The 50,019-nt window shown below is 54.7% G+C and carries 51 protein-coding genes and 1 tRNA gene; 25 read left to right on the top strand and 27 right to left on the bottom strand.

Going from position 1 to position 50,019, the window contains the following annotated elements:
• Positions 1–126 precede the first annotated feature (126 nt).
• Positions 127–199 (bottom strand) — tRNA-Lys (locus FC18_RS05070).
• A 198-nt stretch (positions 200–397) separates the two neighbouring features.
• Here FC18_RS05070 and FC18_RS05065 point away from each other — a divergent pair.
• Positions 398–1,213: a Cof-type HAD-IIB family hydrolase gene (locus FC18_RS05065; RefSeq protein WP_054679101.1), complete on the top strand. Its 816-nt coding sequence runs from the start codon at positions 398–400 to the stop codon at positions 1,211–1,213.
• Positions 1,214–1,283: 70 nt separating this feature from the next.
• Here the strand turns inward: FC18_RS05065 and FC18_RS05060 are convergent, their stop codons facing one another.
• The 6 genes from FC18_RS05060 to FC18_RS05035 all read right to left on the bottom strand — a co-directional run bounded on the left by FC18_RS05060 (position 1,284) and on the right by FC18_RS05035 (position 5,424).
• Positions 1,284–1,616: a PTS sugar transporter subunit IIA gene (locus tag FC18_RS05060; protein WP_054679097.1), complete on the bottom strand. Its 333-nt coding sequence runs from the start codon at positions 1,614–1,616 to the stop codon at positions 1,284–1,286.
• 87 nt (positions 1,617–1,703) lie between these two features.
• A complete protein-coding gene (locus FC18_RS05055) occupies positions 1,704–2,012 on the bottom strand; it encodes a PTS sugar transporter subunit IIB (RefSeq protein WP_054679095.1) in 309 nt (102 codons plus the stop codon).
• A gap of 151 nt (positions 2,013–2,163) precedes the next feature.
• Positions 2,164–3,270 carry a DUF871 domain-containing protein gene (locus FC18_RS05050; protein WP_056975636.1) on the bottom strand — a complete coding sequence of 369 codons (1,107 nt, stop codon included), beginning with the start codon at positions 3,268–3,270 and terminating at the stop codon, positions 2,164–2,166.
• A gap of 81 nt (positions 3,271–3,351) precedes the next feature.
• Positions 3,352–3,786 (bottom strand): DUF3284 domain-containing protein, encoded by a 435-nt coding sequence (locus tag FC18_RS05045; protein ID WP_054679090.1) that lies wholly within the window; start codon positions 3,784–3,786, stop codon positions 3,352–3,354.
• Positions 3,787–3,837: 51 nt separating this feature from the next.
• On the bottom strand, positions 3,838–4,020 hold the full coding sequence (locus FC18_RS05040; protein WP_054679087.1) for a hypothetical protein: 183 nt from the start codon (positions 4,018–4,020) through the stop codon (positions 3,838–3,840).
• Positions 4,021–4,065: 45 nt separating this feature from the next.
• Positions 4,066–5,424, bottom strand: coding sequence for a PTS sugar transporter subunit IIC (locus FC18_RS05035; protein ID WP_054679084.1), 1,359 nt, complete (start codon positions 5,422–5,424; stop codon positions 4,066–4,068).
• Positions 5,425–6,054: 630 nt separating this feature from the next.
• Here FC18_RS05035 and FC18_RS05030 point away from each other — a divergent pair.
• Positions 6,055–6,372: a hypothetical protein gene (locus tag FC18_RS05030; RefSeq protein ID WP_054679081.1), complete on the top strand. Its 318-nt coding sequence runs from the start codon at positions 6,055–6,057 to the stop codon at positions 6,370–6,372.
• Between the two features lie 57 nt (positions 6,373–6,429).
• On the opposite strand, the gene FC18_RS05025 is transcribed toward FC18_RS05030, so the two are convergent.
• From FC18_RS05025 to FC18_RS05010, 4 genes are all read right to left on the bottom strand, one after another.
• The gene (locus FC18_RS05025) at positions 6,430–7,467 is read right to left on the bottom strand and encodes a branched-chain amino acid aminotransferase (protein WP_056975634.1); all 1,038 of its coding nucleotides are present in this window, start codon (positions 7,465–7,467) and stop codon (positions 6,430–6,432) included.
• A 175-nt stretch (positions 7,468–7,642) separates the two neighbouring features.
• Positions 7,643–8,734 carry a PTS sugar transporter subunit IIC gene (locus FC18_RS05020; RefSeq protein WP_235804210.1) on the bottom strand — a complete coding sequence of 364 codons (1,092 nt, stop codon included), beginning with the start codon at positions 8,732–8,734 and terminating at the stop codon, positions 7,643–7,645.
• Between the two features lie 289 nt (positions 8,735–9,023).
• Complete coding sequence (locus FC18_RS05015; RefSeq protein WP_054679078.1) at positions 9,024–9,953, bottom strand: ribose-phosphate diphosphokinase; 930 nt, start codon at positions 9,951–9,953, stop codon at positions 9,024–9,026.
• A gap of 179 nt (positions 9,954–10,132) precedes the next feature.
• Complete coding sequence (locus FC18_RS05010; protein ID WP_054679075.1) at positions 10,133–10,312, bottom strand: hypothetical protein; 180 nt, start codon at positions 10,310–10,312, stop codon at positions 10,133–10,135.
• Positions 10,313–10,442: 130 nt separating this feature from the next.
• On the opposite strand from FC18_RS05010, the gene FC18_RS05005 reads away from it, so the two are divergent.
• Positions 10,443–10,931 (top strand): GNAT family N-acetyltransferase, encoded by a 489-nt coding sequence (locus FC18_RS05005; protein ID WP_056975631.1) that lies wholly within the window; start codon positions 10,443–10,445, stop codon positions 10,929–10,931.
• A 62-nt stretch (positions 10,932–10,993) separates the two neighbouring features.
• Here the strand turns inward: FC18_RS05005 and FC18_RS12045 are convergent, their stop codons facing one another.
• The 3 genes from FC18_RS12045 to FC18_RS04995 all read right to left on the bottom strand — a co-directional run bounded on the left by FC18_RS12045 (position 10,994) and on the right by FC18_RS04995 (position 12,418).
• The gene (locus FC18_RS12045; RefSeq protein WP_156300915.1) at positions 10,994–11,161 is read right to left on the bottom strand and encodes a hypothetical protein; all 168 of its coding nucleotides are present in this window, start codon (positions 11,159–11,161) and stop codon (positions 10,994–10,996) included.
• A gap of 7 nt (positions 11,162–11,168) precedes the next feature.
• Positions 11,169–11,432 carry a hypothetical protein gene (locus tag FC18_RS05000; RefSeq protein ID WP_056975629.1) on the bottom strand — a complete coding sequence of 88 codons (264 nt, stop codon included), beginning with the start codon at positions 11,430–11,432 and terminating at the stop codon, positions 11,169–11,171.
• A 263-nt stretch (positions 11,433–11,695) separates the two neighbouring features.
• Complete coding sequence (locus tag FC18_RS04995; protein WP_056975627.1) at positions 11,696–12,418, bottom strand: CPBP family intramembrane glutamic endopeptidase; 723 nt, start codon at positions 12,416–12,418, stop codon at positions 11,696–11,698.
• A gap of 349 nt (positions 12,419–12,767) precedes the next feature.
• Between FC18_RS04995 and FC18_RS04990 the strand changes: the two genes are divergently transcribed.
• Positions 12,768–12,968, top strand: coding sequence for a cold-shock protein (locus FC18_RS04990; RefSeq protein WP_054679066.1), 201 nt, complete (start codon positions 12,768–12,770; stop codon positions 12,966–12,968).
• A 61-nt stretch (positions 12,969–13,029) separates the two neighbouring features.
• Here FC18_RS04990 and mnmG read toward each other — a convergent pair whose 3' ends face one another.
• The 8 genes from mnmG to rpmH all read right to left on the bottom strand — a co-directional run bounded on the left by mnmG (position 13,030) and on the right by rpmH (position 21,463).
• Positions 13,030–14,925 (bottom strand): tRNA uridine-5-carboxymethylaminomethyl(34) synthesis enzyme MnmG, encoded by a 1,896-nt coding sequence (gene mnmG, locus FC18_RS04985; protein ID WP_054679064.1) that lies wholly within the window; start codon positions 14,923–14,925, stop codon positions 13,030–13,032.
• Positions 14,926–14,990: 65 nt separating this feature from the next.
• Entirely contained in the window at positions 14,991–16,373 is a 1,383-nt protein-coding gene (mnmE, locus tag FC18_RS04980; protein WP_054679061.1) for a tRNA uridine-5-carboxymethylaminomethyl(34) synthesis GTPase MnmE, read from the bottom strand.
• A gap of 153 nt (positions 16,374–16,526) precedes the next feature.
• On the bottom strand, positions 16,527–17,573 hold the full coding sequence (locus FC18_RS04975; protein WP_156660868.1) for a hypothetical protein: 1,047 nt from the start codon (positions 17,571–17,573) through the stop codon (positions 16,527–16,529).
• 178 nt (positions 17,574–17,751) lie between these two features.
• Positions 17,752–18,825, bottom strand: coding sequence for a S66 family peptidase (locus FC18_RS04970; RefSeq protein ID WP_056975625.1), 1,074 nt, complete (start codon positions 18,823–18,825; stop codon positions 17,752–17,754).
• 230 nt (positions 18,826–19,055) lie between these two features.
• Positions 19,056–19,829 (bottom strand): RNA-binding cell elongation regulator Jag/EloR, encoded by a 774-nt coding sequence (gene jag / locus FC18_RS04965; RefSeq protein WP_054679055.1) that lies wholly within the window; start codon positions 19,827–19,829, stop codon positions 19,056–19,058.
• A 129-nt stretch (positions 19,830–19,958) separates the two neighbouring features.
• Positions 19,959–20,792 (bottom strand): YidC/Oxa1 family membrane protein insertase, encoded by an 834-nt coding sequence (locus FC18_RS04960; RefSeq protein WP_054679054.1) that lies wholly within the window; start codon positions 20,790–20,792, stop codon positions 19,959–19,961.
• A 6-nt stretch (positions 20,793–20,798) separates the two neighbouring features.
• Positions 20,799–21,158 (bottom strand): ribonuclease P protein component, encoded by a 360-nt coding sequence (rnpA, locus tag FC18_RS04955; protein ID WP_054679104.1) that lies wholly within the window; start codon positions 21,156–21,158, stop codon positions 20,799–20,801.
• Between the two features lie 164 nt (positions 21,159–21,322).
• Positions 21,323–21,463, bottom strand: coding sequence for a 50S ribosomal protein L34 (rpmH, locus tag FC18_RS04950; RefSeq protein WP_054679051.1), 141 nt, complete (start codon positions 21,461–21,463; stop codon positions 21,323–21,325).
• Between the two features lie 794 nt (positions 21,464–22,257).
• Between rpmH and dnaA the strand changes: the two genes are divergently transcribed.
• The 8 genes from dnaA (at position 22,258) to FC18_RS04910 (ending at position 32,919) form a co-directional block, all read left to right on the top strand.
• Positions 22,258–23,592, top strand: a complete 1,335-nt coding sequence (dnaA, locus tag FC18_RS04945) for a chromosomal replication initiator protein DnaA (RefSeq protein ID WP_056975623.1) — start codon at positions 22,258–22,260, stop codon at positions 23,590–23,592.
• Positions 23,593–23,789: 197 nt separating this feature from the next.
• Entirely contained in the window at positions 23,790–24,923 is a 1,134-nt protein-coding gene (gene dnaN / locus FC18_RS04940; RefSeq protein ID WP_056975621.1) for a DNA polymerase III subunit beta, read from the top strand.
• A gap of 453 nt (positions 24,924–25,376) precedes the next feature.
• Positions 25,377–25,589, top strand: a complete 213-nt coding sequence (yaaA, locus tag FC18_RS04935) for a S4 domain-containing protein YaaA (RefSeq protein WP_056975619.1) — start codon at positions 25,377–25,379, stop codon at positions 25,587–25,589.
• Position 25,590: 1 nt separating this feature from the next.
• Positions 25,591–26,754 carry a DNA replication/repair protein RecF gene (gene recF, locus FC18_RS04930; RefSeq protein ID WP_054679048.1) on the top strand — a complete coding sequence of 388 codons (1,164 nt, stop codon included), beginning with the start codon at positions 25,591–25,593 and terminating at the stop codon, positions 26,752–26,754.
• A 66-nt stretch (positions 26,755–26,820) separates the two neighbouring features.
• Positions 26,821–28,779: a DNA topoisomerase (ATP-hydrolyzing) subunit B gene (gyrB, locus tag FC18_RS04925; protein WP_054679045.1), complete on the top strand. Its 1,959-nt coding sequence runs from the start codon at positions 26,821–26,823 to the stop codon at positions 28,777–28,779.
• A 71-nt stretch (positions 28,780–28,850) separates the two neighbouring features.
• Positions 28,851–31,424 carry a DNA gyrase subunit A gene (gene gyrA / locus FC18_RS04920; RefSeq protein ID WP_056975617.1) on the top strand — a complete coding sequence of 858 codons (2,574 nt, stop codon included), beginning with the start codon at positions 28,851–28,853 and terminating at the stop codon, positions 31,422–31,424.
• A 193-nt stretch (positions 31,425–31,617) separates the two neighbouring features.
• Entirely contained in the window at positions 31,618–31,830 is a 213-nt protein-coding gene (locus tag FC18_RS04915) for a hypothetical protein (protein ID WP_054679042.1), read from the top strand.
• 15 nt (positions 31,831–31,845) lie between these two features.
• Positions 31,846–32,919 carry a M42 family metallopeptidase gene (locus tag FC18_RS04910; RefSeq protein ID WP_054679040.1) on the top strand — a complete coding sequence of 358 codons (1,074 nt, stop codon included), beginning with the start codon at positions 31,846–31,848 and terminating at the stop codon, positions 32,917–32,919.
• 48 nt (positions 32,920–32,967) lie between these two features.
• Here FC18_RS04910 and FC18_RS04905 read toward each other — a convergent pair whose 3' ends face one another.
• Positions 32,968–33,159: a hypothetical protein gene (locus FC18_RS04905; RefSeq protein ID WP_054679037.1), complete on the bottom strand. Its 192-nt coding sequence runs from the start codon at positions 33,157–33,159 to the stop codon at positions 32,968–32,970.
• Between the two features lie 472 nt (positions 33,160–33,631).
• Here FC18_RS04905 and FC18_RS04900 point away from each other — a divergent pair, with 472 nt between their 5' ends.
• Positions 33,632–35,476, top strand: a complete 1,845-nt coding sequence (locus FC18_RS04900; RefSeq protein ID WP_054679034.1) for a bifunctional diguanylate cyclase/phosphodiesterase — start codon at positions 33,632–33,634, stop codon at positions 35,474–35,476.
• Positions 35,477–35,520: 44 nt separating this feature from the next.
• Here FC18_RS04900 and FC18_RS04895 read toward each other — a convergent pair whose 3' ends face one another.
• A complete protein-coding gene (locus FC18_RS04895) occupies positions 35,521–36,465 on the bottom strand; it encodes a helix-turn-helix domain-containing protein (protein WP_054679031.1) in 945 nt (314 codons plus the stop codon).
• A 108-nt stretch (positions 36,466–36,573) separates the two neighbouring features.
• On the opposite strand from FC18_RS04895, the gene FC18_RS04890 reads away from it, so the two are divergent.
• The 3 genes from FC18_RS04890 to FC18_RS04880 all read left to right on the top strand — a co-directional run bounded on the left by FC18_RS04890 (position 36,574) and on the right by FC18_RS04880 (position 40,273).
• Positions 36,574–37,872 (top strand): MFS transporter, encoded by a 1,299-nt coding sequence (locus FC18_RS04890; RefSeq protein WP_082620470.1) that lies wholly within the window; start codon positions 36,574–36,576, stop codon positions 37,870–37,872.
• 79 nt (positions 37,873–37,951) lie between these two features.
• Positions 37,952–38,479 carry a GNAT family N-acetyltransferase gene (locus FC18_RS04885; protein WP_054679023.1) on the top strand — a complete coding sequence of 176 codons (528 nt, stop codon included), beginning with the start codon at positions 37,952–37,954 and terminating at the stop codon, positions 38,477–38,479.
• A gap of 81 nt (positions 38,480–38,560) precedes the next feature.
• On the top strand, positions 38,561–40,273 hold the full coding sequence (locus tag FC18_RS04880) for an ATP-binding cassette domain-containing protein (RefSeq protein ID WP_082620469.1): 1,713 nt from the start codon (positions 38,561–38,563) through the stop codon (positions 40,271–40,273).
• Between the two features lie 40 nt (positions 40,274–40,313).
• Here FC18_RS04880 and FC18_RS12040 read toward each other — a convergent pair whose 3' ends face one another.
• Positions 40,314–40,490 (bottom strand): hypothetical protein, encoded by a 177-nt coding sequence (locus FC18_RS12040; RefSeq protein WP_156300910.1) that lies wholly within the window; start codon positions 40,488–40,490, stop codon positions 40,314–40,316.
• Positions 40,491–40,593: 103 nt separating this feature from the next.
• Here FC18_RS12040 and FC18_RS04875 point away from each other — a divergent pair, with 103 nt between their 5' ends.
• From FC18_RS04875 to rpsR, 6 genes are all read left to right on the top strand, one after another.
• Positions 40,594–41,502: a Gfo/Idh/MocA family protein gene (locus tag FC18_RS04875; RefSeq protein WP_054679016.1), complete on the top strand. Its 909-nt coding sequence runs from the start codon at positions 40,594–40,596 to the stop codon at positions 41,500–41,502.
• A 191-nt stretch (positions 41,503–41,693) separates the two neighbouring features.
• A complete protein-coding gene (locus FC18_RS04870) occupies positions 41,694–42,017 on the top strand; it encodes a hypothetical protein (protein ID WP_054679012.1) in 324 nt (107 codons plus the stop codon).
• Between the two features lie 206 nt (positions 42,018–42,223).
• Positions 42,224–42,691, top strand: a complete 468-nt coding sequence (gene ssb, locus FC18_RS04865) for a single-stranded DNA-binding protein (RefSeq protein ID WP_054679009.1) — start codon at positions 42,224–42,226, stop codon at positions 42,689–42,691.
• A gap of 219 nt (positions 42,692–42,910) precedes the next feature.
• Positions 42,911–43,207, top strand: coding sequence for a 30S ribosomal protein S6 (rpsF, locus tag FC18_RS04860; RefSeq protein ID WP_054679007.1), 297 nt, complete (start codon positions 42,911–42,913; stop codon positions 43,205–43,207).
• Between the two features lie 43 nt (positions 43,208–43,250).
• The gene (ssb, locus tag FC18_RS04855) at positions 43,251–43,853 is read left to right on the top strand and encodes a single-stranded DNA-binding protein (RefSeq protein WP_054679004.1); all 603 of its coding nucleotides are present in this window, start codon (positions 43,251–43,253) and stop codon (positions 43,851–43,853) included.
• Positions 43,854–43,880: 27 nt separating this feature from the next.
• On the top strand, positions 43,881–44,117 hold the full coding sequence (rpsR, locus tag FC18_RS04850) for a 30S ribosomal protein S18 (protein WP_054679002.1): 237 nt from the start codon (positions 43,881–43,883) through the stop codon (positions 44,115–44,117).
• 115 nt (positions 44,118–44,232) lie between these two features.
• Here rpsR and FC18_RS04845 read toward each other — a convergent pair whose 3' ends face one another.
• Entirely contained in the window at positions 44,233–45,036 is an 804-nt protein-coding gene (locus FC18_RS04845; protein WP_054678999.1) for an HAD-IIB family hydrolase, read from the bottom strand.
• A 151-nt stretch (positions 45,037–45,187) separates the two neighbouring features.
• Between FC18_RS04845 and FC18_RS04840 the strand changes: the two genes are divergently transcribed.
• Positions 45,188–46,048: an AraC family transcriptional regulator gene (locus FC18_RS04840; protein WP_054678996.1), complete on the top strand. Its 861-nt coding sequence runs from the start codon at positions 45,188–45,190 to the stop codon at positions 46,046–46,048.
• A gap of 118 nt (positions 46,049–46,166) precedes the next feature.
• Positions 46,167–47,564: an aspartate ammonia-lyase gene (locus FC18_RS04835; RefSeq protein ID WP_054678993.1), complete on the top strand. Its 1,398-nt coding sequence runs from the start codon at positions 46,167–46,169 to the stop codon at positions 47,562–47,564.
• A gap of 54 nt (positions 47,565–47,618) precedes the next feature.
• On the opposite strand, the gene FC18_RS04830 is transcribed toward FC18_RS04835, so the two are convergent.
• The gene (locus FC18_RS04830) at positions 47,619–48,539 is read right to left on the bottom strand and encodes a LysR family transcriptional regulator (RefSeq protein ID WP_056975615.1); all 921 of its coding nucleotides are present in this window, start codon (positions 48,537–48,539) and stop codon (positions 47,619–47,621) included.
• A 132-nt stretch (positions 48,540–48,671) separates the two neighbouring features.
• Here FC18_RS04830 and FC18_RS04825 point away from each other — a divergent pair, with 132 nt between their 5' ends.
• Entirely contained in the window at positions 48,672–49,820 is a 1,149-nt protein-coding gene (locus FC18_RS04825; protein WP_054678990.1) for a cobalamin-independent methionine synthase II family protein, read from the top strand.
• The last annotated feature ends 199 nt before the right edge of the window (positions 49,821–50,019 follow it).

Raw genomic sequence — 50,019 nt, 5'->3', positions numbered from 1 at the left:
AGGACGAACTCCAAATGATAAATTTACTATTCAACACCGTTTGACATAGTTCCGAATTTTCGGGGTAAAAATCCCCAGAGCACAAAAAAACAGGACGTTTCCGCCCTGTTTCACCTGTGTATATGCTGGGTGGTCAGGGGATCGAACCCTGGACACCCGGATTAAGAGTCCGGTGCTCTGCCAGCTGAGCTAACCACCCATATACTGCATCGCCATGCGACTTAACTATAATACATGATACAGCCCGCCTTGGCAACAGTTTCAGCGGAAAAAGTCGCAAATTACGTCACAAATTCCGTGGGCAAAAAATGTAACCGATTACGCGCAATAAAACACAATTGGCCCCGATTTAAGGTAGAATAAAAGTATATACTTTTAACGAAATCGAGGACTCACCATGACAGACATCAAACTAATCGCAACGGACATCGACGACACGCTGCTCACCAGCCACGGCGTCATTTCCCCCGCAACGGTTGCAGCGCTGAAAACGGCACTCGCTGCCGGCATTAAGGTCGTGCCGTGCTCGGGTCGGCCGCTTGCCGGGGTGCGCCGCTACATGGACACACTGGGCATCGATGGCGATGAGCAGTACGCCATCACCTTCAACGGCGGCGTGGTTGAAACTGCTAGCGGCACCGTCATCCAGACGCTCAGCCTGAGTAACGACCTGTACCGCCGCCTCGACGCCTTCTCGACCACCGAAAAGGCCGGTTACTACGTCCTGGATGCCGCCAGCACCGTCTTCACCAGCAACAAGGATGTGGACCGCTACACCGTCGTGCAGGCGTGGGAGAACCGGGCGGGGTTGTACATCCGCACTCCAGACGAAATGCCGGCGGACTTCACCCCCGTTAAGGCCGCGTTCGTGGGCAGCACCGCCGAACTTGACCGCATCGAACCCGCAGTGCTGGCCGCATTCGGTGATGAAGCCTACATCGTCCGCGCCGGCAAGAACTTCCTCGAAATCATGAACAAGGACGCCGGTAAGGGCAACGGCCTGCGCGCCCTCACCGCGGCGCTCAACCTCACGCCCGACCAGGTGCTGGTCTTTGGCGACGAGAAGAACGACCTGCCAATGTTCGACTTCGCCGGCACCGCCGTGGCCATGGGCAACGGCTCTGACCTCGCCAAGAGCCACGCCGATTACGTCACCAGCAGCAACGACGAAGATGGGATTGCTGCAGCGCTGAAGCACCTGGAGATCATTTAACAATACGTAAAAGGACCTGGCCCCGCAGCTTAAGTGCTGTGGGGCCAGGTCCTTTAGTGTCAATCTTCAGCTAGTCAAGCCGGCCGTACAGGTCGACAATCTCGCCCGCCAGATCCCGGAACGTGATGGCGTTCATAATGTGGTCCTGCGCGTGCACCATCAGCAGGCTGACCTGCACGTGGTTGCCCTGAGCTTCCTGCGTCAACATGTCGGTCTGCGCGTTGTGGGCGGCAACCATGAATTCATCGGCTTCCTTGAGCTTTGCCTTAGCCGTTTCCTGGTCACCCTTCTTCGCCGCGTAAATGGCTTCAAAGGCCGAGCTCTTCGCGTTCCCGCCGGCCATGATGAGGTTCATAATCGTCTGTTCATCTGCTGCGTGTTCCATGTGTAAATTCTCCTTCATGTGCGCACACCCGGCATCCCCTGCCCGGTGCGCGTCCGATTAAAAATGCCCACGCACCGGTGGGCATTTTTGTTTCCATTAACCTAACTACTTATCTGCCAACGCCAGGGCATCCTTCAGCACTTTGGGCCCGTTCATGAGGCCGTAGTCGCGCATGTTGATGACCGCGACGGGGCAAGCGGCACTCTTCTGGAATTCTTCCAGCATGTACTTCACCTGCGGGCCGAGCATCAGGACGTCGGGGTGCTCTGAGTCCAATTTGGCCAGGGCATCTGCGGCCGCGGTGGCGAAGATCTCAACGTCCGTCCCCGAATCTTCAGCAGCCTGTTTCATCTTGTTCACAAGCAAGCTCGTGGACATCCCCGCTGAGCAGGCCAACATAATTTTCTTCGTCATTATTTCCTCCATTGACGACAAATGCTAGGCTGTAGCCGCGAACCCCCTCAGGAAAACGGCCTTCCTAGCATTTGCCAATCATTCATCGTTGTTTCACGTGGAACGAGCCACGTGCTAAAGCATACTCATATTAATGCGCAAACACATATCGTTATTTGGCCGTTACCAGCTGGAACGTCATCCACGGGTGGATCTGAGCCAGCAGTGCCAAGTCGCTATCTGCAACCCGGCCGACCTTGTTGCGCCGCCCGTCGTTCGGCACGCAGGTGAGCGCAATCTGCATCTCACCCTTATACCGGCCGTACTTGTCGTTCACAACCAGCACATCACCGCGCTGGAAGTTACCCGTTTCCCCATGGGCCGGAATGGAGGCGTTGCCGTACTTAATGCGCGGCAAGGTTGAACGCAGCAGGTAATCTGATGCGTCCCCACGGTACAGGTGACTACCAGAGATGCCGTCCAGGACAATCGCCTTTTCGGTATCCGTGATGTCGGCGTTCAAATCGACAGTCAGCTGCGGGTTCGCAGCGTTGAAGCTATCTGCGGCCGCTTTGAGCTCGGCCTCAGAGGCATAGGCGTTCCCAATAATCACATCATCCACCATCCCCGTCAGCAGCAGGTGTTGCACTTGGGTCGCAATCGGACGCGTCCGGTCGCTTTCCATACTAGGCAGCCCCTCACTGACCGGCCACGGCCCGAACGTTGCGGACGCTGCGGAGACGAAAGCAGCGGTGTGCAAGTTGTTGTCGCGGTATGGCTGCGAGTAGTCCACGAAGTACTGGTCCGACAGCCCCGTGTACATCTGGGGGTAGAAATTGTGGCAACCGAGCAGATTATCGGTGTTCGGGTGGTAACTCATGATGCTGGCGAGATAGTTCGTCCCCGCCGACATGTTAATTTCAATCTTCAGTCCAAATGGATTGCGGGTCATCCGCGCTTCTTCCACCCCGGTGAAACCTTCGTCAAGACGCAGGCCCCAGACACCGAGATTGTGGAAGAAATGCAGGTCATCGTACGTTACGCCCAAATCCGTGAACAGCGCTGGATTGATGTCGACAATCGTCTTGAACCCCAATTTGTTCGCGTAATCGATGGTTGCCTTGAAGCGCTCCAGGTTGTCCTCCCCCGCGTCCCCGTGCAGTTGCAACAGTGACGTGAAGATACGTTTGTAGCCGTACTTTGCCGCTAAGTCCAAATACTGCTGATCTTCTGCCAGACTAGTGTGGTCTGGATATACTGAAATTCCGAGTTGCCGCATATCAAACACTCCTTATCGTCGCGGCGGGGGCCAGTCACAGTTCCCGCCACGTTATCCCAATTACCAATCGACGTAACTTGCTCAGCCTACTTCAAGCATCTTGGCGTAGTCTTGCGCAATTTCCGCCGCCATCTTCTTAAACCGCCGCTTGCGGAACCAACCGAGCATGAAGCCGGTCAGCTTGTTGTTGGCGTTCACCGTGCTGTTCTCCCCCGTCACTTGTTCGGTGTAGTGGAACTGCGCGACATCATCCGTCAACTGGCTCACGTTGTAGCTCACACTGTACGTATTGCGCCCAGTGCGCATGGAGTACGCATAGACACCCTCGGGCCGGTAATCGGTCACCAGGAACCGCCCGTACGCCCCATTAGCGAGCTTCCGTTTGTAGGCGAAATGTGCAAGCTGGTTAGCCTGTAAGTTCTTCCCCGTCTGCTCGTTAATGTCATACAGTGACGACTCAATCAAGCGGTTGAAGAAGTACGCTGCTGGTACGTTCAGTTTCATCTGGATATCCATGGAAAAAACACTCCTTACTACACGCGGCTAATTCCGCAATCCTAATGTCTACTACTTATCTGTCTTCTTGGTGTGCTTCTGCTTCGCCTGGCGCCAGTACATCACGCCGCAGATGACTGCCAGTGCCGCCCCGTTTAGGATGAGCGCGTTCGCCATCATCCCCGAAGTCGCCCGGCTGAACATGACTAAAAGCAAACCAATGTTGAGCAGAACTAACAAACTTTTATCCTTCATGTCCATATCCTCCGACTAACAAAAGCAACATCGTTCAACAACTAATTAGTATTCAGCAGGCTTAATCTTGTTGGCAGCCTTAACGAATGGCAGGTAAATCAGGAACCCGATAATCCCGTTAACAATCTGTAGGACCGGTGCACGCCAGTCAAGGGTGGCAATCAAGGAGTTCACGATTGGTGGCATGGACCAAACAATCTGCGTCTTGATTGGGGAAACCCAACCAGCCTGCATGACGAAGTACGCGATGGTAACCATAACGACTGGTGCCGCCAGGAATGGAATGAAGTAGATTGGGTCAAGCACGATTGGCAACCCAAACATTACTGGTTCGTTAACGTTGAAGAACCCGGGTGCAATCGCCATCTTGGCCACGGCCCGCTGGTCATCACGCTTGGAGAAGAACAGGATGGCGAGCAGCAGGAGCAAGGTTGAACCAGCCCCACCAATCCATGCGTACAAGTCAAATGCATTACGTGTCCAGATGTAAGGCAGGGCCTTGCCGGCATTGAATGCGGACATGTTCGCAACTTGCGCGGTCAGCCAAATCCCGTCAAGGACAGGGCCAAGGACGTTGGTCCCGTGGAGACCGAAGAACCAGAACAGCTGAACCAGGAGGGTCATCAGCAGCACTGCCCCGTAACCTTGGGACAAGTTCAGCAGTGGTTCCTGGATAATCTTGGAAATAAACTCGATCACGGTTGTTGCCGCGAACTTGGTGAAGGCCCAGGTAATAATCCCGGAAACGTACATTGCGACGGTCGCCGGAATGATCCCGGTGAAGGCAGCAGCAATTGCAGGTGGGACAGAATCAGGCATCTTGATTGTGATGTGCTTCTTCATGAGCCAGATGTAGATTGCGGCCGCCAGACCACCCATCAACATAACGGTGAAGAACCCAGCAGCACCGAAGTAGCTATTGAAGTTGAAGAAACCCCAACCGGAGATGCTGTTCCCAGTAACAGCAGCGCCAGCCTTAGTGATGATGTCGGTGTCCGCCTTGGACAGTGCCTTAGCCAGGGTAATGGTGTAACCCTGAGGCAGTGTCATCAGGAAGGTCCCCAGAGTAACAATCCCACCTGTGATTGGTTCAACCTTGTACTGAACAGACAGCTGGTAACCAAACGTAAAGGCGAAGATCAGACCCAAGACAGCCATGGACCCGGTCCAAACTTGACCGTTAACCCCAATCAGGGGCTGCATTGCGTTGACGAAACCGGTCCAGCCGAAGCGGCCAGGAATGTCCCGGACCAGAGCGTTCAGGACGGTCGCCACGGCCCCAGCCATGGTTGCGGGCATGATGCTAATGAAGGCATCACGCAGCGCCACGAGCCAGCGAACGGATCCAATCTTCGTGGCGATCGGCACCAGGTGCTTGTTCAGCCATTCAATAAATGAATTCATGTGATTCACTTTCCTCTCAACTATACTATGTTGCGCCGTGTGCACGGCGAAAAATTTAAAAATTTCAGTTCCAGTCGACCTGCGCGCTGTGGTCAATTGGTATGAACCAATAGTAGCGCTTTCACATAATTCGTCAATATGGTTCATGCGTTTTCATGCATTTCAAGCGCTTTATTCAATGGTTGTCTACCTTGGTCCAATAACAAACAATCGCATCCAAAGCCGCCAATACAAGCGTTTTCAGGTTTATTTCAAAAGCGGTTTTGGTGGGTACAAATATTATTGGGCTTTTTTGGCTTGCATAATATACCGGTAAAAAATTGGTTCCCATACAAAAATAGCCGAAATATATTGCTATTTCGGCTTTCGTGCCCGTCATTATCCGGGTAATATTTATTCATTTGGGTATGTATACTTAAGTGGTCTAGTACAAATCTTGCACTTTGCGTTTTTATTCGCGCACCATCAATGTGCTCGAAACCTTATTATACCAGGTAATTCGGGGTTTACAAGCAAAATCTGGGGGGTAATATTGTGGTGCACCAATTTGTTGTTGCTACTTAATTCGTACACAAGTTGTACTTGCACATGTGCACTTGTTGCGCGCGATTCCCTGGAAGGATGAGCAGAATGGCAGAAAACTTTCCTAAAGCAGTACGGGCTGAGCAAGGCGCGCACGTACTGAAGGTGTACTTCGCTGATGGCAGCGTCCGGTACTTGCTGGATCACACGGCAAAGGCGGACCAGGACTTCTGGACCAAAAAAGGCGGCATGACCATCAAGAACGCCCTGGCCACCCGTAATGGTTGGTGGGCGTGGATGGGCAACGAAATCACGGTTAATGCTGACGGCGCCATCGTCGTCAACGGCCGCGACGTGTATCCGCCCGCCGAGATTGCGGCCAACAGCCGGGAGACCGTTGCTGGGCTTTACCACCAGCGGAGCTAAAGAAACGGCCCGAAGCGATTGGCTTCGGGCCGTTTTCTTAACTATTAGTAGTGTTAATTACAATTCAACGTCGTAAACCCAACCATCTGGGCCCTTCTCGTCGCCGAACTGAATCGCGGTGAGTCGGTTGTACAACTTCCGGGTGTACGGGCCAACCTCAGTTTCGGAGAAGAAGACGTGCTTCTTGCCATTATGGGTGATCGAACCAACCGGCGAGATGACGGCCGCCGTCCCCATGGCCCCAACTTCGGTGAACTTGTCGATGTCGGCCACCGGAATGACGGTTTCTTCTGGTTCCAAGCCGAACTCAGGCGCCAACGCGAGCAGTGACTTCTTGGTGATGGAAGGCAGGATGGATGGTGACTTTGGCGTCTGGAACTTGCCGTCCGCGGTGATACCAAAGAAGTTCGCCCCACCGAGTTCCTCGATGTTCTCGTGCAGCCGGGGGTCAAGGTACACAACGTCGGAGAAACCGGCCTTGTGCGCGTTCTGTCCTGGCAGCAGGCTAGCCGCGTAGTTCCCGGACGTCTTCGCCTGCCCGGTCCCAGCGTGGGCAGCCCGGTCGTAGGCGCCGGTTTCGTAGGCGGTTGGCGCAAGGCCACCCTTGTAGTACGCGCCAACTGGGGTCGCGAAGATTACGAGGGTGAAGTCGTCCGCCGGCTTCACCCCGACCATTGGCGTCGTGCCGAACATGAATGGGCGCAGGTACAAGGTCGCACCAGTGCCGTATGGCGGTACGAAGTCCTGGTTGGCCTTCACGACGGCACGGCAGGCTTCGATGAACTTGTCTTCAGGGAATTCAGGCATCACGAGCCGGGCCGCAGACTTGTTCATCCGCTTGATGTTCATGTCGGGCCGGAACAGGTTAACCCCGCCGTCCTTCCGCCGGTACGCCTTGAGTCCTTCGAAGACTTCCTGGCCGTAGTGGAACACCTGGGCACCTTCGCTCACGGACATGAAGGAGCTCTCTTCAAGTCCGCCTTCGCTCCACTGGCCATCCTTATAGTAAGCACGGTAGCGGTAAGGTAAATCATGGTACGAGAATCCGATGTTTTCCCAATCGAAATCTTCTGGTTTTGCTTTGGTCTCTGACATGGTGATTTCCCCCTTAGATTTGGCGCGTTACGCACGCTGCCCGGTGCAGCCGTGCGTCGCTCTTGTCATCATTATATTCTCATTTACTGATTGTGCCACTGGATTCCGGGTAATTTTGCCACCCGTTAATAATTTCGCTGGTTAACGGCAATATTTCCCGGGAAATAACGCCAGTTTACAGTTCGACAATCTTCAGGTCGTTGGCCTGCGTGCGGCCCGCCGCCGTCATTACGCGGTAGTAGATCCAGGAGGCAATTACCGGGATCACCACCCCAAAGGCGATTAACACCGCCAGTCCGGCCGGGTTATTCGGAGCCAGCCACAGCGGGGCAATCAGCGAGTTCAGGCCCAGACCCGCGATGGAATATGGCACCTTGAAGTTGAAGAACACGACGGCGAACACGGCGCAAATCGCTGCCACCGCGAGCGGCCCCCCCGCTAGCAGCGGGTTCTTCAGCAGGTTACTGAATTGAATCTTGGGGGTCACCAGGGTCTGCGCGATGTTGGCCCCGATACTGTTCTGCCGGTACGACATCGCGGTGAACGATACGAACGCCACGGTGGTACCAATCAGTGCTGCGCCGGCAGACATCGGATCCAGCTGCACGGCAATTGCGAGCGCCGCCGAGGACGCCGGCGTCATCAGGAACAGGAACCACGCGGCGGACACGAGGGCCGCACCGATGATTGGACTCACCTGCATCGTGTAGGCAAGTTCCTTGCTGACCCAGTTAAGGGCAGGTGTCGTAACCGCCGCGGTGGCCAGTCCCACGATGGACCCGGCGAAGCTAACGGTGAATGGTACCAGTACCATGTCGAGTGGTGTCTTACCCGTCATCCACTTCCCGAGCACGGCGGCGAAGACCCCCGCCAGAACGGCGGAGACCGGCTGGCCCGACGTCAGGATGATTGATCCTGCTGCCTGGGCGCCGTGCCAACCCGTGGCGGTCACGGCGTCAGCGAGGCCCGCAGTACTGAAGTAAACCGCGTTCGAGCCCACCGTTGACGCAATCATGGTGGCCCCTGTCACCAGCGTGGTGGTCCGCAGCATCATCGCGATGGTAACCCCCAGCGCGGGTGCGAGCAGTTTCTGGGCCATCGTGCCAACCTGCGCCATAGCGGTCCAGTGTGTGGCCGTGCCGATGGTGTTCAGCAACAGGCCCATGCCCAGAATAACGAGGATGGTGTTCCCAATCCCCTGCGAAACAGCGTAGACCCAGTCCTTCATGGTCATTTCAGACTCGGGCTTTTGTGTTGTTGTAGCCATATGTATCCTCCTCATGAGTTCGGGGAAGTATCTGCACAGAGGCAAATTTCCCCTGCAAAAAAATTATGTATGTCGCAGAAGTCAGCTATGTGCCAGCTCCTTTGAAGAGATATATTATCAGATTTTAACTAGTTGTCAATAATCTAATTCAAAATTCATAATTAAATCACACCTAAGTCGTGCCGCTGTATTTTTCCAAAAAATTCGGCGTACAAAAAAAGCCAAAACACTGCACAACAACTATGTGCAATGTTTTGGCGCTCTAAGCTTCAGGCCAAACCCGGCAGTATTAATCTTCAAACAAGTCGTGAATGGATTCGTTCTTGCTGATGCGGTCGATGGCGTTCCCAATCAGTTCACCAACACTAAGCTGCACCATGTTCGGCAGGCACTTCTCTTCGGGAATGTTGATGGTGTCGGTAACCACAATCTTTTGCAGTGGCAACTTGCTCAGGCGCGTTGCGGCGCCGGCAGAGAGCACGGCGTGGGTCGCAATCGCGTAGATGTCCTTAGCCCCAGCTTCCTGCAGGGCAATAACGGACTCTTCAATGCGGGTGGCCGTGTCGATCATGTCGTCCACGATGATTGCGGTCTTGCCGGCAACGTCACCGATGACGCCGACGTTCTGTTCACCAGGACGGGCATCCACGATTGCCAGCGGCGCACCCAGGTGTTCTGCCAGCTTCCGGGCGAGCTTGGTGCCGGAGTGGTCAGGGGCAATGGCCACCACGTTATCGGTAATCTTGTTGTCGATGAAGTAGTGGGCGATGAGTGGCAGGGCGCGCAGGTGGTCAACGGGAATGTCGAAGAAACCCTGCACCTGGTCGGCATGGAGGTCAACCGTAATCACACGGTTCACGCCGTCCATCTCAATCATGTTCGCAATCATCTTCGCGGTGATTGGTTCGCGGGCCCGTGCTTTGCGGTCCGCACGTGCGTACCCGTAGTACGGAATGACCACGTTAATCAGGTGGGCACTAGCACGGCGCAGCGCGTCAACCATGATCATGAGTTCCATGAAGTTCTCGTTGACCGGATCGGACACGGACTGGATTACGTACACGTCCGCACCCCGAATGGACTTATCGATATCAATCTGGATTTCGCCATCCGCGAAGTGCTTAACGGATGCGGGTGAAAGCTCCATGTTCAGCGATGCCGCCACTTTTTCTGCAAGTGGGTAGTTACCGTTCAATGCAAACAGCTTAATGTTAGCCATTATTTCCTCCAGGTATTTTCCGAATGTTCTATCTACACTAGTCATTATACAGAAAATTCCGGCAACGAGAAACTAAACCGCGTTTCTTTTCCGCATATTTGCGGGAAAACGGCCTGCATCCACGGGCGCAGTCGTCTTGCTTGCCTGCCCCATGCAGTTTTCAGAAATTCAAGTCATCATTACTGAAACAGCAGGATAATTGGCGGCAGCACGAACAGCAGCAGGAACAAGGCGAACGCAACTGCCGAAATGATCAGCAGTAAGCGCCAAAAACCAGTTCGCTGGCGGCGATAATTGACGATGCAAATAATGAGCATGAAGCTAAACACCAGGGCCATGAACGAGAGCAGATACCACATAATTTCAACTTCTTTCCGCGTTTAATCCGAGTATAGCATTCAAAAAACGTGTTACCGGTAACTGAATACGGGTATAATAACGGCAAAATGGCGGCCATCAATCAGCTGCCAGAACTACGGAGGCAAGCACATGCAATCAGCCCTAATTATTCGGCCCATCACCCCAACAGACGATACGCAGATGGCCACAATCGTGCGCAAGGACCTGGAAGAAGCCGGGTTCGCCCTGCCTGGCACCGCGTACTTCGATCCGCAGCTTGACCGCTTGAGCGCATTTTACGCTGGTCAACCAAACGGCGCGTACTGGGTGCTCAGCGACAAGGTGGGCCAAGTATACGGCGGCGGCGGCATCGGCCCGTACGCCCCGGGGATAGCGGAACTGCAGAAGCTATATATTCGCGCGGATCGGCGCGGGTTTGGCGACGGTCAGCGGTTAATTGATTGTGCCCTCACCTACGCGCGGCAACATTACCCGCAAGTCTATTTAGAAACCTTCGTGGCGCTCAGGGCGGCCAACCACCTGTACGCCAAGAATGGGTTTGTAGCTCTTGACGCACCGCTTCCCGGCAGTGAGCATTCCGCTTGCGATGCGTGGTGGTTGCTGCAGTTCGAAAAATAAAAAAAGCCGCCGCACACAGACAACCAGCCAGTTGCTTGTGTGCGGCGGCACTTTAATTTGCGCTACAAAATGCTGATGAGTAAGCCCGCAACCACAACGGCCACGAGGGTTTTGCTGCCGGTAGCGCCGGGCCGGACGGTGTGGGTCCGAAACTCAACGCCAATCAAGGCGAGCGTGGTCAACAGTGCAACCACCAACATAATGACTAATTTAATAACAGTAGCATCCATGGATTAATTAAACCTCGAAGTCAAAAAATGGGTTAATCTGCTTCTGCAGGTCGTGGATCTTGACGAAATCCACGCCGGGGAAGAGCCGGTAGATGAAGCCCGCAAAGGAGTCCCGATTGAACTTGTAGTCCATCCGCCCCATCCGGTGGGGACGGGAACCGTCGACGTATTCCCAGACTTCCAAGTTATAAACCGCACTTGGCACCACGGTGATGAAGGTGGAATCATCAATACTGATTTGTACGTCGTTTCTGGTTTGCTGTTCAATCATGGTTAACATCCTCCGATACTCATTCGCGTTGCACGTTTTGGTAGTGCGACACCTAGTATAGCAGAGAAATTGCAAATTGCATGTTACAATTTTGCACTTTTTGTTATTGTGAAATATTATTTAAAACTGTGTTTCACGCCTTGTATGACGGGGCTTTATGCATTTATGAATTTTCACAATCCTTTAACCACGTGCTTACATACATCCGTTTCACAAGCTAAAAACGAACGAACGTTTGCAAATGTAGATCGCCGAATTTTTCGTCATAATGCCTGCAAAAGCGCGGCCAATGCAGACGGAAAGTTAATCATGACGTGCAACCCGATTGAATAGCGCAGGTCGCGGTGGTAACGATAGGTGTAAGCCAAAATCCAACCTAGTGAAGAATATAACAAGAGGAAGACACTCAAGTGCGGTTCGTGCATCAGGCCGAATACCAAGCCACTGGTAATGATGGCGGCCCACTCATTAAATCGGTTGTCCTTGGCCCAAAACAGGTTCATGAAAATGCCGCGGAAGGTAAGCTCCTCAATGAATGGCGCGAGCACACCAGCAAGAAAAAATAACGTCACGGGCAAGATTTTCATCTCGTCCAGAATGCCCTGCTGATTGTTAGGCGTCCCGAAACGGGCCACCACGAGGTTCACCGCCAGCACCAGCACGTACATCAGGAACAAGAAGAACAACGATTCCAGCCGAAACTTGCGCCGGCCGAAGTGCAACGGATTCCTTTTCTGCAGTTGGTGCCGGTACAGCCAGACTAAAAAGCCGATTTCTACCGCCGCGAAAATGACCGTCGCCAGCGTGATCCAGAGATCATACCCATGCAGTGCTGCCAGCCGCGCGGCGTGGCTGTGCGGATATTCGTGTCGCACCAGCAGTGAACCGAGAATCATCGGTAGCTGATAGAAGTACAGCGTGACTGTCAGGAGCACGAACAGCAGCACCTTCCCGATGCGCCTTAAAATTGGGTGGTTTGGTTTCATTTGCTGCCTCCTAGCGTGTAGTTAATAGGCTAAGTATAACCCAACATGCAGTTTGGCGCCGTTTTTCCGCAGCCGATTAGCGGCAATTTTACCGGTTAATCATTTCCCGGGAAATGTGTGCGCACCGTAACTAATTGGGGGACACAACCCTTGCCGTGCCAATTGTCACAGATATATGTTATTTCGCCGCATTTCGCAAAATAAATGTGTTTCGGCTTGCATTGTGTGGTATGATAACGGCAACGTAATTTAAAAATGAGAACTGTATTGTTTCACTGCACTATGGATTTTCTTTTTACGATTACCAGTTTCTCGTCACATTAGGTTTTTTGATAAGGAGATTATCAACATGCAGCAGGGTACAGTTAAATGGTTTAACGCAGACAAGGGCTTCGGCTTCATCACTGGCCAGGACGGTAAGGATGTATTCGTACACTTCTCCGCTATCCAGGGCGACGGCTACAAGACTCTTGACGAAGGTCAGGCAGTTTCCTTCGACGTAGAACAGAGCGACCGCGGTCCTCAGGCTACGAACGTTAACAAGCTGTAATTTCTAATTTCAGCTACCAAAAAGGGTTCCGACTTCACGGTCGGAACCCTTTTTGCATACCTTAATTTGTTTTCGCAATCTTACCCTGCTCGATGTAAACCGACAGAATCGCGACGTCAGCGGGATTGACCCCACTGATGCGCGCTGCCTGGGCGAGCGTGGTTGGCTGAATCTTGGCCAGCTTCTGCCGTGCTTCGGTAGCCAGGCCGTTGATGGCCGCGTAATCGATGCGGTCCGGAATCTTCTTGGCCTCTTGCCGACGCAACTTGGCAATCCGCTGTTCTTCCTTGGCGATGTAACCCGCGTACTTCACCTGAATCTCTACCTGTTCGGTCACGCGGTGATCCACATCCGCGGCCGGAATGAACTGAGTCAAGGTCGCGTAGTCAATGCCGGGCCGGCGCAGGAATTCGGTGGCGGTGACGGAATCCTTCAGCGCAATCCCGCCGTTTGCTTCCAACCAGTCGTTCACGTCCTTTGGCTTCAGGCGCAGGGTGTCCAGCCGCGCTTTTTCCGCCTCAATCGCGTCCCGCTTGGCGGTGAAGCGCGCGTACCGGGCGTCGTCGATGAGCCCCAGTGCGTGGCCCTTATCCGTCAGGCGCAGATCCGCGTTATCGTGCCGCAAAAGCAGACGGTATTCCGCGCGGCTGGTGAGCAAACGGTAAGGTTCGTTCGTGCCCTTGGTCACCAGGTCGTCAATCATGACCCCGATGTACGCTTCGTCGCGGCCGAGGATGAACGGATCCTTGCCCTGAGCGCGCAGCCCGGCGTTAATTCCGGCCATAATCCCCTGGCCGGCCGCCTCTTCGTACCCACTAGTCCCGTTCATCTGGCCAGCAGTGAACAGGTTGGGCAGCACCTTTGTTTCCAGGTTGGATCGCAACTGCCATGGTTCAATGATGTCATACTCGATGGCATAACCAGGCCGCATGAGCGCCGCGTTTTCCAGCCCCGCCACGCTGTGCAACATCTTCAGCTGAATCTCTTCCGGCATGGACGTGGAGAAGTCGCCCACGTAGTACTCGCTCGTGTCGCGGCCCTCTGGTTCCAGGAAGAGCTGGTGGCGCGGCTTGTCAGCAAAGCGGACAACCTTGTCCTCGATGGAAGGGCAGTAGCGCGGACCGACCCCTTCAATCACCCCGGAGAACATCGGCGCGCGGCTCAAGTTCTGGCGAATGATGTTATGGGTGTTTTCGTTCGTGTACGTCATCCAGCAGGACAGCTGATCCTTGAGGTACATCGAATCCGGCGTGGTGAAGCTAAAGTGGTTCGGCGTCTTGTCGCCGGGCTGTTCTTCCGTCTTGCTGAAATCGATGGAATCCCCGTCAACGCGGGGGGGCGTCCCGGTCTTGAAGCGACGCAGCTTGAAGCCGAGCTGTTCCAAGTTCTCGGACAGCTTAATTGATGGCAGCGAGTTGTTAGGGCCGCTGCTGTACATCAATTCGCCGATGATGATCTTTCCCCGGGAACTTGTGCCGGCGGTCAGTACAACCGCTTTGGCGTGGTAACGTGCCCCCGTGGCGGTAACTACCCCGGCTGCCTTGCCGTCCTCAACAATCAGGCTGTTAACCAGGCCCTGGCGCAGCGTCAGGTGGTCCTGGTGTTCAATGGTCTGCTTCATGCTGCGGTGGTAAGCAGCCTTGTCCGCCTGCGCGCGCAATGCCCGCACGGCGGGACCCTTACCGGTATTCAGCATCCGCATCTGAATGTAGGTCTTGTCGATGTTGTGGCCCATTTCGCCACCCAACGCGTCGATTTCACGGACCACAATCCCCTTCGCTGGGCCGCCAACGCTGGGGTTGCAGGGCATGAATGCCAGCATGTCCACGTTCAGGGTCACCAGCAACGTCTCCTGCCCCATACGCGCACTGGCCAGGGCGGCCTCACAGCCGGCGTGTCCGGCACCGACAACGATGACGTCGTAGCTCTGGGCGTCATACTCCTTTACTTCAACCATTTTGTAAGTTCTCCTAAATCTATCGGTTTTATCATCTATCGTTTTAACTAAAAATCTATCGTAAGCTACTTGCCCACGCAGAACTGCGTAAATAGCGTCGTAATCAGCTCATCCGGCGCGGCATCCCCGGTGATTTCCCCGAGTTTGTCCCACGCCTCCGTTAGGTCAATCTGAATCAGATCAACGGGCATCCCCGCATCAATCCCATCCAGGACTGCCTGCAAGCTGGTCTGGGTCTGCTTGAGTAGCCCGATTTGGCGCGCGTTCGTGACCACAACCTCGTTCTGGCTGTTTTCAATGCCACCAAAGAACAGCTTGGCGATGCGTGCTTCCAATTCATCGACGCCGGTTGCCGTCAGGATGGACGTACTAATCAGCTCGCTTGGCTCCACGTACTGCGCCAGCTCATCCCCGGTCACCGCAACGGGCAAATCCTGCTTGTTCAGCACGACAATTCGCTTCTTGGCGCGCGTTGCCGTGAGCAATTCGCGGTCTTCATCGGTGAGTGGTTCACTGACGTCCAGCACCAGCAGCACGAGGTCCGCGGCGTTCAGCGCCTTGCGTGACCGTTCCACCCCGATTTTTTCCACCTTATCGTTCGTGTCGTGAATCCCCGCAGTGTCTACCAGCCGCAGCGGCACCCCGCGGACGTTGACGTATTCTTCCAGCACGTCCCGGGTGGTACCCGCAACGTCGGTGACAATCGCCTTGTCTTCGTGCAGCAAATAGTTCAGCAGGCTCGACTTACCCACGTTCGGCCGACCCACAATCGCGGTAGCCAGACCTTCACGCAGAATCTTGCCGCCCTGAGCCGTCGCCAGCAAGCCGTCAATGCGCTGGTTCGCATCGCGTGCACAGACCCCCATCGCCTGCACGGTCATCTGGTCGGTGTCGTATTCGGGATAATCGATGTTCACTTCCACCTGGGCCAGAACGTTCACGATGTCCTGGCGCAGATCGTCGATGGTGGTGCGCAGGTTGCCCCCGAGCTGATCGACAGCGACCTGGGCCGCCCGATCCGTTTTCGCCCGAATGATGTCCATGACGGATTCAGCCTCAGTCAGGTCAATCCGGCCGTTTAGGAACGCTCGCTTGGTGAATTCGCCGGGTTCGGCTTGCCGCGCCCCCGCCGCGATCAGCAGCTGCAGCACGCGACTCGTGGCCACGATGCCCCCGTGCGTGTTGATTTCCACCACGTCTTCCCGGGTGAAGGTCTTCGGCGCCCGCATCACGCTGACCATCACTTCATCCACTGGCCGCTTTGTCCGGGGGTCAATGATGTGTCCGTAATTGATTGTGTGGGTCGGCACCTTAGTCAGGTCCTTGCCCTTGAACACCGAGTTCGCAAGTGCAACCGCGTCGTCCCCCGACAGACGGACAATCGAGATGGCCCCTTCGCCAGGCGGGGTGGAAATCGCGGCAATAGTTTCAGCTACATATTTTGGCATGATAGATTCCTTTCCGGGTTTAGCGCGCAAAAAAAGTGCACTATCCCCCTAAACAAACTAGGGGGACAAAGCACTTTGACTGCTTCATCCGTATTTAACTGAGTTCTACTATACAATTGTCAGGAGAAATGGGCAAGTACATCGCTAGTTTTTCTATTTCTGCCTTGTAAACAGCAGATAATCTACCATGGTAATCGCAACGATTGCCGTCAAGAATACGCCAACAATTTGCGTCAAACTGACATGTGCATATTGGCCCAGGCCAAAGTACACTTCATAAAAATCCGAGTAAGCAAAAGGAATGTACCTGCCTAGCTTACCAAAAACATTTAACAACCCAAGCGGTGTAAGGAATGTTAAAGTACCCACAATAAATACCGTCATCAAAACGTTTTTCGTAATTCTTCCGGTTAACGCACAAACAACAACCAGAATTACTGTCCATAAATTGAAATAGATTAAAAAATAGGCTAAGTATCCAACGACTGTTCGCACAACTAGCGCACCATTGCTTCCGAAGGCGTATGGCATCGCTACATAACCGATGGGTAGATGCGCAAATAAAGCCACTAGCGCCACGCTAAGCACGACAGCGGTGATTACCAAGACGTTAAGTACAACAATTGGCAGAACAGCGCGAATTAAAACCTGCTTGAATCGTGTCTGCGGAGTTACCCGCGCCAATTCATGCATATCTGACTGCTCATCACGCGTATAGATATAGCCCATTATCAACACTACTGCGGCCAACATCAGTGAAAAGAACAATAAATCTGCGCGCTTTGTTACCCCGCTAATTCCTAAAGTTGCCGCCACAGCTGCACTAGCGGAGCCAATTTCACTAACATACGGCGTTGCATCAAACTTCTGCTCTATAACTTTACGCATAACACGCATATATTCAGACCGATGGGTGTGCATTAGCTCAGAACGATCATAGAATTGGCCAACATCATGCTGAACCAAGTCTGAATCTTGCATTGCTGCATATACAACGCGATTAACTTGCCGATAATCACTTTGCTGATACGCGCCAATTACTTGATTTAAATACAATCGCCATTTTCGTTCCGCTGGTTTGTTGCGTAACGGTGAACTGTTATGCCTGCTGACACGGATCTGTTCTTGGGCAGTTTCAATAGCAGCCTGCCTAAAGTAGTCCGCCGTTGGTACTACCAGTTGATTATTAGCTGCTGTCAAACCATGATAGCTACTCAAGGAAGGGACGGTCTTACTCGTCATTCGTGTAACTGTAGGGACGGTTAATGACAGCGTAAGTAAGATAAAAATTAGTATATAAATTATCCATGGCTGTCTTTTTGACTCCAACCGTAAATTTGCCCACACGTCATCATCCCCTTAGCTAATCGTATTGGAATTACCTAAAATACGGCTCCACCACCGTCAGCGTCTTGGCATCCAAATCCAATTCCGCCTTGGCCCCGTACGGCAATGCTGTCCGCGGATATGCGTGGCCGAAGTTCAGGTTGAACATCACCGGCGTGTGGTATTTGGCGGTGGCCGCGGTCAGCGCCGCTTTGTATTCATCATAGTAGCGTTCATTTTGCGGCTTACCGGCAATGATGGCGCTGACTTGGGCCAAGATGCCGTGTTGGTCCAGGGTATCCAGCATCCGCGCGTACTCTGCGGGCGTGGGCTGTTCTTCGCTGGTTTCGATGAACAAAATCTTACCTGCCCAGCTGCTTGCTTCTGGCACCAAGTGGTACTTCGCCGCCACCGCCGCCTCATCAGAGTAGCGACTCGTCGTCAGCAAATCGTCCAGACTGTCGAGGCAACCACCCAGCAGCGTGCCGACCGCGGTACCCGTTCCCCGCAGCACTTCATACCCATGTTCTTCGGGATGCTGGCGCCGGGGCGTGTTCAGGGCCGCACGCGAGAAGTCGGTGCGCTCCTCGTACCATACTGGGCTGCTCTGAATCGGAGTTACCGCTTGGTCTGTAAAGTAGCGGGCAATGGTCGACGCCGTATATGGCAACATCTGGGTGTCGAGCTCGGCGATGTCGTTAATGTAGTTCGGTCCGTAGAATGTCTGCAGCCCCAGCCCATACAGCATCAGGTGGTTAACGGTCGTGTCCGAGAAGCCGGTAAAGAGCTTCGGGTGCGCCCACACCGCCGCCGCAAATTCAGGGTCGTCGAGCAAAAACGGCGCCAGACGGTAGGTGTCATCCCCGCCGATTGCACAAATAATGCCGTTAATGTCCGGATCCATGAACGCCGCCTTGAGGTCTGCCGCCCGTGCTTCTGGGTGCGCGGCCAAATACTCCGGCGACCGCAGACTGCTGCCCATAAACACCGGGGTCAGGCCCAAATCACGCAGCCGGTGGGCGCCCCGTACCAGTTCATGCTGGGCGTCGGTGCGACCGAGTGCCCCGCTAGACAGACTGACGATGGCGACCCGGTCGCCCCGCTGCAATTTTGCTGGTTTATACATAGGACTACCTCCGATTAATGGGCAAAACGAACTGTTGCCGCTGTTAGTTACCGCAATCTTACGCTTCAGGAATAGTCAGCACAAGCATTGCCACCAATATCCACCGCGCAAAAGGCAAATCGTTTGTTTTAGGTTAACCAAAAATCGCTGGGCAACTATTTTCGGGATGCCAAAACATCGTGGTCCGCACGAAAAAACCGCCAATCGCAACGCAATCAGCGGCCATTCATTTATCTTCTTGGCACCACAACCACGTACCGGTGGGGCTCCACCCCTTCCGACCTGGTTGTCGCGTACTTATTGTCCTGCAACTCGTGGTGAATCGCCTTGCGCTCGAATGACGGCATTGGGTCAAGGTACACCGTCTTGCCACTTGCGAGCACCTCGCGCGCTGTGCGCTGGGCTAGCCGTCTAACGCTCTCATCGCGCCGTTGCCGGTAGTCACCAACATTCAGCATAATGGTCCACTTGGCGCGCCCACGGTGGTTAAAGAGCGTCTGGGCGAGCAACTGGAGCGAGTTAATCGTCTTCCCGTGCTTGCCGATGAGTAGCGCGTCCTTATCCGCGTCAATCTGGAACATCACGCCGCCAGTCATGTGCTGGTAGTGCACCTTCGCCTCAATGCCGAGGGCGGCAATTGAGTTCGTCAAGTATTCCTGCACCGCCGCCAATGCCGCATCGTTAATCTGCTTGCGTTCGGCGCGCCGAGCTTCTTCGGCTGCGGCAACTTGTGCGGCCGCCGCGGCTTCTGGATCAACGGCAGGCGCTGGTACCGTGGGCTCCGGTGCCGGGGTCGGTTCAGCAACCGGAGCGGCCGTCACTTCTGGTGCCGCCGCGGGCTGCTTTAAGGTCATGCTGATGCGCGCTTGCTTGGCCCCGAAGCCAAGGAAGCCGCGTTTGGCGTCGTTCAAGACGTCAATCTGCACGTCATCTTGGGTCAACCCCATCGCCAGCAGGCCCGCTTCAATCGCCATTTCAATCGTTTTTCCTTCGTATGTCGGCATGGTAGTTCCTTTCTGCGTTACTTCAATGCCCCTATTTTACACCATTAACCCGGTAATACGGGCGGCGCATTAAAAAACGGCCGGAACAAGCAATCAGCAAGCTTGTTCCGGCCGTCCATTAATCTGTAATTACCGCTTACCCAGGGCACGCTTCTTCGCCTTGCGCAAAGCCTTCTCGCGATCACGTTCCGCTTGGGCCTTGGCCTCACGTTCGCGCCGCAGCTTGAATGGGTTCTGCAAGAGGAGCTGCTGGACCAAGGAGAATGCGTTGGTGACAACCCAGTAAATCGTGACGGCAGATGGCAGGGCCAGCGCCATGACGAAAATGAAGATTGGCATCCCGAACGTCATAATCATGGACATGCTATTCCGTTCCGGCTGGGCCAGCATCGACATGTAACTGGTGAGCCCGGTGAAGATGGCCGCCAGAATCATGGTGATGTACAGGGGGTCCGGCTTACCCAGCTGCATCCACAGGAACGTCCCGGCTTTCAGGGAATCAGTCCGGTAAATGGCCTGGTACAAGGCGAACAGGAATGGCATCTGCACGAGCACGGGCAGGAAGCTCATCATTGGGTGCACGTCTTCATCCGCATAGAGCTTGCGGGTTTCCTTCATCAACTTTTCCTGCGTCTCTTGGTCCTTGGACTTGTACTGCTGCTGCAGGGCCTTGAGCTTAGGGGCGATTTCGGACTGCTTCGTCATGTTCTTCATGGAAATGGCGGACAGGGGGAAGATGACAATCCGGATGATGATGGTGAAGAGGATAATCCCCATCCCATAACTACCACCGAAGAAGCCAGACAGCCACTTGATGAACTGTGCGGCGTTGTAAATAACGTAGCGGTCCCAAATCCCGGTACTGTTGGCGTCAACCGCGCTAGTGGAACAACCAGCCAGCGTGACGGCAACCAGCGCCATGGCAACCACTGCCAAGATGCGTTTTGCTTGCTTACTCACGATATATCCTCACTCGTTTTTTTCTTCGTCTAATAGCAGACCCGCCAGCGTCAGGGCGTGGGCAAGATTCTTCTTGCTCTCCGCCATGTCCAGCTGGCTCGCACCACGACGAGCGATAATCAGGAAATCAGTTTGCGGATCAATCTGTGGCTTAAGTTCCAGCAGACTCTGGCGGATGTACCGCTTAATCCGGTTGCGGACGTTTGCCCGGTGCCCAATTTTCTTGCCGACAGAAATCCCGACGCGGAAGTGTTTAGCTTCCGGCCGACTCAGATGGTACACGACAAAATTCCGGTTCGCCACGGACTGACCGTTGTCGAACACATCCTGGAACTCGTCTTCACGTTTAATGCGGTAAGATTTGCGCACCGTCATCCCTCACAATCTTTTACAGTATACAACAGAGCCCGGTGGTTAGCATAGGAAAGAAATAGCGGATTCATTCCCGGGCTGGCCGCTTTTGGGGCTAAAAAAAGGTGGGCCAAGACAAATGTCTGGGCCCACCCCTTTAAAAATCGCGATTTGATTGCCAATTAGGCAGCCAGAACCTTGCGACCCTTAGCGCGACGACGAGCCAATACGCGGCGGCCGTTCTTAGTACTCATGCGCTTCATGAAACCGTGAACGCGTTCACGGTGACGCTTCTTAGGTTGAAAAGTACGCTTGGTGGTCATTGTTGCACCTCCTCATTTTGAACTTCTTATGTTCATTTCGATTACAAACACTTTAAACAAAGTTTGATTATACTGGTCAATCGGCGCCACGTCAACCACCACCACGCGAAGATGAGGGAATTATGGCGTTTTTTGCGCAAAATTTGGGCGCATAAAAATTTTTTTGCGCCGCTTTTTTTCGGAAAACCCCGGCCGAATTCTGGCGGCCCCGCCATTTTATCCACAACCCCAAGTTCGCCAAAGTTCAGTCCCGGGACCGGTCGATAATGGGTGTGGATAACCAAAATCGCATTTTTGACCACTACCAGTTGTACCCGAGTTATCCTCAGCATAGCGACAAATACACAGATTTGGGGATAAACTATCCACAGAATAAAGTTAACCTGTGTAAAACCTTGTGAAACAGCAGTAGACTGGCATTCTTCTTGCACCGTCACGTGTGCATAACCCGCAGCATTTTGCAGTTATTCGCGGCTGATTCCCCACTTGTGGACATTTTCTCCACAAGCTTGTCGATTCTCTGAATTAAGCTTTGTGAAACATGTGCATAGTCTAATTTGCTTCTTTTTCTCCGTCTTTGCCTGTGGAAAACTTTTTCGAGTAATGATAAAATCTTCCTTGTAGCGCAAACTGGACAAAAAAATTTCCTTCGCCGTTCATAAAGATATTAGTGAACAGTGGAGGTTAGTATGCGCTAAATCGTAATCTACATAGAACAAACCCATGCCGCTTGCGGTGTGGCTATCACGTGAGTCCCGGGCATTCGTGCGGGCTCTGACCAAGGAGTAAGTGTAATGGATGAATTGTGGGCCTACATCACCGACCATTTCCGCGAGAATATGTCTTCCGTGGCATACACCACGTGGATTGAATCGGCAACACCAGTGCGTTTGAACGCCGACACGCTTGAAATCCAAGTGCCAGATCAACTGCACCAAACATACTGGCAAAAAAACCTCGCCGTAAAGGTTGTCGAGGCCGCTTACTCCTTTAATGGGACCGAGTTATCACCGGTAATTACCATTAAGGGCGATGAACCTGAAACCACACCTGAACCGGAAGCAGAAGTCCAGACTGCCGCACCAACGCCAACCTTCAAGACCGTTTCGCACCTGAACAGCCGCTACACCTTCGAAGATTTCGTCATTGGGAAGGGCAACCAGATGGCCCACGCCGCGGCCCTTGCCGTATCCGATGAACCCGGCACGCTGTACAACCCGCTCTTCTTATATGGGGGCGTGGGACTGGGCAAGACGCACTTGATGCAGGCTATCGGGCACCACATGTTGCAAAACAATCCGAACGCCAACGTGAAGTACGTATCCGGTGAGGACTTCACTAACGACTTCATCAATTCCATCCAGTCCAAGCGCCAGGAACAGTTCCGCCAAGAATACCGGAACGTGGACCTGCTGCTCGTCGATGACATCCAGTTCTTCGGCGATAAGGAAGGAACCCAGGAAGAATTCTTCCATACTTTCAACGCGCTGTTTAACAGTAAGAAGCAAATCGTTCTGACCAGCGACCGGCTGCCCAACGAGATCCCCAAGCTCCAGGACCGCTTGGTGTCCCGCTTCAAGTGGGGCCTGTCCGTTGACATCACGCCGCCAGATCTTGAAACCCGTATCGCCATCCTGCGCAACAAGGCCACCGATGAAGGCCTCGACGCACCGGAAGATACGCTGCACTACATCGCCGGCCAGATTGATAGTAACGTCCGGGAACTAGAAGGGGCGCTGCTGCGGGTGAAGATTTTCGCCGAGACCACCAAGTCGCCAATCACGACGAGCCTCGCCGCCGACGCGCTGAAGACCCAGATTTCCGGCAAGAATACCCAGCTAACCATCGCGGAGATTCAAGAGATGGTCGCCAAGTACTACCAGGTATCTGTCACCGACATCAAGGGGCGGAAGCGCGTCAAGCAGATTGTCATGCCGCGCCAAATCGCGATGTACCTGGCGCGGGAACTAACCGACAGCTCGCTGCCCCAGATTGGGCGGGAATTTGGCGGGAAGGACCACACCACCGTCATCCACGCCGTCGACAAAATCGAAAAGGCGGCAAGTGCCGATGCCGACCTCAAAGCGTCGATTATCGAGCTGAAGAATAAGCTGAAAAACCGCGGTTAACGCGCGCACGTCCACGGCACCCAGCATTTTTGCACATGTGGATAGTTGTGGGTAACCCGCAAAAGTTATCAACATCCAATCCACAAGCATTTCCGCTGTGTCACGGGCCAAATTTCGACTTTTCCACAGGTTCCCCAGCCCCTACTACTGTTACTCTTTTAATTACTATATCTATGTAACCCGGGAGGTCACCACCAATGAAATTCTCTATCAATCGCTCCAGCTTCCTCAAGACGTTCGCCGATGTTAGTCGGGCAATCAGTTCCAAGACCACCATTCCAGTGCTCACCGGCCTGAAGCTGGTCGCAACCACCGCTGGGTTAACCCTGACCGGTTCCGATGCCGACATTTCCATCGAAGCAACGATTCCCGAAGATAGTGAAGACAACACGCTGACCATCCAGGAACCTGGGGCCATCATTTTGCCTGCCCGCTTCTTCGGGGAAATCGTTAAGCGGCTGCCTGAAGACAACATGACCGTCACTATCGAAGACCTGCAGGCCACCATCACCAGTGGGGCCAGTGAATTTACAATCAACGGCCTCGATGCCGCAACCTACCCGCAGCTGCCTGAAATCAGTAGCGACCGGTCACTGACCTTGAAGGCGGACACCTTCCGCCAGATTATTGGCCAGACCGTTATTGCCGTCTCCACCCAGGAAAGCCGGCCAATCCTGACCGGGGTGCACATTTCCATTCAAAACGGGACCTTGGTTGCCGTGGCGACGGACTCACACCGGTTGGCTCAGCGCAGCATCGATCTGGAAGGGGTCACCACCGACGCCGACTTCATCATTCCGGGCCGCTCCCTGACCGAACTTGGCCGGATGCTCACGGATGACGTCACCGAAACCGAGCTGCGGATTGCCGACAACCAGGTGCTGTTCACCATCGGCCAGACTTCCTTCTACTCCCGGCTGCTGGACGGCAACTACCCGGACACCACGCGGCTGATTCCAACCACTTCCAACACGCGCATTGAATTCTCTGCGCCCGCACTGCTGGCGGCCATCAACCGTGCTAGCCTGATGAGTCACGAAGGCCGGAATAACGTTGTGCGGCTGAACATCGAAGTTGGCGCCGGCCAGGTCACCTTGTTTGGGAACTCACCTGAAATTGGGAATGTTGAAGAACAGCTTAGTTTCAACGCGCTGGAAGGGGAAGACCTCGAAATCTCCTTCAACCCTGACTACATGAAGGTGGCACTCCAGGGGCTGGGCCAGAGCACAATCGAAGTGGCCTTCACCGCACCATTGCGGCCATTCACCTTGGTGCCAAGCGAAGACAAGGAACACTACATTCAGCTCATTACCCCAGTTCGGACATTCTAAGTGCTTACTGGTGCTGGCCCGCAACAAGCAAGTTGCGGGCCAGCTTTTTTTGTTATTTTTGCCGCAGCCACCGTTATTTTTCCAGCCAAGGCGTGGGAGCACGCGGCGCCGTGGAGGGCGCGGCAAACGGGCCGGCAAAGTTGGGGCTCCGAGCCGCATTTTGCCCTTGAAAATGGTTAACGGGTGGTTAAAGCGGTGTAAAAGTAGCGCCGGGTGCCTGAAAATGGCAAAATTGCCGCCAGGAAGGCTAAAAAAATCGCGATTTTCGCGTAAAACGGCGTAAAACGGCCGTCACGCCGTTTTACGCTTTTTTAGTCCCGGGATACTTAATGCGGACACATTTGAAATACGGGCGAAAATACCCCCGCGTTGATTGTTTGTTTACATGAAAAACGCTATAATAGTAGATGTAATTACTGAATTTTTTGTGTGCAACGTGGAGGTTAAAACCAAATGGAAATCACAATCTCTAAAGCCTACATAACGCTGGGCCAATTGCTCAAGGATGCGGGTGTTGTTGAATCTGGCGGGGCGGCTAAGTGGTACCTGGCTGAGAACAGCGTTCAGATCAACGGCGAGGAAGACAATCGCCGGGGCCGCAAATTAGTTGCTGGTGATACCGTTATTCTTAACGATGGGAGCCAGTTCAACCTGGTTCAAGGCTAGTATGTACCTGAAGCATTTGGAACTGCGGAACTACCGGAACTACGCCAAGGTCAGCACCGACTTCTCCCCACAGATCAACGTGCTGATTGGTAGTAACGCACAGGGCAAGACGAACTTACTCGAAAGTGTCTACGTTCTGGCCATTACCCGGAGTCACCGGAGCAATAATGACCGGGATTTGGTGCGCTTCGGGGCAGATTTCGCCCGCATCGACGGTCGGGTCAGCCGCAAGCTCGGCAACACCGACTTACGCCTGGTCATCAGCAGTCAGGGGAAGCGCGCCAAGGTCAACAACTTGGATGCGCCCAAACTCTCGGCCTACATGGGCAAGTTGAACGTGATTCTCTTTGCCCCTGAGGACCTGAACCTGGTGAAGGGGAGTCCGGCCCTGCGCCGACGCTTCATCGATATGGAGTTCGGCCAGATGAGCCCGGCGTATTTGGCCAATCTGACCATGTACAAGAAGGCACTGAAGCAGCGCAATGCGTACCTGAAACAGCTCAAGTTCCATCAGACCAAGAATTTGACGTTCCTTGATGTGCTGACCGACCAAGTCGCACAGTACGGGGGCGCCGTGATTGCGGCCCGGGCCAAGCTGCTCCAGGATATGGGCAAGTTCGCGGCGGTGATTCACAGTGACATCACGCGTGGCGGCGAAGTACTGCAGCTGCGGTATGTGAGTCAGGTGCACGACGACGCGTTCGGGGATGCCGATGCGGCGACCGCCCGGCTCCAAGATCTATTCGCCAAGAGCCGGCAGCGGGAACTCGACCAGGGCACATCCCTGGTGGGCCCGCACCGCGACGACGTCCAGTTCATCGTGAATGACCGCGACGTCGCGACTTTTGGCAGTCAGGGCCAGCAGCGCACCACGGCGCTGGCGGTTAAGCTCGCCGAAATCGACTTGATGAAGCAGGAAACCGGTGAGTATCCAGTATTACTCCTGGATGATGTGTTGTCCGAACTGGATGATAACCGGCAGACACACCTGCTGCGGGCGATTCAGGATAAGGTGCAAACCTTCCTGACCACGACGAGCCTGGACGGTATTGCCCGGGAAATAATCCAAGAGCCAGCGATATTCCACGTGGATGACGGAACGCTGACCCGGATGGATGCGGACGCGGTGTTGCACGATCGCGGCAGTGCGTCTGCACAGACTTAAGTTAATTAATGCGTCGCTTGTGACGCGGAACCCCGCATTTTTTGCGGACAAGTAGGAGGTAAAAACGTGGCGGACGAGATTGAAAAAGAAACCAAGGCTGAATTAGCTGCGGAATACGATGCCAGTCAGATTCAGGTGCTTGAAGGCCTAGAAGCTGTCCGGAAGCGCCCAGGGATGTACATCGGCTCCACCGGTGTTCAGGGCCTGCACCACTTGGTGTGGGAAATCATTGATAACGGGATTGACGAAGCCCTTGCCGGTTTTGCCACCACCATCAACGTCATTGTTGAGCCCGACAACTCCATCACCGTCACCGATGATGGTCGGGGGATTCCCGTGGACATTCAGGCCAAGACCGGCCGGCCAGCGCTCGAAACGGTCTACACGATTCTGCACGCCGGCGGTAAATTCGGCGGTGGCGGGTACAAGGTTTCTGGTGGTCTGCACGGGGTCGGGGCGTCCGTTGTGAACGCGCTGTCCACGAATCTGCAGGTTGAAGTGGCCAAGAATGGCAAAATCTACCGGATTACGTTCAAGCGCGGGAAGGTCGACAAGCCAATGTACATCGCTGGCGATGCCCCGGCAGACTTCCAGCACGGGACTAAGGTTCACTTTGTGCCCGATTCCGACATCTTCACCGAAACCACGGTGTACGATGACAAGATCCTGACAACTCGCATTCGCGAGCTGGCATTCCTCAACAAGGGCCTGCGCCTGACCTTCATCGACCGGCGGAAGGATACCGCCGAGAAGCTGGAATTCCACTATGAAGGTGGGATTCGGCACTACGTTGAATACCTCGATAAGGGCAAGGAAACACTGCTGCCAGAGCCAGTGTACGTTGAGGGGCAACAGGATGGCATTACCGTTGAAGTTTCCCTGCAGTACACGGATGGTTATGCAAGTCAGCTTTTGACCTTTGCCAACAACATCCACACGTACGAAGGGGGCACGCATGAGGCCGGGTTCAAGACCGCCCTCACGCGGGTTATCAACGCTTACGCCCGCAAGTCTGGGGCGCTGAAGGCCAATGACGACGCACTGTCTGGGGATGACGTACGTGAAGGGATGACCGCGGTTGTTTCCATCAAGCACCCAGATCCCCAGTACGAAGGGCAAACCAAGACCAAGCTGGGTAACTCTGACGCCCGCACCGTCACCGACCGCATGTTCTCCGAGCACTTCAACAAGTACCTGATGGAGAACCCGTCTGCGGCCAAGCTCATCATCGACAAGGCGATGCTCGCAAGTAAGGCCCGGCTGGCGGCTAAGCGTGCGCGTGAAGTTACGCGGCGCAAGAGTGGACTGGAAATCTCCAGTCTGCCCGGGAAGCTCGCGGACAACTCCAGTAAGGACCCCGAGATTTCTGAATTGTTCATCGTCGAAGGGGACTCCGCCGGTGGTTCCGCTAAGTCCGGCCGGAGTCGTCTGACCCAGGCTATCCTGCCAATTCGCGGGAAGATTCTGAACGTGGAGAAGGCCAGCATGGAACGGATTCTGGCGAACGAAGAAATTCGGACGCTGTTCACCGCCATGGGGACCGGCTTCGGGGAAGAATTCGACGTGGCCAAGGCGCGTTACCACAAGCTGATTATCATGACCGATGCCGACGTTGACGGGGCCCACATCCGGACCCTGCTGCTGACGCTGATTTACCGGTACTTGCGGCCACTGCTTGATGCGGGCTACGTCTACATCGCCCAGCCACCACTGTACCGGGTACGTCAGGGCAAGATGATGCAGTACCTCGATTCCGATCAAGAACTGGAGAACTTGCTCGGCCAACTGCCACCAAGTCCTAAGCCAGAAATCCAGCGGTACAAAGGGCTTGGGGAAATGGATGCGTCCCAGCTATGGGAAACAACCATGAACCCTGAGAACCGGCGGCTGCTGCGGGTATCCGCTGAAGATGCCTCCGAAGCCGAAGAAGTCTTCGAAGTACTCATGGGCGACAAGGTGGAACCACGCCGGAAGTTCATTGAGGACAACGCGGTTTACGTGGACTCGAAGAACATCGACGCCTAACTAATTAACGTAAAATCACTACAGAAACAATTGATACCGGCGCCTGAACGCCGGTGTAGCAAGGAGGAAAGATGGAAGAGCAAGATCACCGCATTGAGACCGTTAAACTCGTGCCCACAATGCGCAAATCGTTCCTTGAATACGCAATGTCCGTTATCGTTGCGCGTGCACTGCCCGATGTCCGCGACGGCCTGAAGCCCGTGCAGCGGCGGATTCTCTACGGGATGAATGAACTCGGGGTCACCCCCGAAAAGCCATACAAGAAGTCCGCCCGTATCGTTGGGGACGTCATGGGTAAGTATCACCCCCATGGTGACTCCTCGATTTACGAAGGGATGGTCCGCATGGCGCAGGACTTCTCTTACCGCTACATGCTCGTTGATGGGCACGGTAACTTCGGGTCCGTCGATGGTGACGGGGCCGCCGCAATGCGGTACACCGAAGCCCGGATGAGCAAGATTACGCTCGAGATGCTGCGGGACATTAACAAGGATACGGTTGACTGGCAGGATAACTATGATGGTTCCGAAAAAGAACCAGTAGTGCTGCCGGCCCGCTTCCCGAACCTCCTCGTGAACGGGGCAACCGGGATTGCCGTGGGGATGACCACGAACATTCCGCCCCACAACCTCGCCGAAGTTATTTCTGCCCTGCACATTCTGATGGACAACCCCGACGCGACGACTATGGACCTCATGACCGCCCTGCCTGGACCCGACTTCCCAACTGGGGGCGTGGTCATGGGCAAGACCGGGATTCGGAAGGCCTACGAGACCGGTCAGGGAACCATCACCGTCCGCGCGAAGGTTGAGATTGAACAGGACAAGAGTGGCCGTGAACGCATCGTGGCAACCGAGATCCCATACATGGTCAACAAGGCCAAGCTGGTTGAACGCATCGCCGATTTGGCCCGCGAGAAGAAAATCGAAGGCATCACCGATGTGAACGATGAATCCGACCGTGAAGGGATGCGCATCGTCGTTGATGTGCGCCGGGACATGTCCGCCAACGTCATTTTGAACAACCTCTACAAGTTGACCCCGCTGCAAACCGGCTTCAGCTTCAACATGGTTGCGATTGTCAACGGCGCACCGAAGACCCTGCCCCTCAAGTCCATCCTGGAATACTACCTCAAGCACCAAGAAGAAGTTATTCGCCGGCGGACCGTCTTCGATCTGAAGAAGGCCCAGGCTCGCGAGCACATCTTGGAAGGCTTGCACATTGCGCTGGACCACATCGACGAAATCATTAATATCATCCGGGGGTCCCAGACGGGGGAACAGGCGAAGGCCATCTTGATGGACAAGTTCAACCTGTCCGACAAGCAGAGCCAGGCCATCCTCGACATGCGGCTGGTGCGGCTGACCGGTTTGGAACGCGACAAGGTTGAAAACGAGTTGAAGGACGTCCGGGCATCAATCGCTGATTACAAGGACATCCTCGCTAAACCTGAACGTATTCACCAGATCATCTACCAAGAACTCCTCGACATCCAAAACAAGTTCGGCGACAAGCGCCGGACTGAACTGCGGGTCGGTGAAGTGCTGTCCATTGAAGACGAGGACCTCATCGAAGAGGAACAAGTCGTGATTGCCCTCACCCATAATGGTTACGTCAAGCGCCTGCCACAAGCAGAGTTCAAGACGCAAAACCGTGGTGGTCGCGGGATTCAGGGGATGGGCATTCATGATGACGACTTCATGGAACACCTGATTTCCACCTCCACCCACGACACCCTGCTGTTCTTCACGAACAAGGGGAAGGTCTTCCGGAGTAAGGGGTACGAAATTCCTGAATACGGCCGGACCGCCAAGGGAATTCCAATCGTGAACCTGCTGGGCATTAGTTCCGGCGAGAAGATTCAGGCGGTCATCAACGTGCCGCGGGAACGCGAGAACGATGACTTCCTGTTCTTCATCACCCAAAACGGGACGGTCAAGCGGACGGCGGTCAGCGAGTTCGCCAACATTCGCAGCAACGGCCTCATCGCCTTGTCCCTGCGTGATGACGACGAACTGAGCAACGTGCTGCTGACGGACGGCGACTCAACGATTATCATCGGGAGCAAGTCCGGCTACTCCGTCACGTTCAAGGAAACGGCAGTGCGGTCCATGGGCCGTTCCGCTGCCGGGGTGCGCGGGATGAACCTGCGCGCCGGCGACAGTGTCATCGGCAGTGATGTTTTGCGGCCAGATGCGCACGTCTTCGTCATTTCTGAGCAGGGTTACGGGAAGCAGACCAAGGCCAGCGAATACCCAATCAAGGGTCGCGGCGGTAAGGGGATTAAGACCGTCAACGTCACCGACAAGAACGGTGAACTGGCTGGTTTGACCACCATCAATGGCGACGAGGACATCCTCGTGGTCACCGATGCGGGGGTCATGATTCGCTTCCACGCCAAGGATGTGTCCGAAACCGGCCGTTCCGCAATCGGGGTGCGCCTGATCCGCGTGGACGACGGCGCCAAGGTCGCAACGATGGCCAAGGTTGACGCTGAACCAGATGCATCAGAGGCAGATGCGCTGGCTACTGACGGTCCAGAAGGCGCAGCACCAGCGGCTGCCAGCGAACCTGTTGACGGCCAGACCGATGCGCAGGTGCAAGAACTGCTGCACCGCGCTGAAGACGACAACGAAAACGAATAAGATCTGAATGCAAACAAGCAAGCACGGGTGACTGTGCTTGCTTGTTTTTTATGTTGGCGGGGAACTAAATTCAGGCAGTATAATGCATTTTTTTCGAGTTTGGTGCTGAAAATGTAGTATGGTGCATTTTCACGTTGACTTTCCCCACCCCAATATCTATCGTGAAGTTAACAATTAATCTGGAGGGACAGTTATGAGCTTTTTAGATAAGATGAGCAAGACGTTGAAGGATACCGCCAACAAGGTGCAGCAGAGCGACACGTACGCGAAGCTGACTAGTGACGAGACCAAGGCCAAGCTGCGCGACGCTGGGGATGCCGTGGCACACGGCGTGGTTACCGGCGCCAAGAAGGTTAAGGAAGGCGTCGATAAAGGGGCGCAGCGGTACGAGGAGAAACACCAATAGAACGGAGGAATATTCATGGATTCAGTAGAACGGATTCGCAAATACAGCAACGCTAACGGCACATCTGGGTTCGAGCAGGAGATTGTGCGCCTGTTTGCGGACGACACTAAGGGCCTCGGGAAACTTGAAGTCGACGGGATGTTCAACGCCATCTTGCGGCGCGCCGAGAACACTGGCAAGAAGCCCGTGGTGCAACTTGACGCCCACTCCGACGCGGTCGGCCTGCTGACCCAGGCGGTGCGGCCAAACGGGATGCTCAAGTTTGTGACTCTCGGTGGTTTTGTGCCCACGAACCTGCCCGCAATGAAGGTCAAGGTGCGGGCAAAGGACGGCCAGTTCTATCCCGGCGTTGTTGCCACCAAGCCACCACACTTCATGACGGTGGCTGAACGTAATGCGGTCCCAACCGTGGCGTCAATGTCCGTTGATATTGGTTCGTCTAGTCGCGAGGAAACCATTAACGACTTCAAGGTTGATACGGGTTGCCCGATTTTCGTTGACGTTGACTTCCAGTTCAACGAGAAGAAAGGCTTGCTGTTCGGGAAGGACTTCGACGACCGGCTCGGCGCTGCCGCCATGGCGGAAGTCATGCAGCAGCTTGCCGGCAAGGACCTCGGTGTGGACGTGGTTGCCGGCCTGTCCGCGCAGGAAGAAGTGGGCCTGCGCGGGGCCTACGTTGCTGCCCGCAAGATTGAACCCGACATTTCGATTGTGCTGGAAGGCGTGCCGGCCGACGACACGTTCGAACCCGACTGGCTGTCCCAGACACGGATGGGTGGCGGGCCAATGCTGCGGGATTACGACACCACCTACATTGCCAACCAGCCATTCCAGAACTACGCCACGGGCCTGGCTGATCAGCTGGGCATTCCGTACACCCGCGCCGTCCGCACTGGTGGTGGTCAAGATGGGGCCGCAATCGGCAACTGGAAGGGCTGCCCAACCATCGTGGTCGGCATCCCCGTCCGGTATGAACACACGCCGTACAACTGGGCGAGTCTGAGCGACTACCAGAACTCCATCGCGTTGACCAAGGCCGTGCTCGAACGGCTGGACGCGAAGACGATTGGTGAATTTAGTGCATTTTAAGTAAAAATACGTCGTAACACCGGCAGATGGTGTTGCGACGTATTTTTGCTAATTAAGCTTGGTTTTCTTGAAGCGGATTAACTCGGTGATGCCAAATATCATCTGCCCGCCCGCCAACAGTAAGGCAGAATAGCTACCACTTGCCTTGAATTGGGCAAAGTAGTATCCAGACATGAAAATGAAGAATACCGCGACTGTGCCCCAGAGAATTAAACTGCCGATACCTGATTCTTGTTCCATTTTACTACCACCCCATATTTGAAGATGCCACCCCAAAATGCTCACGCTGTAAAAAAGTTCTCACAATAAAATAATGCATCAATGCGTGGTTTAAGCAAACAACATTTTTGGCATTCTGCTGCTTGACGGCTACTATTTTGCCCTGATCCAGCCTAATTGTTAAATCCACAATCCATCTGTTTACAAACGGCTATTGGTATAGTACATTATGTATATACAAAACATAAAATCATTAGCATTAGAAATTGCTGTTCAATTTTGAACCTGTACGCCGGGGCAAAAAATGACAGCAGCACGGCGTAATGCAGACAATCCATCCAGCGTGAAATGCCCGCTTTGCCCCGTCAAGACAAGCTTATTATACCAAGACCAGCCGTTATCGCGGCTGGTCTTGATTCGTTTAATGGGTTATTACTTATAGATACGCAAAGCAAAATCGCTGGAAACGTTAACTAATTGTGAGGGAACCGTCATGCCAAATTCGCTAGGTTTAGTGCCATTAACCATCGTGCGCATTATTGTTGCGTGCTTCTTTAGCATTGGCTTCGTTTCCTACTACCAGCGCTACTGGATTGACACGTTTACGAACCAGAAATTGTCGCCGCGGACGCAGATGTGGCGGCGGGGTTACCTGCTCGTGCTGCCAATTTTGCTCTCCGGGACGATTTACCTGGCAACGACGCTGACACTTGCCGGTGAGGCGGCGGTCATCTACTATAATTGGTCACTGTTCGTGCTTGTAGTGCCGTTTTTCTACCAGAAATTCGGCCGCGTTGAATTGGGCATCCAGGTGCTGGCCTTCGTGCTGTTGTGGTATGTCCGCCATGCGCCCAACTTCACCACCTTCCCCGTGCTGGGAGGCTTGGTTGCGGCGTGCGGCATTCTGGCGGTGCTCAAGAACCTGCAGCGCTTTGGCGGGTACTATTGGTTTGTCAGCTGTCTGTGCTCACTGGGGATGGCGCTGTTGTTCTGGCTGACGGTCCCGGCGCACACGTTGGGCGCGCACACGACGCCACAGATGATCCAGGAAGGCATCTTCATGTTCACCGTGATGCTGGTGTTCGTGCTGCTCTACTGGGAGCGACTGGCGCGCGTGGACATTAACAATTACCACATGCAGCAGATTGCCAATTACGATCAGATGACCAGCAGTGACACGCTAGAGACCTACCAGCACGAGCTTACCGACTTCTTCACGCAGGCGCGGGCGGAAAAGCGCGCGCTCACACTCGTGTCACTGGATATTGACCACTTTAAGCAGGTGAATGAGCAGTTTGGCCACCTGGCGGGCAACGCCGTGTTAATCGGGGTCGCGGCCACGATTGATGACACCCTGCAGAAGTTTGATGTGGAGCAAAAAATGTACCGCACCGGGGGCGAAGAGTTCAACATCGTCTTCCCTGGGCGTACTCCGGCCCAGGTACTGCCGATTATCCGCGAATGCTGGCAGGCCGTGCGCAAGCGTGAGTATTCGTATGCGCAGCGCCAGATTGCGGTCACCATGTCGGCGGGGATGACGGCCATTGCACCGACTGACATCAGTATTGACGATGCCTATAAGCGCGCCGACGATTCCCTCTATAAGAGCAAGCGGACCGGACGCGACATTATCTCCGTGAACCAAGAAGTCATCGCGATTGATCAGACCACGCTCGTGCGCGACGCCGCCAAGTTCAGCTTCTTCGCCCAGGGGATTTACGATATTTCCCAGCCCGGCAATCCGCGCTTCTACAATGAATTGCTGTTGCGGACGTATGACAGCATTCAGCAGCGTTGGATTCTGCCCGACGACTTCGAGATTTCGGCTCACCTGCAGACGATCTTGTTGCGGCGGGTGCTGGAGAACAGCGACCTGCGGAACTTGAACATGAACCTGACCGCCGCACAGTTCGCGGACCGCGACGTGGCGGCCGTGCTCACGTCCTTTGCGGCCAGTGCGGACGGCCCGGACAACATGACCGTGGAAATCACGGACATCCTGGACCTCGAGACCACGCGCCGCATTAGTGCGATTTACCGGTCGGCGGGGGTCAAGATCCTGATTGATGACGTCGGCAGTGATAACTCGTTCGAGCTAGTCCACAGCGCGCTGCGGTACGTCAACGGGGTGAAGTTCGCGATGCAGAACCTGCGCAAGACCAACAATCCGGAGCAGATGCGCGAACGGATTCAGTTCTGGGTCAACGTCGCCCGCGACAACCAGATGAGCTTCGTGTTGGAAGGGGTCGAAAACGATGCTGACCTCGCCATGGCCCACGAACTCGGTGTTGCCTACGTGCAGGGCTACAAGTTCGGCAAACCGGCAGCGGTGGAATAAAGAACGTAAAAGACCCCCGATGGCGTTGCGTCGGGGGTCTTTGGTTACACGTTAATAATAATCATGTTGAATTTGCTGTTCTTGCGCAGTTCATCCCGGATTTTGCTCAGCCGTTCTAGTGGCTGCACCTTGAGCGGGCGCAACGCCGTGATGACGTCGTTGCATTGACGCTGGCCCCGCTGGTTATCACCGAAGCGGATGTTGTACCAGCCATGGCAGAAGTTGCGGGTGAGGGCTTCACTGGCATTCTCTAGTTTTTGCTTGTCCATTTCGCTCAGGACGGCTTGGGCCAATTCTGGGAGGTTGTAAGAAATGGCCGAAGTGAAGTCGGCTAGCAGCAAGTCGAACGCCTTGCCCATGTAGACGGGGGCAAAATTACCGTGCGCCAGGCGCTTCAGGCCCAGCCGCAGCAGGCGGATGTTGTCTGCCTGCGAGATGGTCATGGCGAACAGTTCAAACAGGTAGTATTCGTAGGCGTTCCAGGTGTCGACTTGCTGCAGATAGGCGACGATGGGGCGCCCCAGTGCCATCCGTTCAGCAGCGTGTTCGTTAATGTCGTCTTCCGAGGCCAGGGCCATGCTTTGGTAGAACAGGTAGACGAAGTGGTTGCTGCGGGTCGGCGTTTGACGGTAAGTGGTGCGGGCACGCGTTAATTCGGTCAGAATCGGTTGGTGGCGCGCCGCGTTGACGGTCCGGAATTTCAGGTACGGCTGCATGTAGGGACTGCGGGCGATTTCGAGGAAAATGCCTGCGTCTTCATGGCTGGCGTCAAGGTTAACGGACAGGCGGCGCTGCTCCTCCAGGAATTCTTCCATGGAGATATTAACGGCCGTGAGAATTGTCTGCAGCTTGGAGATACTGATGTCACTGCGCCCGCGCTCAAAACGGGAAATAAACGAGCTGGTTATGCCGGTTTGGGCCTCGATGTCTTTGAGCGTGATCATCTTGCTGTTACGCAGTTCGCGGAACGTTGCACCGTAAGTTTGCATATGTTTGCCTCAATTAATTTGTCATATATGTCAATTGTTGAGCAGCTGGTGCTGGTTGTCAAATATGATGGGCACATCAAGTAAGCAACCACATTGGAGGTCAACATTATGCACATCTTTCGTACTAACCGGCAGTTCCGCGCACTAGCAACGTCCGCCTTCCTCAGCCGGATTGGCTCTGTACTCTTCAACTTCGTCTTCCTCATCTATGCCCAGTCCCTATCCTTTGCCACTGCGGCCTTGTCGATGGTGGCCATTGCGAACATGGTGCCAAACTTCTTCACTATTCCCAGTGGTTACCTGGCGGACCGTACCAGCGCAAATCGCCGGCTGTCCATGCTCCTCTGGTTGCGTGTGGCTCAGGGGCTGCTCTATGTGGTCTTGGCACTTATTATTGGCAACACTGCCAGTCGGGTGGTGTTCTGGGTACTACTGGCCATCAACATCGCCTCTGACGTCATCGCGGACTACACGAACGGATTGGTGCTCCATTACGAGCAGCACTTCCTGCACACGCGGGAAGAGTACCAGGACGCGATGGGCTTCACTTCCGGGGTGGGGAATATCATCAGCATTATTTTCCAGGCCGTTGGGGCAAGTCTCATCGTGGTGCTGAATCACAACTACGCAATCTTTGGTTTGATTAATGCGGCTAGTTTCGTTCTGGCAGCGGCAGTGCTCTTGCAGGATCGCCGGCACTTCCAGGCTGCGGATGCGGCGGAAAATGATGCAGCAGAAAAGACGCCAGAGCCGGCAGCAAAAGCGGGTAAGAAATCGGTGCTGGGTGGCCTAATGGCGTCAATGAAAGTTGTCCTCGCTGATCGCCTGATTTTGACCATGCTGCTACTGGCTGTGTTGGTGAACACGCTGGGAACCGCCATCGACGGCCTCAGTAACGTTTTGCTCGCCCAGCAACACAACTTGTGGTTCGGCAGCTTCAGCACCACGGTGGCGGTGATTGGGATTGTGTCGTCGGTGGCGATGATTGGTGGCTCGCTGCTGACCCACGATGGCATGCAGAACTTCTCGTTGCCCACGCTCACGGCTATCACGATGTTCTCCCTTACCCTTTTTGCCGTGAACATGTTCTGGTGGCAAAACCGGTACTTGATGGTTGCGTTCATGATTTTGGTGACGTATCCGGTAGGCAAAATCAATCCGCGGCTGTCCAGTGAGATCATGATTCGCGTTCCCGCGTCCAACCTGGCCGCAACGGCGAGCGTGATGCAGACGTGCTCGCTACTGGGCGCACCACTGGGGACGGTTTTTTTCCTGGGCATCGCCAATGCGATCAATCCACAGGTAGCGTGGGTTGCGTACGGCGTGGCGGCGGCGCTGATTACTGTGCTGGCACTGGTTCTTGCCCGACGTGAACGGCACTTGCAGGCGGTGAAATCGGCGGCATAGTGGGGCTGAAAATCCGCGCCCAGTACGTTAGAATATAGGCAAAACAATGACGAACGCGGAGACGGTGGAGGCGACGACGATGGAGATACGGACATTAAGGGATAATGCGGCAGACGCGGCGGCCTTTGCGACCTACCGCAGTGATTGGCTGAATCACGACGTTGCCAATCCGTATAGCCGCGACATTCGGGCGCGCATGGTCAAAGAAGCGGATTATGCACAGACGATGGCACGGACATTGCAGAACTTGCAGCCGGAAGCCGAATGGCGGGTGCCCCAACTTGACTATTATCTCTTCGCGGACAGCGGCGCGATTGTGGGCGAGACTGGTTGCCGGCTAGCGATGACGCCCCAGCTTGCAGAAACGGGCGGGCACATTGGCTACGCGGTGGCGCCGAGTCAGCGGGGCCACGGTGCGGCCGGACAGTTGCTAGACTTCGCGCTCGCTTTTTTCCTGCGCCGCCACGAACCGTACGTGATTATCACGGCGTTTAAGGGTAATGCGGCCAGCCGGCACGTAATCGAAAGTCGCGGCGGGGTGCTGCAGAAAATGGTGACCGACGATGCATATGCTGAACCGCTGTGTATTTACCGGATTTATCTATAAATCGGATTGTATCGCGCTAAAACAAGTGCTATTCTGCACATAACAATTTAGATTATTTAAGGGAACACCGCGTAATCAAAAATGCGCGGTGTTTTTATGGTTATCGCTATGTATCGCTATTTTTTTAAACATCCTTGGCGGCTCACATTCGCCGTAATTATTAGTATTATCGCCGCGGGCGTGCTCGTGGCTTACTCGTACGTCCTGCAGCTGATCACGGATATCGCAACCGGGGCCAGTCACCTCAGCTTCGCCCTGGCTGTACCCGCGGTGCTTGGGTACCTAGTTGTTCAGGCACTCACGGACGGCGCGGCGGAGTACATGAATGAGTCATTGCCCGCACGCATTGGGCGGGAGCTGCGCACGGCGCTGTTTGCCCGCTACAACCGTCTGCGGCCCCTGCACTTCCATCAGCAGCAGGTCGGAACGTATGTGGCCCAGCTCACCAAGCAGGTCGACGTGGTCACGGGCAGCTACTTCCACGTGCTGTTACGGGCGGTCTACCTGGTGAGTCTGCTGGTGCTGGCGGTGCTCGGGACGTTCCTGATTAATCCGCTGATTACGGTGGGCGTGGCGCTTCTCAGCGTACCCGCCCTGGTGTTCCCGTTCCTGGTTAAGAAGTGGCTGGAGAGCGCTCAGACGGCGGTGGTGGATGCGGTGGCGCATTACACCAGCGTCGTGACGGACATGCTTGCGGGCTTCACCACCATCCAGTACGCGTTGTCGGTGCCGCCGTTCACCCGGAAGCACGAACGCGTGAGTCAGAATGTCGTGCAGGCAACGGTGCGCGACCAGAAAATTCAGAAGATCACGAGCGGCATCTCGGATTTTCTCGGCGACGTGATGTACCTCGGGGCCTGGCTGCTGGGTGCGTATTTCGTTCGGCGCGGGGCGATTACGTTGGGCCAGCTCGTCGCGTTCTCGCAGCTGGCGAGTCTGTTCAACTGGCCCATGGCGATGCTCACAGAGTTGCTGGCCGAGTTCTACGGGGGCCGCAAGCAGGCGGCCGTGCTTGCCGAAGTGCTCGCGGCCCCGGATGACGGGGAATTAGTTAGTGCGGCCGTGCACGCTGCACCAGACGTTCCTAAGGCACCGTTTTTGGCGCTACAGAATGTGCAGTATCACGCAGACGGGCAGAACCTGCTGCAGGATGTGAACCTGCAGTTTGAATCGGGTAAGAAGTACCTGGTCGTCGGCGCTAGCGGGAGCGGGAAGACCACGCTCATGCGGATGCTGCTGGGCGATTTGGTTCCGACAAGCGGGCGCGCGCTTCTACGCGGGCAGGATGAAACCAGCATTGACCGCGGTACGGTGTATGCGACGCTGGGGATGATGACCCAAAAGCCCGATATTTTCGCGGGCACGGTGCGCCAGAACGTGACGCTGTTTGCCGATGCGCCAAGCGATGCGGCGGTGGTTGCGGCCTTGACGCGTGCGGGACTTGCGGAGTGGCTCGACCAGCACAGCCTGGATACGGCCATTAGTGCCGAAACGCCGCTGCTATCTGGTGGGGAGAAGCAGCGCCTGGCCTTGGCCCGTCTGTTTTTGCGCCAGTACCAGTTCATGATTTTCGACGAACTGACCACTGGGTTAGATCCGCGGATTGCCGCCCAACTGCAGGCGGACCTCTTTGATTTGCCGCAGGGGTTCATCCTGATTACGCACCAGTTCGACGCGGCGACGTTCGCGCGGGCAGATGCGATTATCGTCATCGCTGGCGGCCGCGTGGTGGCTAACGGGCAGTACGCGGATGCGCAAGTGCAGCAGGAGTTACAGGCGCTTAATTTCAATTAAAAACACGGGGCGGAATCTCGGATTCCGCCCCGTGTTTGCGTTACTGCCGCGGACGACTCATGAAGTAGTAGCCCAGCAGGACGATAACGAGGATGAGCATTGCCAGCATTCCGGTTTGCGCACTGACGGCGAAACTCTTGGCGATGAGGCCCAGCACGATTAGGGCGAGCACGAGGATGAGGATAGCGAGGTAGCGTTTGTAGTGTTTAGGTGCCATTTGCTGCAGCCTCCTTTTTGCACTGACTTTAATCCAGCCACGGTTAACAGTCAAACCGTGCTACAATAATGCATATGATAGCGCTACACAAGGAGGAACCAACATGCTAAAAATCGGCGTAATGGGATTAGGCAACATTGCCCAGAAGGCGTACCTGCCCACAATGGCGGGGATGCAGGACCAAGTTGAATGGCACCTGACCACGCGTAACCAGGCGAAGGGCGAATCGCTGGCGGCGAAATATGGCTTCACCCACGTGCACCAGACGCTGGATGAACTGCTGGCGGTGCATCCCGACGCCGTTTTCCTGCACACACCAACGCCGACGCACGCACAAATCATCCGGACGCTGCTGAACGCCGGCGTGAACGTGTACGTCGACAAGCCGGTGACAACGGACATTGCGGAGGTGCGGGCGCTGTACGCTCTCGCGGCGGAAAAGCACTTATTGCTGACGTGCGGCTTCAACCGCCGTTTTGCCCCCAACAACGTCGCTTTGAAGCAGGTGACCGGCAAACAGATGATTGTGGCCGAAAAGACGCGCAACCACACGTTGCAGGACGCCGAATTTGCCGTGTGGGACCTCATGATTCACTCAGTTGACACGGCACTGTGGCTACTAGACGAACCCGTTACGGCGCAGTCCGGCCGCTTGGTGCGGGATGCGGCGGGCAATTTGCTGCAGGGGTATCTGAGCGTGCAGAGCGCCCACAGCCAGGTGCAGGTGGTGACGAACATGGACGCGGCCGCCAACATCGAACAGGTGACGGTGCAAGGGCAGACGGCACGGGTTGCAAGTGACGATTTGCTGCAGCTGACGACCAGCACCACGGCAGGCACGACCATTAGCCACCGGCCAGATTGGGAGCCGGTACTCGAGACCCGCGGCTTTGCAGAACTGACGCGGGCGTTCGTGACGGCGGTGCGAGACGGCGGAGCTAACCCCGTGAGTCCGGAATCGGCCATCGCTAGCCACGCGGCGTGCGCGGAGCTGGTGGCGTTGATTAAGTAGAATATTTGCTGATAGTGCCCGTGCTGAAATGTGCGGGCACTTTTTTTAATTTTTTTCGGGGGTTTTGGGCATAATTGGCGAAATCTATAGGTGGCGGGATGCTTGGTAATCGTTCATGTTCTTACATTGTAATTACACAGTGCGCGCGATATGCTGTGGTTAAACGAAGATGTAATTGGAGGATACAAGACATGCTGACTAAAACAAGAAAGCAGGGGAATTCTGTGATGGTGACGGTTCCTAGTGAATTCAGCATTCCGGCGGGAGTTGTACTGCAGCCCAAGCGGGTGGCGAACGGAATCTTGTACGAGTTCGTTGAACCAGCGGATGATTTTTTCGACTTCAGTAGCGAAATACTGCAGGACTTAATTGCGGCGAACTACTCTGGTCAGGAACTGCTAGACGAGTTCAACCGCCGCAAGCAAAAGATCCATGACCGCTTTGCTGCGATGGTTACGCACCGCGAAGGGAAGTCCTTTACGCGGGAGGAGTTTGAAAAGGAGATTGGGCTATGAGGTTAGGATTGAGCCGCGGGTGCAGAAGGCGAGTCAGTATGGAACGTGCATGTTGTTAGTGCAGGTTCTATTTTTTTAAACTTTTTTCGGGGGTTTTGGGCCTAATTGGCGAAATCTATATATAGAGAAGCAGCAGTGCTTGTCTAGTTGGTGTCGCTTAGGAAAGCACCGGGCTTTGGCCGGGGCAAGAGTTAGGAGGAAAAGCTATGATTAATCAAGTTGCGCTGACGGGCAATTTGGCTAGTGAAGTTGAGCTGCGACAAACTGCAAACGGTGTGCAGTACGCTCATTTCCGTATTGCAGTGACCAGAAACTTTGCGAACAAAGACGGTGAACGTGATTCGGATTTTATTAACTGTGTAGCGTGGCGACAGACGGGAGAGGCAATGCATAAATACGTCCGCAAGGGGTCGCGTGTAGGAATTACTGGTCGGATTAGGGCCAGTAGCTACGACGACGCAAAAGGACAGCGTGTTTACAGGACTGAGGTGATTGTCGAAGATTTTTACTTCCTCGAAAAGCGCGAAGAAACCGAAGCTCGCCCCCAAAACCCGGGCCAGTCCGCAACCTATACTGCGGCCACGACCCAATCAACGGACCCGTATAACAGCCCCGACCCGTTCGCGAGTGCCGGCAAGCGCGTCGACATTTCTGACGACGATTTGCCGTTCTAAATCAGTGTCGGTCACGATAGCGTGTTCATTCACTTGCGTCCCCCGATAATCATGGCGGCTGCGAAAAATATTTGCGTAACGCCGCCCGTGCCCGTTGTTGTTCGGCCCAAACTATGCTAAACTTCTATTCTGTGAGTATCTGGCCCTAAGTGGCCCTGTGCTTGCCCCTTGTCCCCGCTACGTGCGGGGACCAAAGACCATAAGGAGGTGAAAAGTCAAATGGCTGAAACTAAGTACGAAATTACCTACATTATTCGTCCTGACATCGACGAAGCTGGTAAGGCTGCACTTGTTGAACGTTTTGACAACATTCTGAAGGATAACGGTGCTAACATCATCGATTCCAAGGACTGGCAGAAGCGTAAGTTTGCATATGTGATCAATAAGTACACTGAAGGTACCTACCACATCGTGAACGCAACGGCATCCGACGACAAGGCTATCAATGAATTTGATCGTCTTGCTAAGATCAGCGCTGACATTCTGCGTCAGATGATTATCAAGCGTGAAGCTTAATCGAGTCTGAACCCGATTAGCTTAGCAATAGGGGGACGAAGGAATGATTAATCAAGTTGCATTGACTGGACGCCTGACTCGCGAAGTTGACTTGCGCTACACGCAGGGCGGCACCGCGGTGGCATCCTTCACATTGGCTGTTGACCGTAACTTCACGAACGCCCAGGGCGAACGTGAATCCGACTTCATCAATTGTGTAATTTGGCGGAAGAGCGCCGAAAACTTCTCGAACTTCACACGCAAGGGCTCACTGGTTGGTGTCCAAGGCCGGCTTCAAGCACGGTCCTACGACAACGCTCAGGGACAGCGTGTGTTCGTGACAGAAGTAGTCGTCGATAACTTCGCATTGCTAGAAAGTCGCGCAACAACCGAGGCTCGCCCACGTGGTGAAGCTAGCGGCAATGGTAACAATTCCTTCAACAACCAGGGTGGCTACAACAACGGCTCTAATAATGGCTCCTACCAGAACCAGAATCAGAACCAGCAGCGCCCACAAGGTGGGTCTGGGGCAGCCCCAGCCAACTCCGGGAATCAGGGGATGAACAACAACGGCAGCAGCAATGCTTCCGATCCGTTCAACAATCCTGATCCGTTTGCCAACTCTGGCAAGCAGATTGACATCTCGGATGATGACTTACCATTCTAAAATAAGAATGTAAGGAGGAATTTCTCAATGGCACAACAGCGTCGTGGTGGCCGTCGTCGTCGTAAGGTCGACTTCATTGCCGCAAACCACATCGAATACATTGACTACAAGGACACCGATCTTCTGGCACGTTTCGTTTCCGAACGTGGCAAGATCCTTCCTCGTCGTGTTACCGGTACTTCTGCTAAGAACCAGCGTAAGCTCACCGTTGCTATCAAGCGTAGCCGGATCATGGGCCTTCTGCCTTTCGTAGCTGAAGACTAATATGTAACCACAAAAACAGCCCTGAATTCGCATTTGGCGAGTTCAGGGCTGTTTTTGGGTTTAGTAAAAATTGGGAATGTCGCAAGCCAAATGGCCGGTTTGCGGCATTTTTGCGTTATGCGGTCAGTGCCACACTCCGGAGTAACTGATCCATGACGTTCAACACGCCGCCGTCATCGTTGCTGCTGGTCTGGTAACTGGCAGCTTGCAGGATTTCTGGTTCGGCGTTCGCGACCGCGTAACTGTAGCCAACGGCCGCGAGCAGGTCGAGGTCGTTGTTCCCGTTGGCAATCGCCAGCATTTCCGTGTTGGCAATGTCGAGGTATTCACCAAGCGTGTTGATGGCGCCACTCTTGGTGACCCCGGCGTTCATCAGGTCAATCAGGTAATCCCCGGTGACGTTGACGGCGTAGTCGATGGCGAACCGGCCACGCATGGCGGCGATGTGGGCGATGCTATCAGCATGCGGGAAGTAGGCGGACACCTTGTCGGCGGGCACGGGCAGCTGCGCTAGGCTGTTAACGACGCGGACGTTGGTGAAGAAGTCGCTCAGCTCATCTGCGTACTGTGCGTGGTCCCGGCCGATATAGGCGGCGTCGAGACCGGAAACAACGGGCACGGCGCCGAGCTGGTTGGCGATGAAGCCGCACATGAGGCGCTGGGTGCTGCTTTCAATCATATTGTGCGCGATGATGCGTCCGTCGCTGTAGACGAGCCCGCCGTTGTCACAGACGAAGCTGAGGCCACTAATGGGGAACATCCGCCGCAGGGTGGCGAGGGGCCGACTGCTGGTGATGGCGACGTCGATACCGGAAGCTTTCAGCGCGTGAACGTAGGTGGTGAATGCTGCGGGGATTTGGCCGTCACTGGTTAATAGTGTTGAGTCCAAGTCAGTTGCGAGTAACTTAATGTTGTTCATGTCTGTTTCCTCCCTGAGACGTGGCCGGTGCCGGCGCCCTGAATTAATCGATTGCTCTATATGAACAACTATAACTTGTTTATTCGGTGGTGAATGTCATAATTGTACATGAAAGTAGCACAATCGTATCAGAAGTGAAAGGAGGTCGCTGATGGGAACCAATGCAGATTTATCCGTGGCGATTAATTACAACGTGGGTGACTTGCCCGTTTACCTGACCGTCGATGACATGTACCGGCACGGGTATGCGACCACGGCCCATTGGCATGCGGACTGGGAATTCTTGGCTCCAATTATGGGCAGCCTCACCGTGTTCGTGAACGGTGCAAACTACACGGTACCAGAAGGGGCGGCGCTACTGGTTAATAGCGGTCGGCTCCATTACCTGACCACACCCGCGCGCAGTGAATGCCGGTTCATTGATTTAGCGGTGAATCCGGACCTATTGACCAACTTGCCCGGAATTCCGGCGGCAACGGTGCGGGCCAAGATGACGGCCACGGCGCCAGACGTGGTGCTGCTGCTGGACAAAACGCCGTGGCAGGCAACGGTGCTAGAGCGCGTGCATTTGCTGGGGAACGCCTACCGATTCGGGGGGAGTGACGCGCCGACCATCGCGCTGGAGACCCTCGCTTTGTGTACCCGAATACTGACCCGTTTGCACGTGGATGCGGAGCAAATGCGCCCCGCGGATGCTGGCAGCCAGTTGGTATGGCAAATGGTGGACTACATTCAGCGTCACTATCAAGAGCCACTGACGGCCACCCAGATTGCGGGCGTGGTCCACATCAGCCGGAGCCAGTGTTTCAGCCTGTTTAAGGCCGTACTGCACGAAACACCCAGCGCCTACCTGCAGCGGGTGCGGCTGGCACAGGCGACGACGCAACTAACGATGACGCGCAAGGCGGTGGCCGAGATTGCCCTCGATTGCGGATTCGGGACACCGAGTCATTTCATCGCCGTGTTCAAGGCTGCCCGGGGTGTAACGCCGCGGCATTTTCGCACTAATTGACCGCGGTGTTTGTTTCGTGAAACAAAAGCGCCGGGACGCTGGACATCTACCTGCTTTTGGCGGATACTATTGACAATTTGAGTAATTAATTTCTAGCAGAGACTGGAGGATTACGTTGATGAGTACTCACTATGAGGAAGACTGCGTTGGCCGTCTACCTATCGACGACGATGTTTTGTACGGGGTGCACTCTGCCCGAGCCGCGGGGAACTTCCCCTTCGCCCGGATGACGGACCCGTTGATTGTGCGGAATTTGGTGCAGATTAAGAAGGCAGCCGCCCAGGTGAACCGGGCTGGTGGCACCCTCGCTGCGAATAAGGCGAGCGCGATTGTGGCGGCGTGCAACGAACTACTGCTGGGTCAGCACCAGGAGGCGTTCATCGTGCCGGCCATTCAGGGTGGCGCGGGTACGTCCAGCAATATGAACGTGAATGAGGTGATTGCCCATTTGGCCCGGCGTAACACGGGCCTCCTGGTGCACCCGAACGACGACGTGAACCAGGGACAGTCGACCAACGACACGTACCCAACGGCAGGGAAAATGGCGCTGCTGGAGCTTGTGCCCGCACTGCTTGAGGCTGTGGCCCTGCTGAGTCAGACGCTTTTGGCCAAGGCCGATGAATACCACGATGCCATCCGGGTGGGCCGAACGCAGCTCCAAGACGCCGTGCCGACAACGTTCGGGGCGACTTTCCACGCCTACAGCAACATGTTCCGCCGCGACTTACGCCGGCTGCACGTTGCCAGCGCGGCACTGAAGACGGTGAGTCTCGGTGGCACGGCCATTGGGACGGGACTGAACGCCAGCCCTTTTTACCGCCAGCACATTGTGGCGCAGGTGAACCAGCAGACGGGCCTCGAGTTGCAGCAGGCAGATGACTTGAGCGATGCCATCCAGAACGTTGATGTTTTCCCTGAATTTTCGGGGGCACTCAAGGCCCTGGCGGTGAATCTGAACAAATTCTGTAATGATCTGCGGCTCCTTGGTTCCGGGCCGCAAGCCGGGCTTGGCGAGCTGCACTTGCCCGCACGGCAGGCGGGCTCGTCCATCATGCCGAACAAGATTAACCCGGTGATTCCGGAAGCAGTTAACCAGGTGGCGTTTAGCGTCATCGGCAACGATGTGACGGTCACCATGGCGGCCGAAGCGGGACAGCTGGAACTCAACGCCTTCGAACCCATCATGCTGGCCAAGCTGCTGGAGAATGAACGCAACCTGAGTGCGGCCATCAAGATGCTGGTGACTAAGTGTGTCCGCGGTATCACTGTGAACACTGAACTGTGCCGCAGTGAGGTCGAGCAGTCCGCGGTCGCAGCCACCGTGCTGGCGCCACTACTGGGGTACAAGGCCACCACGCAGCTGATTAAGGAAGCAATGGCCACGAATAATTCCGTGCGTGCATTGCTGTTAGAAAAGCAGCTGTTGCCGGCAGCCACGGTCGCCGAGCTGTTCAGCGCAGCGGTGCTCACGGGCAGCAGCCGGGTAACTGCGCCCGCCCAAGCAACGGGCCGATAAAATGCAAAAAAGTTCACTGACGATTGATTTCATCTCGTCGGTGAACTTTTTTAGTTAGAAAATTTTGAAGCCGTAGTTACGGATGTGTTCCTTCAATAGTTCTAGGTAGCGCGCCGCGGTGCTGCTCATTTCGATTTTCTTGTGGTGCAGGTAGCCCAGCGTCATGGAATCATCAATGTCGAGCGGAATGGCCACGATTTTCTCGTCGTTCAGGTCACTACTGATAATCCCCGAGCTGATTGTGTAACCATCGAGGCCGACCATTAAATTAAAAATGGTGGCCCGGTCACTAATCTGGATGTGCTTTTTGCGGTGCAGGGTGCTGAGAATCTCCTCGGAAAAATAGAAGGAGTTGGTGTCGCCCTGTTCATAGGATAGGTAGGTATAATCTGCCAAGTCGGCCAGTTTCAGGCGCTTTTTCTTGGTCAGCGGGTTGTCGCGCCCGACGAATACGTGGGGCTGGGCCTCAAACAGCGGTACGAACTCCAGATCCTTTTCGGCAATCAGCCGGCGCATCACGGTTTCGTTGAATTTGTTGAGGTAAATCACGCCGATTTCGCTCTTGAAGGTCTGGATGTCGCTCAGCACCGTCTGCGTTTGGGTTTCGCGCAGGGTGAACTGGTACTCGTCGCCCCCGATTTCTTTGACCAGCTCGACAAAGGCGTTCACCACGAAGGCGTAGTGTTGTGCGGACACGCTGAATATCTGCTTGCGGACTTTATCCTGGCCAAAATGTTCGTTGAGCAGGTTCACCTGGTCGAGCACACCACGTGAATAGTTAATGAACTCGCGCCCGGCGTCGGTGAGGGTGATGCCGACCTTACTGCGGTAGAATAGCTGCACGCCGTACTCCTTTTCGAGCTCCTTCATCGCTTGGGATAGCGATGGCTGGCTGATGAACAGCTGCTTGGCGGCTTCGTTAATGGAGCCAGTCTCGGCGATTTTTTCTAAATACTCTAGTTGTTGGATACGCATGGGGTCCTCCTGCGCTTACTGTCATAGGTAATGCCTATTATATCACCGAATAATTGTGAATTATCTATTTAACGGCAAACTTGTTAGAATGAATTCATCAATTAATTCGTAAACAAAACGGGGGATATCGTTATGACTAAATCCAGATTTCAACTTGTTGGTTCACTGCTACGGCCCGCAGATTTGCTGAAGTACAAGAGCCAGATTGAAAAGCGCGAGGACATTCAGTACCCGTTCTACGCCGACTTCGATGGTTACCAGGCAACCGAAACGGCGGCCATTAGCGATGTGATTGCCGCGCAGAAGGCCCACGGCATCGACATCTTAACTGACGGTGAATACTCCAAGTCCATGTGGCACCTCGACTTTTTGTGGGGGCTTAAGGGCATCGAACGCCACATCGCCGACCACGGTTATCGGTTTGAAGATCACGATGGTGGTAATTTCGAAACCCGGAAGGACATTGCTCTGGCAATCACGGAGCCTCTTTCCGGTAAGAATCATCATTTTATTGATATCTTCAAGGAGGTAAAAGCCCAGGCGGGAACTGCGGAAGTGAAGACCACCGTTTGGGGCGCGGCCCACGCGTTCACCGAACTGACCGTGTTCGACCACCTGTACGGCGAAGGCCAGGTATACAAGACGACTGATGAGCTGAAGACCGGTCTCATTAACGCCTACAAGGAATTTTTGTTTGAATACAAGCAAGCTGGCGGGACGATTATCCAATTTGATGATTGTCTCTGGGAACTGTTCGCCGATGACAACCAGCAGAGCTTCTTTGCGGAAGGCAAGGGCGGCGTGGAAGGTCTTGCCGACGAGTTCGTTGCGGTGAACAACGCGGTGGTTGATTACGGACACGAAATTGGTCTGCGTGTTTGGACCCACAATTGCCGGGGCAACTACGCAAGCCGCCACGCAGCAGGTGGTAGTTACGCAGCGATTGCCGAAAAGTTCTTGCGTGATCAGCACTACGACCGCTTCTTCCTCGAATGGGATGACGAGCGTGCCGGGGACATCACTGCGCTTAAGGCGTTGCAGGGGCGCGATGTTGAAGTTGTGCTCGGTTTGCTGTCCAGCAAGACCAACACGTTGGATGATGAAGCGCGCGTTTTGCGCCTCTTGAACCAGGCCGCAACGATTTTGCCTAAGGAGAATCTGTACCTGTCCCACCAGTGTGGCTTTGCTTCCTGCGACGGCGGGAATGAACTAACGCAGCAAGAACAGTGGGCCAAGATTGATCAGGGCCAGAAGATTGCGGCTAGTTTCTGGCAGGAATAGTTGTGCGTGACAGAATTTGCAGGGATTGCGACATAAATCAGCAAATTTTTCAGTCACATTTTCAAACGACAAGTAATTGCGATATATATAGTAGAAAAAGCTCTTGCTCGCTTGTGAAATCGGCGGCACCCACTCGGTGCTGCCGTTTTTTATGAAAAAAGGTTTGACACACCCCTGCACACGCGGTACTATATTTAAG

Origin of the sequence: Lacticaseibacillus sharpeae JCM 1186 = DSM 20505, from assembly GCF_001436225.1 — a bacterium.
GTDB classification, from domain to species: Bacteria; Bacillota; Bacilli; order Lactobacillales; family Lactobacillaceae; genus Lacticaseibacillus; species Lacticaseibacillus sharpeae.
The sequence above is the reverse complement of the archived record's forward strand: the minus strand, read 5'-3'. Positions and strand labels throughout refer to the sequence as shown.

What these genes read in the sequence shown, in the direction of transcription:
- FC18_RS05040 (WP_054679087.1), bottom strand. Translation starts at nt 4,020, where the DNA reads ATGAAGGATAAAAGTTTGTTAGTTCTGCTCAACATTGGTTTGCTTTTA.
- FC18_RS04885 (WP_054679023.1), top strand. Translation starts at nt 37,952, where the DNA reads ATGGAGATACGGACATTAAGGGATAATGCGGCAGACGCGGCGGCCTTT.
- FC18_RS05050 (WP_056975636.1), bottom strand. Translation starts at nt 3,270, where the DNA reads ATGCGGCAACTCGGAATTTCAGTATATCCAGACCACACTAGTCTGGCA.
- FC18_RS04995 (WP_056975627.1), bottom strand. Translation starts at nt 12,418, where the DNA reads ATGAAACCAAACCACCCAATTTTAAGGCGCATCGGGAAGGTGCTGCTG.
- recF (WP_054679048.1), top strand. Translation starts at nt 25,591, where the DNA reads ATGTACCTGAAGCATTTGGAACTGCGGAACTACCGGAACTACGCCAAG.
- FC18_RS04840 (WP_054678996.1), top strand. Translation starts at nt 45,188, where the DNA reads ATGGGAACCAATGCAGATTTATCCGTGGCGATTAATTACAACGTGGGT.
- FC18_RS04825 (WP_054678990.1), top strand. Translation starts at nt 48,672, where the DNA reads ATGACTAAATCCAGATTTCAACTTGTTGGTTCACTGCTACGGCCCGCA.
- ssb (WP_054679004.1), top strand. Translation starts at nt 43,251, where the DNA reads ATGATTAATCAAGTTGCATTGACTGGACGCCTGACTCGCGAAGTTGAC.
- FC18_RS12045 (WP_156300915.1), bottom strand. Translation starts at nt 11,161, where the DNA reads ATGGATGCTACTGTTATTAAATTAGTCATTATGTTGGTGGTTGCACTG.
- FC18_RS04835 (WP_054678993.1), top strand. Translation starts at nt 46,167, where the DNA reads ATGAGTACTCACTATGAGGAAGACTGCGTTGGCCGTCTACCTATCGAC.
- FC18_RS05025 (WP_056975634.1), bottom strand. Translation starts at nt 7,467, where the DNA reads ATGTCAGAGACCAAAGCAAAACCAGAAGATTTCGATTGGGAAAACATC.
- FC18_RS04845 (WP_054678999.1), bottom strand. Translation starts at nt 45,036, where the DNA reads ATGAACAACATTAAGTTACTCGCAACTGACTTGGACTCAACACTATTA.
- FC18_RS05030 (WP_054679081.1), top strand. Translation starts at nt 6,055, where the DNA reads ATGGCAGAAAACTTTCCTAAAGCAGTACGGGCTGAGCAAGGCGCGCAC.
- FC18_RS12040 (WP_156300910.1), bottom strand. Translation starts at nt 40,490, where the DNA reads ATGGCACCTAAACACTACAAACGCTACCTCGCTATCCTCATCCTCGTG.
- rpsR (WP_054679002.1), top strand. Translation starts at nt 43,881, where the DNA reads ATGGCACAACAGCGTCGTGGTGGCCGTCGTCGTCGTAAGGTCGACTTC.
- yaaA (WP_056975619.1), top strand. Translation starts at nt 25,377, where the DNA reads ATGGAAATCACAATCTCTAAAGCCTACATAACGCTGGGCCAATTGCTC.
- rpsF (WP_054679007.1), top strand. Translation starts at nt 42,911, where the DNA reads ATGGCTGAAACTAAGTACGAAATTACCTACATTATTCGTCCTGACATC.
- FC18_RS04880 (WP_082620469.1), top strand. Translation starts at nt 38,561, where the DNA reads ATGCGCGGTGTTTTTATGGTTATCGCTATGTATCGCTATTTTTTTAAA.
- FC18_RS04915 (WP_054679042.1), top strand. Translation starts at nt 31,618, where the DNA reads ATGAGCTTTTTAGATAAGATGAGCAAGACGTTGAAGGATACCGCCAAC.
- gyrA (WP_056975617.1), top strand. Translation starts at nt 28,851, where the DNA reads ATGGAAGAGCAAGATCACCGCATTGAGACCGTTAAACTCGTGCCCACA.
- FC18_RS04910 (WP_054679040.1), top strand. Translation starts at nt 31,846, where the DNA reads ATGGATTCAGTAGAACGGATTCGCAAATACAGCAACGCTAACGGCACA.
- rpmH (WP_054679051.1), bottom strand. Translation starts at nt 21,463, where the DNA reads ATGACCACCAAGCGTACTTTTCAACCTAAGAAGCGTCACCGTGAACGC.
- FC18_RS05000 (WP_056975629.1), bottom strand. Translation starts at nt 11,432, where the DNA reads ATGATTGAACAGCAAACCAGAAACGACGTACAAATCAGTATTGATGAT.
- FC18_RS05045 (WP_054679090.1), bottom strand. Translation starts at nt 3,786, where the DNA reads ATGGATATCCAGATGAAACTGAACGTACCAGCAGCGTACTTCTTCAAC.
- FC18_RS05065 (WP_054679101.1), top strand. Translation starts at nt 398, where the DNA reads ATGACAGACATCAAACTAATCGCAACGGACATCGACGACACGCTGCTC.
- mnmE (WP_054679061.1), bottom strand. Translation starts at nt 16,373, where the DNA reads ATGCCAAAATATGTAGCTGAAACTATTGCCGCGATTTCCACCCCGCCT.
- FC18_RS04890 (WP_082620470.1), top strand. Translation starts at nt 36,574, where the DNA reads ATGCACATCTTTCGTACTAACCGGCAGTTCCGCGCACTAGCAACGTCC.
- FC18_RS04895 (WP_054679031.1), bottom strand. Translation starts at nt 36,465, where the DNA reads ATGCAAACTTACGGTGCAACGTTCCGCGAACTGCGTAACAGCAAGATG.
- FC18_RS05020 (WP_235804210.1), bottom strand. Translation starts at nt 8,734, where the DNA reads ATGGCTACAACAACACAAAAGCCCGAGTCTGAAATGACCATGAAGGAC.
- jag (WP_054679055.1), bottom strand. Translation starts at nt 19,829, where the DNA reads ATGCCGACATACGAAGGAAAAACGATTGAAATGGCGATTGAAGCGGGC.
- FC18_RS04970 (WP_056975625.1), bottom strand. Translation starts at nt 18,825, where the DNA reads ATGTATAAACCAGCAAAATTGCAGCGGGGCGACCGGGTCGCCATCGTC.
- FC18_RS05010 (WP_054679075.1), bottom strand. Translation starts at nt 10,312, where the DNA reads ATGTGGTATCTGCTCTCGTTCATGGCCCTGGTGTTTAGCTTCATGCTC.
- FC18_RS05015 (WP_054679078.1), bottom strand. Translation starts at nt 9,953, where the DNA reads ATGGCTAACATTAAGCTGTTTGCATTGAACGGTAACTACCCACTTGCA.
- mnmG (WP_054679064.1), bottom strand. Translation starts at nt 14,925, where the DNA reads ATGGTTGAAGTAAAGGAGTATGACGCCCAGAGCTACGACGTCATCGTT.
- FC18_RS05005 (WP_056975631.1), top strand. Translation starts at nt 10,443, where the DNA reads ATGCAATCAGCCCTAATTATTCGGCCCATCACCCCAACAGACGATACG.
- dnaN (WP_056975621.1), top strand. Translation starts at nt 23,790, where the DNA reads ATGAAATTCTCTATCAATCGCTCCAGCTTCCTCAAGACGTTCGCCGAT.
- FC18_RS05060 (WP_054679097.1), bottom strand. Translation starts at nt 1,616, where the DNA reads ATGAAGGAGAATTTACACATGGAACACGCAGCAGATGAACAGACGATT.
- FC18_RS04990 (WP_054679066.1), top strand. Translation starts at nt 12,768, where the DNA reads ATGCAGCAGGGTACAGTTAAATGGTTTAACGCAGACAAGGGCTTCGGC.
- FC18_RS05035 (WP_054679084.1), bottom strand. Translation starts at nt 5,424, where the DNA reads ATGAATTCATTTATTGAATGGCTGAACAAGCACCTGGTGCCGATCGCC.
- FC18_RS04900 (WP_054679034.1), top strand. Translation starts at nt 33,632, where the DNA reads ATGCCAAATTCGCTAGGTTTAGTGCCATTAACCATCGTGCGCATTATT.
- FC18_RS04875 (WP_054679016.1), top strand. Translation starts at nt 40,594, where the DNA reads ATGCTAAAAATCGGCGTAATGGGATTAGGCAACATTGCCCAGAAGGCG.
- dnaA (WP_056975623.1), top strand. Translation starts at nt 22,258, where the DNA reads ATGGATGAATTGTGGGCCTACATCACCGACCATTTCCGCGAGAATATG.
- FC18_RS05055 (WP_054679095.1), bottom strand. Translation starts at nt 2,012, where the DNA reads ATGACGAAGAAAATTATGTTGGCCTGCTCAGCGGGGATGTCCACGAGC.
- FC18_RS04870 (WP_054679012.1), top strand. Translation starts at nt 41,694, where the DNA reads ATGCTGACTAAAACAAGAAAGCAGGGGAATTCTGTGATGGTGACGGTT.
- FC18_RS04905 (WP_054679037.1), bottom strand. Translation starts at nt 33,159, where the DNA reads ATGGAACAAGAATCAGGTATCGGCAGTTTAATTCTCTGGGGCACAGTC.
- ssb (WP_054679009.1), top strand. Translation starts at nt 42,224, where the DNA reads ATGATTAATCAAGTTGCGCTGACGGGCAATTTGGCTAGTGAAGTTGAG.
- FC18_RS04830 (WP_056975615.1), bottom strand. Translation starts at nt 48,539, where the DNA reads ATGCGTATCCAACAACTAGAGTATTTAGAAAAAATCGCCGAGACTGGC.